The following is a 49,625-nucleotide window of genomic DNA, read 5'->3' on the forward strand; positions in this document are numbered from 1 at the left end:
GGAAGGGCAGGATTTCAGCTATTGAGGAAAATGATACTTGCAAAATCAGCATGATTCACCAAAATTGACGAAGAACCACTTTGCTGTGGAATGGTGGTGTAGTATGGTCCGGAATATTCAATTACTACTGAAACTTTGACTGATCTTCAAATTTCATTGAAATCTAATCCCTTTGAAGATGAACAAACTGAAATGTATTTCTTTAAATATATCAAGCCTAAATTTCATAGCTGGCATATTTATATTATTGAACTTCATTATGTCATAAGTATGATACCAATAAGTACAGATGATATAATAAAAAAGTATTATCAGCATGAGTTGAAAGTTATAAACAGATTTTTTAAACGGTATGCACTTTACTACCAATATTATTTGGCTGACGACAACAGTAGAGATAGGGAATTTTTCTTAAGTAGGAATTTGAAATTCTTACCAGCAGAACTAAAACTCACTGTTATCCCAAATAGTTTTTCAAGTAGTTTAGACTACCTATTTGCCAAATTTAAAGCCTACGAAATGTTACGTGATTGTCTTGTACGAAAAGTAAAACATTTAGACAAAAGGAACGATATAGATAGAATGGAAAAAGAGTTATTATTACAAAGACGCTGGTGGTCTGGAAATAAAATTGAACTTGTAGAATTAGCATATGGATTATATCACTCTAAGAGAATAAATGGGGGAAATGCAGAACTTGGAGAAATTATATCCTGGTTAGAAAGTAGCTTAAATACGGATTTAGGTCAAGCATACCGTATGTTTATTGATATTATTAGACGAAAATTAGTTAGTCACACAAAGTTTTTAGATGAAATGAAGGTGACTTTAATATCTCATATCCATAAAAGCTTTGGTGAAAAAGTAGGGTAAAATACTTTTAAAATTTTGAGATTAAAAAAATGGTTAAATATATCCCCATCCCCAAATTAGAAATTAAAGTTATCTAATATAACATTTAGATATTGTTTTTAGTACATATTAGACAATTACCACCAGGGTTATATTGGGGAATTATAAGTCATTAAATATGAAAATATATGACTTGTTGTTATAATATTTAAAAATATTTATTATTTTCGTGTACGTACACGAAATTATAAACTTAAAGTCTTGACAAAATTACTGCTATATAATGGTCGGTTAATTACCGAAAAGGGAATATTGGAATCTGCTTATTGCTTCATTGAAGGTGGTATAATCAAGGATTATGGCGTTGGAATCATTGAGGTTTGTGAAGGTACAACTAGGATAAATGTAGAAAACAAATATATATCTGCAGGTTTTATAGATATTCATATTCACGGTGGTGGTGGGTATGATTTTATGGATGCAGATATTGAATCTTTTTTGGGAGTGGCAAATACACATATTAAATATGGCACCACAAGTATGTGTCCCACAACATTAACTGCGGATTCAGAACATTTAGAAAAAGTCTTGGCTGTTTATGAACAGGCAAATCTACAGAATGCTAACGGTTCTAAATTTTTAGGTCTTCACCTAGAAGGTCCTTATTTTGCTATCAACCAGCGCGGGGCTCAGGATCCCAAATATATTCGCAATCCGGATTACAAAGAATATTCTCGTATAGTGGAAATGAGTCCTCATATTATAAGATGGAGTGCGGCCCCTGAATTACTAGGCGCATTAGAATTCGGAGATTTTCTTACTGAAAGAGGAATCATCGCAGCCTTTGCCCATACTGAGGCATTGTATGATGATATAAAACTCGCTTTTGACCACGGATATCGTTTAGCAACTCATTTTTATTCAGCGATGCTAGGCGTGACAAGAAAGAATGCTCACCGATATGCTGGTGCTGTGGAAGCCTGTTATCTAATAGAAGAAATGGATGTAGAGGTTATTGCCGATGGAGTACATTTACCTAGACCTTTACTGGAATTGATTTACAAAATAAAAGGTGCAGATAGAATAGTTTTAATTACTGATGCTATGCGCGCTGCTGGAACCCAAGTTAACAAAAGTATTTTGGGAAGTTTGCAGGATGGCATTGATGTAATTGTAGAGGATGGCGTTGCTAAGCTGGTCGATCGCTCTGCATTTGCTGGAAGCATTGCAACAGCAAATTTGCTGGTTCGGACTTTCCTACAAAATACTAAAGCATCTTTGCCTGAGGTAATAAAAATGATAACCGTAAATCCCGCTCGTATTATGAAGCTAGCGCATCGTAAAGGTTTGATAGAAAGTGGATATGATGCGGATGTGGTGGTTTTTGATGAGAATATAGATGTCTATTTGTCAATCGTGGAAGGATATGTTAAGTACAACAAATTAAGTTTTAGTTCGAATGAATCTTAAAAGTTTAGGTGTAAAGGATATAGCTAAATTGGCAAATGTTTCTATCGGTACGGTGGACAGAGTGTTGCATAATAGGGAAGGTGTGTCATTAAAGACAAAGGAAAAGATATTAGCGATAATCAAGCAATATAATTATGAACCTAATATTATTGCGCAATCTCTAACCAAAAAGAACATAAAATATTTCAAAGCTATCATCCCAAGATCATCGAAGGAATCTACCTATTGGCAAGCTCCATTGCAAGGTATACGCAATGCAATTGAAGAAGTTAAAAATTATGGAATAGAAGTTGAAATCCTATTATTTGACCAAAATGATATTACCTCATTTAATGTATTGCAGGAAACTTTAAATTTTAAAGAATTGCACGGATTGCTTATAGCGCCCATGTTTAAAGAACAAACTCTGGCATTGATCTCTAAATGTGAGGAAAATTCAATTCCTTATGTGTTCATAAATTCTGACCTTAATCAAGCTCATGCTATAGGGTATTTTGGTCCAGACCTCCATCAAAGTGGTCTAGTTGCAGCAAATTTGATACAATATTCATCTGCGCCTCAAGATTCTATTTTGATTGTGAATATCTCCAAGGAATTATATCCTGAACATCATCTTTATATCAAACAGGAAGCGTTAAAATCTTATTTTAGAAAGCCTAAAGAACGAGAGATCCATACGCTAGATATCCGATCGACAGAAAGTGAGATTATAAATCGTGAACTGCATTATTTTTTTGAACATCATAAAGTTAAAGTAATATTTGTGACCAATTCGAGGGTGTCAAGTGTTGCATCTTATTTGAGATCTAGAGGACTTTATGAAGGTATTCTCTTAATTGGGTTTGACTATTTAGAGGATAACCTGCAGTATTTAGAGGAAAATGTCATTGATTTTTTGATTTGTCATAAACCCATACAACAGGGGTATCAAGCACTACTCTCACTTTTTAATTACGTAAAGTTTGGAAAGAAAGGGGTACAGAAAACGTTCATGCCAATCGATATTATAAGCCAGTACAATTATAAATACTACGATAATTAATTTGAAAATACTATAAACTTCCTTATTATGAAAAAGCTATTACTTTATTTAATTCTTCTTTTTTATGTGCTCTCTTATAAGGCTTCGGTCGGTCAAGAGAAAAAATTTCCCATTCAAGGCTTTCATTTGGATCTGAGAGTGCAAGTCATGAAGATCGATGCTTTGAAAAAGTTGGCCACACAACTACATCAAGGAGGAATTAATACCCTGGTAATGGAATGGGAAGCAACATATCCTTTTGAAAAACATCCATTGATTCCAAATCAATATGCTTATACACGAGATCAAATTGTAGATTTTATTGCCTATTGTGAGAATTTGGGTATTGACGTAATACCGCTGCAGCAAAGTTTTGGTCACGTAGAGTATATTCTAAGACATTATAAATATAAAGAGCTGAGAGAAGATCAAAAAGATTTTTCTCAGATAAATCCTTTAAAGGAAGAGTTGGCAAAAGAACTTTTTAGAGATTTATATTCCGATTTATTATCGACCCACAAATCAGAATACATACATATTGGAGGTGATGAGACCTACCTATTGGGTCACTCAAAAGAGTCTCAAAAAAAAGTAGCTGAGGTGGGGAAAGGGCGTTTATATGGTGATTATATAAAATTATTGTGTGAATTAGTAGTTTCTCTGGGTAAACGTCCTGTGATTTGGGCTGATATCGCGATGAAATATCCAGATGCTTTGAAAGGCTTGCCAAAGCAAACCATATTCATTGATTGGAATTATGGTTGGGACATTAATATGTTTGGTAAGCATAGTAATTTATTGAATTCTGGATTTGAAATTTGGGGTGCACCATCAATTCGCAGTCATCCAGATAATTATTTTGTCACGCAATGGGAAAAACACTTTAAAAATATTAGAGATTTCATACCTCTAGCCAAGGAGTTTAATTATAAAGGAATCATTATGACTTCATGGTCTACATCTGGTCTTTATTCAAGTGTGTGGGAAAGCCCAAAAGATTTAGTAGAGTTATATCCAATACGTCGAGTATATCCTTTGAATGGTTTTAATATGCTTATGGAAGCCTATTTTGAATCACTTAAGATTCCAGGCGCATTAGATGTAGAAAAGTTTGTACTGCAATATGCTAATCACCGGTATGGATTTAAAGATTCTGAATCTCAACTATTCTGGAAAGCACTTAAAGCCAATCCTTACGAAATAAATCAAGGGGTGGTTAGTGTTGGTGGACCAGCAATTAAAACAATGGCAGATAGTGCATTGTGGGTGGTAAATAATTTGAAAAGTTTGAAGCCTAAGAGCAATAAGGATGAGTATGCACATTATGTTTTAATGTCCGAGATTCGATCTGATTATCTAAAATATATGGTAATTGAAGAAAAGCTTAATTCAAAAGACTTTAATTCAGATGAAATTCCACAGATACTTACACAGTTAAAACACTTAGCCAATTCAAATAAAAATAAAGAGTTTAACAGATTGCATAAAAACTATCTTTTTCCTGCTGAAATCAGACAGGAAAACGAATTGCGCAACAGTAAAATTAAATTGCTGTATGATCGGTTAAGTAAGAATTCAAAGTAAATTATTTATGAAGATATTAGCATATATTGTTGTTTTCTTGTCAGTAATGACCTCTGTAGGATTTTCACAAAGTGGTTCAGATGTTAGCATTAAAGTTTCTTGGCAACCTTTGGAAAATAATTACAATGGAAAAGAAGAGGCGTTATCCCGAATTGTGTTTAAGAATGAAGGCAAAACCGTTCTTGCCAAGAGCGGATGGAAGCTATATTTCAATTTTATTCGAATTTTTGAACCCAACACCCCTAATCCTGTTTTGGATATACAACACATCAACGGAGACTTGTTTGTATTGACGCCCAATGATTCTTTTAAGCCATTAGCTCCTGGCGAAGAATTAGAACTGCAAATAGTATCTAAATCATGGATCGTAAATTTTAATGATTCTCCGCAGGGATTTTATATTGCCTGGGATAATGGAAAAATTACGCAATTAGGCGAGGTGGAAAGGCTAGAGCCAGTAGATAAGAAGAAATTTTATAGGGTTGCGAACGATGTGGAAATGACCCCTGATTTGATTTTTGAGAAGAATAAAAGATATGCGGCTTCTCATAGTGTGCAGCCTGGAAAAATATTTCCTACACCATCCAAGTTCATGTTAGGTGTAGATCATTTTGCCTTAACAGGTTCTACCACTATACTAGGAGGAGGGTTATTCACTAATGAAATAGATTACTTCATGTCTGAATTGGGAGAATTGTTTAGTATTAATTTTTCTATTCACAAAAAATTGAGATCCAAAGATGTAATCAAGTTTAAACTAGATGAAACCCTTCAAGAAGAAGCTTATAAACTTTTGGTCACTAAAGATTCCATTGTAGTGACTTCAAGTTGCGGAAAAGGAGCTTTTTATGCTATACAGTCCATAAAATCCTTAATAAAACCTGAAGATTACAAGTCAGGGAAAAAAGATGTAATACATATTCCTTGCGTTGAAGTGTACGATGAACCAAGATTTGCGAGTAGAGGTTTTATGATTGATGTCGCTAGAAATTTTCAGTCAAAGAAGCAGATTCTTAAACTCATTGACATTCTTTCCTTTTATAAAATAAATACCCTGCATTTTCACCTTAATGATGATGAAGGTTGGAGGTTAGAATTGCCATCTTTTCCAGAACTTACTTCCGTTTCTTCTGTGCGTTCGCATGCATATATTTCTTCTTCGTCACTTCCTCCCTCTTATGGATCAGGACCTACGAATAAAAATAGTGGTACTGGATATTATTCTATACAAGATTTTAAAGAAATCTTATTGTATGCAAATACAAGACATGTTCAGGTCATACCGGAAATAGAAACTCCGGGACATGCAAGAGCTGCAGTGAAGGCTATGCAATATAGATTTGAGAGATTGAAAGATAAAGACCGTAATGAAGCTGAAAAATACTTGCTTTATTCCGCAGGAGATACCTCTAAATATTCAAGCGTACAGAAATGGAATGATAATGTCATGGATGTCTCTTTAAGTTCAGTATATAATTTTTTGGAACAGGTTACCGATGATATCATCGGAATTTATAAATCTATAAATGTGCCGCTGAATACTATTCATTTTGGGGGAGATGAAGTTCCAAATGGTGTTTGGGAAGGTTCTCCTGCCTTCGAAAAATTAAAAAATGAAGACTCGAATATTAAAACTGTCGAAGATTTATGGGTTCGTCATTTTAATAAATTATATGATATATTAAATGCTAGAGGTTTGTATTTGTCGGGCTGGGAGGAAGTGGGTATGAAAAGAGGCGTGACGGAAACAGGAAGAAAAAAGTGGTTTGCTGATAAAGGATTAGCGAATAAGAATATCCATTTAAATGTTTGGAATAATCTAACTGGTAATGAAGATTTAGCTTACAAGCTTGCAAATTTAGGGTATAAAGTTAAATTGTCTTTTGTAAGCAATTTCTATATGGATATGTCCTATCATAAAAGTTTTAATGAGCAAGGCTTTTATTGGGGTGGATTTATTGATTTGGAAAGACCTTTTAGTTTTATCCCCTTTAATTACTTGAAAAATCAGCAAATGGACTGGTTAGGTCGAAAATTACCCATAAATACATTAGAAAATCATGAAAAATTAACTGAACAAGGTAAAAGCAACATTGTGGGGATACAGGCATTATTATGGTCTGAAACAATAAAAAGTGAAGAACAGATGGAAAAAATGATCTTTCCACGCCTTCTGTCCTTTGCGGAAAGAGCTTGGGGACCTGCTCCAGAATGGGAAAATTTGGATGAGGATTCTATTAATAGTTCTTACAATAGAAGTTTAAACGAGTTTTTTGGCATCGTAGGTAATCAGGAGCTTAAAAGACTTCAATATTATAAGCAGGGGTATAAATATCGAGTTCCAACCCCAGGTGTGGCATTAATAGGAGATAGGTTGTATGCCAATGTTGATTTGCCAGGTTTCAGCATATATTTTACTGAAGATGGCAGTATCCCTACTTTAAAAAGTAAAAAATACACTGGACCAATCAAGCCAACTAAAAATATGGTTTTTAAAGTATTTAACGATATTGGCGATGGTAGTTTACCCGCTTATTTCATGTATCCTAATTAAAAGTTATGAAGAAAAACATCCATAATCCAATACGTGTCGATCAATTAACCGCTCAGCAAAAAGTAATCTCAGTGATAATTATTGCTGTGCTATTCTTTGTTTTCGGTTTTGTGACTTGGGTAAATGCCATTTTAATTCCCTATTTCAAAATAGCATTTGACTTGAGTAATTTTGATTCCTATTTAGTAGCTTTTGCCTTTTACATTGCCTATTTGGTCATGGCGATACCTTCGGGATATATTTTGAAATATTTTGGATTTAAGGCTGGAATGATGCTGGGCTTTTTTATGATGGCTATTGGCGCGTTTCTATTTATTCCTGCTGGAGCTTACCGTATATATGGGGTGTTTCTAACAGGTTTATTTACATTGGGAGTGGGCTTGTCTATTTTGCAAACAGCCGCCAATCCCTATGTTACTATTCTTGGAGACAAGGAACGTGCAGCTCAGCGTTTTAGTATAATGGGTATAAGTAATAAAGTTGCTGGAATTATAGCGCCATTATTATTTGCAGCAATCATTCTAAAACCTGAGGACAAAAGCTTTTTTGAAAATCTATCCGTGCTGCCATTGGTGCAAAAAGAGGCTGCTTTGGATGAACTAGTAGGTAGAGTAGTGGTTCCTTATATGGTTATAGGCTTTATACTTATTGCACTAGGACTGCTTGTGAAATATTCTCCTTTACCAGAAATTGATAGTGATAAAGAAATAGATGAACAAAGAGATAATAGCTCAAAAAAGTCAGTATTATCATTTCCTTACCTTGTATTAGGAAGTATAGCTATTTTTTTTCATGTGGGATCACAGGTTATTGCTGTGGACAGTGTAATTACTTATGCTCAACATTATGGCTTAAACTTTATAGAAGCAAAATCGTTTCCTTCCTATACGTTAACAACAACAATACTGGGGTATTTGCTGGGAATAACTTTTATCCCCAAGGTCATAACCCAGTTATTCGCTTTACGACTTTGTACTTGTTTAGGACTGATTTTTTCGTTAGCTGTAATATATGCTTCAGGTAATGTTAGTTTTCTAAGTCATACAACGGATGTGTCTGTATGGTTTTTAGTAGCACTCGGGTTTGCGAATTCTATGATTTGGGCGGGCGTATGGCCATTAGCATTAAATAATTTAGGAAAATTTCTTAAGATAGGCGCATCTTTATTGGTTATGGCTTTGTGTGGCAATGCTATAATGCCTATGATATATGGTTATTTTGCAGATACATATGGATTACAGTTGGCTTACTGGGTACTTATTCCTTGTTATGTATATCTTGTGTTTTATGCATTTTACGGGTATAATATAAAGAGCTGGAAAATATAAGCTATTATAAATGCTCCATTTTGGAGCATTTATTTTTTTAAATTTTTTGTACTATCTCTAATAATAAGATCTGTTTTGACAAGTATCTCTTGGTAGTCAATTTTTTTCTGATATTTATCTTCGATTTGTTGTATTAAAATTTTTGCTGAAATATTTCCCATATCGTATGCATTGTCATCGATAGTTGAAATATTAGGTTCTATAATGGTTGAAATAGGATAATTACTAAATCCTATAATAGAAACTTGTTCTGGTATAGCAATATTTAATTTTTTAAATAACTGCACAGCAGCAGATGCAGTATAATCATTGGCACATACTATTCCGTCAATAGGAATAATCAATTTGGAAAGCTTCTCGGCAGCAACTAACCCTTCATGGTAAGACAAATTATGTGTTTGGTATAATAAATCATCTTCAAATTGCAAGTCGTTATCAAACAAGGCTGATCTATACCCCTCAAATCTTTTTTTGAAGATATTTACATTCAGATTTCCAGATATATGAGCGATTCTTTTACATCCTGTATTTATAAGATGTTTAGTTGCATTGTATGATGCTTGATAATCATTTATACATACAATGTTTGTATCTAGATTGTCGATAGGCCTATCGTATAATACTAGAGGAATGTTTGATTTGATTACTTTTTTTAAATGATCAACTTTTTGTGTCTCTAGGGATGGGCATATAATAATACCTGCAGCCATAGAAGTTTCTAAGAGCTTTAAAATCTCTTTTTCTTTTAAATACGAATCTTTCGATTGAAATATAGTGATTTGATAACCTAATTCGGAAGCATAATCTTCTATTCCGCTAATTACTTTGGAGTGAAAATCTACATCAATTCTTGGAGCTACAACACCGATGGATTTAGTCTTCTTACTTCTAAAACTGGAAGCAATGGGATCTAATGAAAAACCTAACTCTTTGACTTTGTCATTGACTAATTTCTTGGTTGCCTCACTAATACGAGGGTTGTTAGAGAGAACTCTCGAAATAGTCGAAGAAGAAAGGTTTAACTCTTTGGCTAAATCTTTAATTGTTAAACGTCTTGAGTCTGATTTTTTCATTTTAAAGTTTGTCTAAGCTAAGATAAATTAAATATATAGGGAATCAAAAATATTGCATGATTAATAATTGTGCAAACAATTGCATTGTTATATATACTAGATTGTTATTTATAGTTCAATATATAATTTTTATTGTGCAAATGTTTGCACAATAAAAATTTATTTCTATCTTAGAGTTGTAAACTAATTTATTATAAACTTAAAATCAGAATTATGGTTTTAACTACTAACTATCTACCTAGGATATTTAATTCTTGTTTGACAAAAATTATATCGTTAATTATTTTTTCCTTGGTTCTTCTCAATTCTGTAGTTTTTGCGCAGCAAAAAAGTATTCGCGGAAAAATATTAGATGCTTCCAATTCTCAGCCAATAGCCGGGGTGAGCGTCAAAGTGGTTGAATCTGGAAGAACCAGTTCAACAGATCAAAATGGTCAATTCACTTTCAGTGATGTTACTGTGGGTAACACTGTTGTGGTTACTTCGGTAGGATATTTGGAATATTCCTTTAGAATTGGAAACCAAGTTGAATACACAATTAATCTCACCTCTACTATCAATACAATCGAAGAAACAGTGGTAGTAGGTTATGGTACACAAAAAAGAAGAAATGTGACAGGTTCTATTGTATCTGTAGGTTCTGAGGAGATTCAAAAAACTACACTGCAGGATCCTATTTCTATATTGCAAGGTAGAGCAGCAGGTGTGCAAGTAACCTCAAACTCTGGTGCACCTGGAGGTGAGATGACTATACGTGTAAGAGGTAATTCTTCCTTGAATTCAGGTAACAATCCTTTGTTTGTGGTGGATGGTATTCCAATTGAATCAGGTTCTGTTAGTTCTTTAAATGGAACGCAGAATTTCGGGCTTAATCCACTTGCTGATATCAATCCAAACGATATCGCCTCTATTGAGATATTAAAAGATGCAGCTTCGACAGCCATTTATGGTTCAAGAGCGGCTAATGGTGTTGTTTTGATAACGACAAAAAGAGGTGCTGAAGGGAAACCAGAAATTCAGGTTAATGCCACAACTGGAGTTAGCTCAATTACACGTTTCTTAAGTGTCTTAAATGCTCGTCAGTATAGAGATGCAGTTTTAGAATCGTATGCCGCTTTGGCAATTCCAGAAGAACCCTATTACACGCTTATAGATTCATTGAGTCCTATGAATAATGGGGATGTGAATTGGCAAGACGAACTCATGCGTACCGCGAGAGAGAATAAGGTTGATTTTTCTGTACGAGGCGGAAATGAATCAAATAGATTCGCTTGGAGTTCTTCGTACCTTGATCAAGATGGGATAGTTATAAACTCTAATTTTAAAAGATTTACGTCAAGAATCAATACGGATTTCAAACTCTCAGATAGAATTCGTGTGGGGCAAAGTGCTTCCTATACCAATGGGGTGAATAATAGAATCAATGCGGCGGGTACAGGAAACTTAAGTATCATTAGAAGTATGCTGGTTAGACCGCCTAATATGTCCATGTATTTGCCTGATGGTTCTATTAATGGTTATATGATTGGTCAAAGAAATCCTGTAGGGATGGCTTTGTATGCTACAAATCTAGGGAAAAGTAACAGGCTGATAGGAAGTCAGTATGCTGAAATAGATATACTAAAGGATTTAAAGTTCCGTACGAACTTTAACATAGACTACATTGCGATGAAAGAAGATGAGTTTATGCCATCAATTTTAGATTATAGAGAAGGGTATAATACGGGTGCTACTCGTAGCACAACAAACCTAACTTGGGGTAATGAGAGTTATTTCACTTACAATAAATCAGTGAACGATGTGCACAATTTTGGAGCTGTATTGGGGATGAGTTTTCAAAATTGGAGATATGACCGTACTGGCTTAGATGGTATGTATTTTCCAAGTGATGATATCAGAACACTAAATGCTGCATCCGTCATTTCCAATCAAGGCGTGAATGTGGGCTCAGAACACGCGATGTTGTCCTATTTTGGACGTATGACGTATAATTACATGAGCAAGTACATGCTGGAGTTAAACATGCGTTCTGATGGTTCTTCTCGTTTTGGTAGACAAAAACGTTTTGGATACTTCCCTTCAGCTTCAGTGGGATGGAGATTTGTCGATGAGGAGCCTATTCAGTCATTGGGCTGGTTAAGTGATGGTAAGTTGAGATTTAGTGTGGGTAGCACAGGTAATGAGGCTATCGGAGATTATACTTCTCAAGGTGAATTTACTTTAGGTACAAACTACTTGGATTTTTCAGGTGCTGCACCTACTGTAATGCCTAATGCAAGTTTAACTTGGGAGACAACTACCCAATATAACTTAGGATTGGAGTTAGGATTTGTGAATAACAGAATTCTCCTGACTACAGACTATTACCTAAAGAAAACAAGAGACCTTCTGTATAACGTTCCAATACCTAATACAACAGGTTTCGAGTTTATAACACAAAATATTGGTAACATAGAAAATAGAGGTCTAGAGATTGGTCTTCAGACTCGAAACTTAGTGAATGCCTTTAAATGGAATTCTAATTTTAATATCAGTTTTAATCGTAATAAAGTTACTTCTCTTCCAAATGAACTATTAACCAATGGATTTATTCAAAATGGAACTTATCACATTTTGCAGGAAGGCTTACCTATTGGCGTATTCTATGGATGGAGATTTCAAGGGGTGTATGCTCGTGACGAGGACAATGTAAATAACGTTATAAATGGAGCGAACGGGCCTAAATATGTTGGTGGAGATCCTATTTGGAAAGATGTCAATGGTGATAATATCATTAATCAGGATGACCGTGAAATTATTGGTTATGCAGAACCTAAATTTTTCGGAGGTTTTTCGAATGACTTCTCTTACAAAAATTTCTCGTTAAATGTTTTCTTACAGTATTCATATGGAAATGAAATTTATAGTGAATTAAATCATCAACGTAATTCCATTGTAAGTTATAACAATCTTTCGACAGATGCCCTAAACAGATGGCGTGAGCAGGGTGATGTCACGAATTTCCCAAGATTAATACGTAACGATCCTAAGCAGTCTGACAGTAGAGTGCAAAGTAGATGGGTTGAAGATGGCTCATACCTGAAACTCAAAAATGTGAATCTTCGCTATGCGTTTAATTCTCAATGGATAAATAAAATAGGATTGAGAAAGCTGGATATGTTCGTAACGGCAACTAACCTTATTACCTGGACAAAGTATACAGGGTATGATCCAGATGTGAATTCTTATTCAGGACTTCGCGTAGGGGTTGATGAAGGTTCTTATCCACAGAATCGTTCATTCATGTTTGGTTTATCCTTAGGACTTTAAAATTGAGAATTATGAAAATTACTATAAAATCTATATTAGGTGCAGCAATAATTAGTGTTCTTAGCTATGGATGTTCTGACTCTCTGTTGGATAAAGACCCCATTAGTAGCTTCTCGGGACAAGGTTTCTATAAGAAAGCAAGTGATGCACAAGCTGGTGTAAACGGAATATATAACAGTTTACAATCTACCATGCGTTTGAATTTTGCGTATTGGGGAGAGGGTAGGGCAGACAATGTGACCACACGACATTCTGGGGATCCTTTTGCTTTGCAGCAAAATGCGCTAACACCAATCATTAATTCGGCCAAATGGGACAACTTCTATACGTTGATTTCCAGAGCTAATTATGCTATAAAATATACACCTACTGTTTTTCAAACAGAAGATAGTCCCTTGCGAAACCAGCTTTTGGGACAGGCGAGAGGTTTGCGAGGTTTAGCCTACTTTTATTTGACTCGTATTTGGGGCGATGTGCCACTAATTACTGAGCCTTATGAAAGTGTTGAACAGGATATCTTTGTTGCCCGTACACCATCAGCCGATGTATTAAAACAAGTAGAAGAAGACTTACTATTCGCAGCAGAAAATTGCGCTGATAACTATACAGGCGACAGGGATAAAGTCCTTTTTACCAAATCTGCGGCACAGGCATTTCTAACACATTTATATATGTGGCAAAAAAGATATGACAAAGCTATAGAAGTAGCAGATCGAATTATCACAGGCAACAGACATTCATTGGTGTCAATCAGCGATTGGAATAATATTTTTACCATGGGTCGTTCCGCAGAAAGTATTTTTGAGGTGGGGTATAATGAAACACAGACCAATGCGCTGCGCGTACTTTATGCTTTAGGTTCAGATAGTGATTATGTGCCAAGCGCGAAGTTTATTGCTTCCATAGAAGAGGGGGATCTGCGCAAAGAAAAAATTTATGATGTTACTCAGGCTCAGCCCCGTAAGATTTGGAAATTTTTTGGCGAAGGTTTTAATGACGAAAGTGCGGACCCTTCTTCCAATAATATCGTATTAACAAGACTGTCGGATATTATTTTGTTAAAAGCAGAAGCTCATGCCAATTTAAATCAGAATGACGAAGCACTTGCTTTACTGAATCAAATTCGCCGTCGTGCAGGTTTGGAAGTAATGGATGCATCTTCTGCAAATAATCTATATGGATCTTTGGTAGGTGCAATTTTGCATGAACGTTCTATAGAATTAAGCTTCGAAGGACACCGTTGGTTTGATCTTGTTCGAACAGGGCTTGCTATTCCTACAATGAGACCTATTAATGGATTATCGGATGAAAGAAATATAGTGTGGCCAATTTTTGAAACCACTATTCTTAGAAATCCGAATCTAGAGCAAAATGAGTTTTACAAATAATATTTATCAACCCTAATAAAACGAACTATTATGATACAAATCATAAAAACATATCGATTTCTAATGTTATTATCGATAGCAAGTTTAGGATTTTTGGTAAGCTGTGAAATACAAGACAACTTTGAATATACGCCATCGCCAGATAATTCAAAATTAAATCAAACTACATTAGAGTTTATTTCAACGACAGATTCTCTTTCGTTAATGAAAGAAGCTATCGAAATTGCAGGTTTAAGTTCAATATACGACAATGAAGATGGCTTAACGTTTATCGTTCCTAATAATGCAGCTTTCAGAGTTTACCTCAAAGAAAATAATTACGCAAGCCTACGAGATATTCCGCTTCCAATTTTAAGGAATGTCCTGAAATACCATATTGTAGAGGATGTAGTGAATTTTAATAATCCTGATTTATTTGCCAGTAACCGCCCTATAGCGTATCCTACTAAAAATGGTCAACAAATGTTTCTTTCACATACGAGTACATTCGTGGGATTAATAAACGAAAAAACAAAAATTCAGTGGCAGATTCGAACATCAAATTTAGTAGCAAATAATGGCGTAATTCATGTAGTCAATAATATTGTCTACTATTCAGCTCCTACAGGAGACGCCAATGCACCAAATCCAGATCTGGTTCAAGATACGATCTTTGCAAAACACGATACATACGTAAACGGAGGAGCCGAAGCTGGAGTGAACTTTGGAACAAATACATTGATTAAAATTAAGAATGTTACTAATGACGGGGATTATGATAGAAAAGGTTTCTTAATGTTTGATTTCAGTGATTTCAAAAAAGAAGGTGTTGTAACAGATATGCAAATGCAACTTTCTGTATCCTTTTCACATGGTAAAGGGGTGGACTTTGATCTTTACGTAACGCCAAGTACGGATTGGACGGAATCGTCTTTAAAATTTAATAATGCTGTATTTCCTAATACGCCAAGAATAGCAACTTTGAAAAGTAGTAAAGCTACTAAGTTTAATTTCGATATAACGGATTATTACAAATCAGCAAATCCATCTTCTTTAGTTTCTTTTATGTTGGATGGACAGTATATGTCGGATGAAACGGATGAAATTGCGTCCAAAGAACACCCAACTTTAGCTCCTCCAATGATTATAGCAACGCTTGCCTCTGGTAACTCTAAACTAGAATTAGAGCATGTGAAGGACATCAGCATGGCAAAGGGAGACGTCGTAGTATTGGATCAAGCGAATTTACTCGTTTCTGGAGCAACAGCTGCAGATATAATTTATACGATTGAAGAATTACCAAGTTTTGGATGGTTGGTCAAAGGAGCGGAAGTTCTAAAACAAGGAAGTAGATTCTCGCAGCTGGATATTGATTTGAATAATATCGTGTTCATTCATGATGGCAATGCTACAGGAACAAATAATGTTGTACTTACGGCAAGAGATAGAGCGGGAGCTATTCTAGAGAATATAATCTTAAAAACTGTTGCTAACTAAGGGGGGGGCATGAGTTTATTAAACACAACACTTTCTGTATTGGTACTCCTTTTATTCACTAATTGTGATAAGAGGAGTACCCCAGAAGAAAATCAAATTATTACTCCCTCGGAGAGAATAATTAAATTTTCTGGCTACGATTGGATTGTACGGAAAACTAAATCGGCTAAAGAAGGACCAGGACCCAATTTATTTTCAGATTCTGAGGATAATGTTTGGGTGGATAATCAGGGTAAGTTACACCTGAAAATTACACAGAAGGGAGGTCAATGGTATTGTTCTGGAATAACATTGAGAAATTCCCTGAGTTATGGAAAGTATACTTTTTTCATTAACTCAGATGTTTCCAAATTAGATGATAATGTCGTTGCTGGGTTATTTACTTATCTGACCGATACAGAAGAAATAGATATTGAATTTTCTAAATGGTCCGTAAGTGATAATATGAATACGCAGTTTGCTGTGCAGCCTTCGGGTAAAAATGGAAACAAAGTAAGGTTTGATATACCAAGTGATTTAGGACCTACCACGCATAGTTTCAATTGGCAAAAGAACAAAATTTCTTTCGAGAGTTTGTCACAAAATAGCGCAGTGTCAAATGTATTACACAAATGGGACTATATGGGTGGAGATATTCCATCGGATAAGGAAGAGCGATTGAAAATCAACCTGTGGTTATTTAGAGGACAGATGCCTAAAACGTTGCAAGAACAAGAGATCGTAATTGACAGTGTAAAGTTCGAAGGTTAAAATTTATCAATTTATTATTTAGAAAATAGCAAAGCTAAAAAGCTTTGTATAGATGTTTATTATGTTTATTGTAGAAGATAATATTAAGGTATTTCAAACGAGTAAACTTGCTGGGTATGAGGCAGGGAAAGATATAGAAAACAAAATTGTGGAATTGCAAAAAGAAAAGGAATATATCCGGATCATTTTTGCTGCGGCTCCATCTCAGGATTATATGCTGAAGTATTTAAGGAACTCACAAAAAATAGATTGGTCAAGGGTGGTTGCATTTAATATGGATGAATATATTGGGCTCGATTCTCAATCTCCTGCATTATTTTCCTCTTTCTTGAATGAAAGATTATTTACAAAGGTTCCTTTCAAAGAGGTAAATCTCATTGATCCCTCTCGAGGTGTAGAGGAGGAGATAGAAAGGATTTCTTCTTTAATTGATGTTGAACCTATTGATATAGTTTGCTTGGGTATTGGCCAAAATGGTCATTTAGCTTTTAATGATCCTCCTGTTGCTGATTTTAATGATCCTGCTGTTGTAAAAGAAGTAGAGTTAGATTATTCTTGTAAGGAACAGCAAGTCATAGATGGTTGTTTTAGTAGAATTGAAGATGTCCCAAAAACGGCTATTACACTTACCATCCCGACATTACTTTCAGCTAAATATTTGTTTTGTGTTGTATTAGGGACGCATAAGTCTCGAGCGGTAGAACAGACATTAAAAGGTAAATTGTCTACAGAATGGCCTTCAACAATCTTACGAAATCATCATGGTTGTATATTTTATTTTGATCAGGATGCATATTCAAGAGTTAATTAATGTTATATAGCTTTAATTAACATATAGAATATCAATTGATTATATTTATTTTATGACTTCGTTATTTGAAATTTTATATTAATATTATTATGTTAAATAATTAGTTCAAAGAGGTTGCATATGAGCAACCTCTTTATGTAAATTAATGTAATTATACCAACCCTAATAGAATAGCCTTTTCAAGAGGAGAATGTTCTCTATTAGACTCATAAATTGACAATTCTTCCTTTAAGAGCAATGGTGGCTGGGCCATAAATCTAGGACTAGTTCCTATGTGAGGCTGAGCTGAATGCACCAAAAAAGGGTGACAAAGATAAACAGTACCTGCTTTACCAGTTGCAAATACTTCTTTTCTTTTTGGAAGCTCCTCCAACTTAGTGGCTAATTCCATAAAGGAAAGACCTAAATTACCTTCATTAGATAATAATTTTGCAACATCTATATGTGAACGCTCAAATATAATTGTTGGTGCACCATACACACTAACATCGGAATATAAAACCAACATAAGCAATGCTCTTCCTTTAGATTTAATGTTAACGCGCCATTCAAAATAATTGTTAGGGTCATTTCCTGGAAATGCAGCATCAACGTGTTTGCCTGTATCAATAGGATGGGTGCAAGCAGGAAATCTTATAGGAAAAGTTCCTACATTTCGACAAGCAATCCATTTGTCTTTTCCGACAAGCTGATTAAATGCGTGATGTAACTTGGGGGTGTTTACTGATGCAACAAAGGGTTCATTAGTATACATGCCTAAACGAATTACAGGTTCATTCCATGTAAAGGTATTTGAACGATCATATAGAAGGTCATTCCAAAGAATGTTTAATGCTGCATCTGCTATATCTCGTCCAAATACATTATCTATACGTACAAAACCATTATGTATAAAATGATCAATATCTTTAGATTTTAGTAAATCTGACATAATTATATTATATGATAATCAACTCATAAGAAAAGGTATATTCTTTTCAAATTGATTTGTTATTATTAAAGAATAAATAAAATACACGCTTTAGATAAAAAAGCGCATTGCTTAGAAATTAAGCTAGAAAAGAAAACTTATAACATTACTGTCATTCTCATTTGGTAAAATTAAAAATATATTCATAATATGTACAAAATAATAATAGAAAATATATTAGTCTAAAGGGAAAAATACTCTAAACGTCTAAAATATTTATTATACTATATAATTCTAATGATAGATATAGGGAATTAAATTGTTTAGTTGAACTAAAAAGTAGGTGACTTTACTATTATTTAAACCAAAGTTACTTCGCCAGATTTACGCGCCCCTGCGATTCTGGCTTCCACACCCAATAAATCTTTAATAAAAATGGGTATCCGTTCTTATAGAACGGAGCCTCCTCACTGCATTTATTTTTTTTAAAGATTTCTTTTGCTTGGTCAATCTATTTTCTCGTGGAAAATCGGTGTTAATTAATTTTTTCACCTTAAAGCGTTAGACCATGCAAACTTTTTTAGACTTTAAAGAACTCCTAAAAACAAACGAAAACATTATTGTAAATGAATTAAGCCTTTCATATAAAAGATCAATTCAATCTAGTTAATACTCATCCTCATTATTTTGGGAATTTTTTAAAAAGAATGTGATAGAGATGTTTGTGTTCATCATATCATAATTTATTAAGTGAATAAATATCGATCAAATCAGTGTCTCAGTCAAGATGTTTATAAGGTGAATATGTTGTAAATCAAATATTTATTGTGGTATTCGTGGCAATTTTAGGGAGGTAGATTATTGCCATACATCTGCCATAGCTTTTAGGAGTATTTCTGAAAATTATGGGAGAGGTTTAAAATAAAAAAAACCTGCAAATCATTGTTTTGCAGGTTTTTAGGAGTTTTTTGAGCTTTTTTAAAAGCTTTAAAACTTGTCTTGGCGGAGAGAGAGGGATTCGAACCCTCGGTACCGTTTCCAGTACGACAGTTTAGCAAACTGTTCCTTTCGGCCACTCAGGCATCTCTCCGTGTTTCGACACTGCAAACATAAATCAAAAAATCGATTCTACAAACTTTAAAGCGACTTTTTTAAATATTTTTTTGTTGTTTATTATTAACAATCTGAAAGTCAATAATAATAGTTTTTAGCTAGATTGCTCTTTTCGTTTTGTGATATCGTAGTCAATGCGCACATGATAAATACTCATGAGCATATTTTTGAAAATAGTGCTGACATCAGAGATATCCTTTAGTGTAATATCTGCATTGCTGAATTGCTTTTGGGACAATTTATGGTCAACAATTTTGTCTACCAGATTGCTAATTGATTCTTTAGTTGGCTCTTTTAGTGATCGCGCTGCAGCTTCAACAGAATCGGCCAACATCAACACGGCTGTTTCTTTTGATGAAGGAATAGGTCCAGGATAATGAAATAATGTTTCGTCGACTAATTTATCAGGATTGTTTTGAATAAATTCATTGTAAAAATAATCCACGCGAGTGGTACCGTGATGCGTTTTGATAAAATCAATGATCACATCAGGCAATTGGTGACGTTTCGCTATCTCAATGCCTTTGAGTACATGCGAAATAATAATTTGGGCACTTTGCTCGGAGGTCAATTCCGTATGTGGATTCGTACCCGTTTTTTGGTTTTCAATAAAGTAAAGCGGATTTACAATTTTACCGATATCGTGGTATAGTGCGCCTGCACGAACCAGTAATGAATTACCTCCGATTTTATAAATTGCAGCTTCCGCAAGATTAGCAACCTGTAACGAGTGTTGAAAAGTTCCAGGAGCTTTTAATGAAAGTTCGCGTAATAACTTGGAATTGGAGTTAGTTAATTCCATTAAGGTCAAATCTGAGACAATACCAAAAAGCTTTTCAAATGCATAAATCAACGGATAAGCGAGTAATGTCAAGCCGACACTGACAAAGAAGGGAAGGATATCTCCCCAATAAATACTGCCCAAGGAACCATTACGTGTCAAAACTAAGCCGATGTGCCCAATAATATAGGTCGCTAGAATCAGTAAGCTGGAAATCAAAAACTGCTCGCGCTTCACCATAGTTTTGATACTATAAATCGCCACTAACCCCGACATAAATTGCAAAAACACAAAGTCGTAACTATTTGGTACAAACAATGCGGTAATCAATACCATTAAGAGGTGAATGTTCAGTGCGACACGCGTGTCAAAAAGTATTCGAAATATGATAGGTACGCCACAATAGGGGATAAAATACAAACTAGAAACGCGCAAATGCAACGCCCAAGAAAACACGCCCAACATTCCGATTATGACAATGTAAATAATCGCCAACAAACGGTTATTGTTGTATATGTTTTTTCTGAAAAAGTATAAAAACACCATCAACAAGCTCATTGCCAGTCCGACTACTAAAAAATGTCCAAAAGCTACATAAGTTTTGTCACCCGAAATACGTGCTTCGTCTTCAAATATTTTACGTAGTGATTCGAGTTTCTGGTAAGTGTCATTATTGACGATTTTATCCTTTTCGGCTATTAATTCACCTTTCTGCACCATTCCACGCGTGGTAGAAATATTGCTCAGCGCAGTTTGTTCTATTTTATTGGTTAATGACTCATTGAAAATATAGTTTACCGTAATGTAATTTTTCAAAACCTCTTCGAGCCAACGCTTTTTGACGATAGTAGCGTCTTTTGAAAGTGCATTGTGTGTATAATCTATAGCTGATTCAATGGTGAAACAATCTGCTGTATTTTTTTGCGTAGCAAGATTATTATCTATCAGTGTGAAATTATAGTTTGCTTCGGTATCGCTAACTTTCTCGGCATCTTCACCTTTATTTTGATACCTGTTATTTAGCGATAGCACACCACGATTGTATATATACGTTAAGAGCTCAACACCTTTTGCTTTATATTTTTGGATATCCAATGTTGGGACAGTATCCATTTGGCTGCTTTGCCATTTTTCGGCGATGTCAGTTGTGAAAAGATCGATTTGTTCTTTGCTTGCAGTTTGATGTAGATTGTAGACAGGCTGAACTGTTTTCAGGATGTGTTGTCTATCGCGATCTAATTCTTCCTTGGTCTTGTTAATCGCAAAATTATAAGGAGACACAAGATTGTCATGATTCCAAGCTTTTCCTTTTTGAAATTCGTATTCGAATCGAGGTTGTTTTGGTAAAAACAAACAAATTAGAAAAACAGTCAAAACGAGCATTCCATATTTTAGTATGGTGGAGTCGCTTTGTAATTTATTATCAATGTAGTTGATTTTGAGCTTTGCCACGTAGTATAAAATTTGATTATTATACGATTATATAAACAAAAGTAACTATTTCTGTCCTTAGTTTACGTAATCCAAATGGATTATTAATCCAATGTCAATAAGTAGATTTTGTTTGAAATAGGGAAATTTTAGGGCTATCTTTGTGCAAAATTTTAATACAGATATTCATGTCAAATACTAAACATTTAATTGCTCCTTCAGTTTTAGCGGCAGACTTTGGGAATCTAGCGAGAGATGTTCAAATGGTCAATGCGAGTGAGGCAGATTGGTTTCACATCGATATTATGGATGGCGTTTTCGTGCCAAACATTTCTTTTGGTTTTCCGGTGATGAGTGCTATTGCGAAGCATGCGCAAAAACCTTTGGATGTACACCTGATGATTGTAGATCCAGATCGTTATTTAAAAACGTGTAAGGATAATGGTGCTAAGGTGATTACCGTACATTATGAGGCGTGTACACACTTGCACCGTACATTAGCAGCAATTAAAGAGTTAGGCTGTAAAGCAGGGGTGGCATTGAATCCACACACATCAGTTCAGTTGTTGAAAGATGTAATTCAAGATATTGATTTAGTGTGTTTGATGTCTGTGAATCCGGGATTTGGTGGGCAGAAATTTATTCCACATACATACACCAAAATAAAAGAATTGAGAGCGTTAGCTTCAGGTGTAAACGATAATTTATTGATAGAAATTGATGGCGGGGTAACTACCGCAAATGCGACACAGCTTTTGGAGGCTGGTGCAGATGTGTTAGTAGCAGGTTCTTTTGTATTTACTGCCGTAGATCCTATTGAAACCATAGCTTCGCTGAAAGCTATTGATATTGCATTAAAACAAGCATAAACAAAAAATAAAGGCGACTATTTACTAATATGTCGCCTTTATTTTTAAAAGTAAAAAGTTGATTTAAATCATATTGTTTAGAATTATTCCAAATTGTATTTGTGCGTTTGTGTGGTTATTATTAGCAGTTGATTTTTAGTACTTTTGCTCCCGAATTTATTTGCTGTTTAAGGATAAATTATTCAGTATTAGTGGGTAGTAGGAGCTATAAGTTGAAACGTAATGTTCAATATAGTTATAGCTTATTTTATTAAACTTACGGTAGTGACGGATAATCGAACCTACCTTTAATTAAGAAAATTATATATGAGTATTTACAACGAATACGTACTAGAGGTTGTAGAACGCGAAGGACAAGGATTAAATCCAAAGCCGATTGATGGAGCTGAGCTTTTGAGCGAAGTAATTGCGCAAATTAAAGATGTTAATAATGAGCACAGAGTTGAATCTTTGCGTTTATTTATTTACAACACATTGCCAGGTACTACACCGGCGGCAACTGTCAAAGCTCAATTTTTAAAAGAAATTATTTTAGGCCAAGAAGTAGTTGCGGAGATTACTCCAACTTTCGCATTTGAGTTATTGTCTCATATGAAAGGTGGTCCTTCAATTAAAGTTTTGTTGGATATCGCATTGGGTACGGATGAAACTATTGCAAAGCAGGCTGCTGAAGTTTTGAAAACACAAGTTTTCTTGTATGATGCAGATACTGCACGTTTGAAAGAAGCTTATGACTCGGGTAATGCAATTGCAAAAGATATTTTAGAAAGTTATGCAAAAGCGGAATTCTTCACAAAATTACCTGAAGTTCCAGAAGAAATTAAAGTTGTAACATATATAGCTGCAGAAGGTGATATTTCTACGGATTTATTGTCTCCAGGAAATCAAGCGCACTCGCGTTCGGATCGTGAATTGCACGGTAAATGTATGATTACGCCAGAAGCTCAAGAGGAAATTAAAGCTTTACAAGCGCAATACCCTGATGCTAGTGTGATGTTGATCGCAGAAAAAGGTACAATGGGTGTAGGTTCTTCACGTATGTCAGGTGTGAATAACGTTGCTCTTTGGACTGGTAAACAAGCATCTCCATACATTCCATTCGTGAATATGGCTCCTATTGTAGCAGGTACAAATGGTATTTCACCTATTTTCTTGACGACTGTTGACGTTACTGGTGGTATCGGTATCGATTTGCAAAACTGGGTTAAGAAAACGGATGAGAATGGTAACGTAGTTCGTGATGAGAACGGTGATGTAGTTTTAGAACAAGCTTATTCGGTTGAGACAGGTACTGTATTAACTATTAATACTAAAACTAAAAAATTATACAACGGTGGAGTTGAACTGAAGGATATTTCTAAATCTTTCACACCACAAAAATTAGAATTTATCAAAGCTGGTGGTTCTTACGCTATCGTATTTGGTAAAAAGATACAAACTTTCGCTGCTCAAACATTAGGTATCGAAGCACCTCAGGTGTTTGCGCCAGCAAAAGAGGTTTCAGTAGAAGGTCAAGGCTTAACTGCTGTTGAGAAAATCTTCAACAAAAATGCAGTAGGTGTTGCTCCAGGTAAAACATTACACGCTGGTTCTGATGTTCGTGTGAAAGTAAACATTGTCGGTTCTCAAGACACTACAGGTTTGATGACAGCACAAGAGTTGGAATCTATGGCAGCGACTGTTATTTCACCTAGTGTAGATGGTGCTTACCAATCTGGTTGTCATACTGCATCAGTATGGGATAAAAAAGCGCAAGCGAATATTCCTAAATTGATGAAATTCATGAATGAATTTGGAGTAATCACAGCTCGTGATCCTAAAGGTGACTACCATGCGATGACGGACGTTATTCACAAGGTGTTGAATGACATCACTATCGACGAATGGGCTATCATTATCGGTGGTGACTCGCACACTCGTATGTCTAAAGGTGTTGCTTTTGGTGCTGACTCTGGTACTGTAGCCTTAGCTTTAGCGACAGGTGAAGCGTCTATGCCAATTCCTGAGTCTGTGAAAGTTACTTTCAAAGGTCAAATGAAAGAGCACATGGATTTCCGTGATGTGGTACATGCTACTCAATTACAAATGTTGCAACAATTCGATGGCGAAAACGTATTCCAAGGTCGTATCATCGAGGTGCACATCGGTACATTGTTAGCGGATCAAGCCTTTACATTCACTGACTGGACTGCAGAGATGAAAGCAAAAGCTTCAATCTGTATTTCTCAAGATGAGACTTTAATTGAGTCATTAGAAATCGCTAAATCACGTATCCAAATCATGATTGATAAGGGTATGGATAATCATAACCAAGTATTACAAGGTTTAATTGATAAAGCAAACAAACGTATAGCTGAAATTCGTTCAGGTGAAAAACCAGCATTACAACCAGATGCTAATGCAAAGTATTATGCAGAAGTTGTAATTGATTTGGATATCATCGACGAGCCAATGATTGCTGACCCAGACGTAAACAACGCTGATGTTTCTAAACGTTATACACACGATACTATCCGTGATTTATCGTTCTACGGTGGTGACAAAAAAGTTGATTTAGGTTTCGTTGGTTCTTGTATGGTGCACAAAGACGATTTAAAAATCGTTTCGCAAATGTTGAAAAATGTGGAGGCACAAAAAGGTTACGTTTCTTTCAATGCGCCATTGGTAGTTGCAGCACCAACTTACAACATCATTGATGAGTTGAAAGCTGAAGGTGATTGGGAATTTTTACAAAAATACTCAGGATTCGAATTCAACGATGCAATGCCAAAATCAGCAGCGCGTACGGAATACGAAAATATTCTTTACTTAGAGCGTCCTGGATGTAACTTGTGTATGGGTAACCAAGAAAAAGCAGCAAAAGGGGATACGGTAATGGCTACTTCAACACGTCTTTTCCAAGGTCGTGTAGTAGAAGATAGAGATGGTAAAAAAGGTGAATCTTTATTAGCATCTACGCCAGTAGTAGTATTGTCAGCAATCTTAGGTCGTATTCCAAGTATTGAAGAATACAAGTCGGCTGTAGAAGGTATCAACTTGACTAAATTCCAACCAATATCTACAAAGTAGATTTAGGCGTTGACTACAATAAATTAAGGCTATTCTAATTTTAGAATAGCCTTAATTTTTATAACTAAAGTTCAATTTAATTGTTGTTTATCATTAGAGGATTAGTATTAATTAGGTAAATATTTATTAATCTTAATGCTTAGAATTATTTTAAATTAGGTATATGACATTTACACAACCTATTTTTTAGAAATAAATAGTAAATTGTAATGTCAATTTTAGAATTAAATTATAATAATACAGATATGGCTTTTGATATAGACATGATTAAGAAAGTTTATTCGCAATACGATGAGCGCATCAATGCTGCGCGTCAAGTTGTGAATAAACCGTTGACACTTTCAGAGAAAATTTTGTACGCACACCTTTGGGACGGAAATGCGACGGAAACTTATGAGCGTGGAAAATCTTACGTGGATTTTGCACCAGACCGTGTTGCTATGCAAGATGCTACAGCACAGATGGCATTATTGCAATTCATGCAGGCTGGTCGCGCTAAGGTAGCAGTACCTTCTACAGTGCATTGTGATCACTTGATACAAGCAAAAGAAGGTGCGGAGAAAGATTTGTCACGAGCAAAGAACGAGAGTTCGGAAGTTTTCAACTTCTTAAGTTCTGTTTCAAACAAGTACGGTATCGGTTTTTGGAAACCTGGTGCGGGTATTATTCACCAAGTCGTATTAGAAAATTATGCTTTTCCGGGTGGTTTAATGATCGGTACGGATTCTCATACCGTAAATGCTGGTGGTCTTGGAATGGTTGCTATCGGTGTTGGTGGTGCGGATGCTTGTGATGTGATGGCTGGATTACCTTGGGAACTTAAATTTCCGAAGCTTATCGGTGTAAAGTTGACGGGTAGATTATCAGGTTGGGCTGCACCCAAAGATGTTATCTTAAAAGTTGCAGGTATATTGACTGTTAAAGGTGGTACTGGCGCTATTGTAGAATATTTTGGTGATGGTGCAGAGTCGTTATCGTGTACTGGTAAAGGTACAATTTGTAATATGGGTGCTGAGATTGGCGCAACAACTTCAACTTTCGGTTACGATGAATCTATGGAACGTTATTTACGTGCTACAGGGCGTGCTGAAGTTGCTGACGCGGCAAATTCAATCAAACATCACCTAACAGCTGACGCTGAAGTTTATGCAAATCCAGAGCAATATTTTGATCAAATAATAGAAATCAATCTTTCGGAGTTAGAACCATCATTGAATGGGCCTTTTACACCAGATTTATACACCCCAGTTTCGCGTATGCGTGAAGAGGCATCTAGAAATGGGTGGCCTACGAGAGTAGAATGGGGTTTAATAGGTTCGTGTACTAACTCTTCTTACGAGGATTTGGCACGTGCTGCTTCCATCGCTAAACAAGCTATAGATAAAGGCTTGGTGACAAAGGCTGAATTTGGTATCAACCCCGGTTCCGAGCAGGTGCGTTATACAGCAGATCGTGATGGTTTGTTGAAGACTTTCGAAGATTTGAATGCAACTATCTTTACGAATGCTTGTGGTCCATGTATTGGTATGTGGGATCGTGCAGGAGCAGAGAAGCAAGAGAAAAACACAATTGTACACTCTTTCAACCGTAACTTTGCGAAGCGTGCCGATGGTAACCCAAACACGTATGCATTTGTTACTTCTCCAGAAATGGTTGCTGCTATTGCTATATCAGGGGATTTAGGTTTCAATCCTGTTACAGATACATTGACAAACTTAAATGGTGAACAAGTGAAATTGGATCCACCTACAGGCGATGAATTGCCTGCAAAAGGATTTGATGTAGAGGACGCAGGCTATCAAGCTCCAGCGGAAGATGGTTCTTCGATTTCGGTAGATGTATCACCAACTTCTGATCGCTTGCAATTGCTAGAGCCATTCGCAGCTTGGGAAGGTACAGACTTGACTAGTCTGAAATTATTAATCAAGACCAAAGGTAAAACTACCACTGATCATATTTCAATGGCAGGTCCGTGGTTAAAGTATCGCGGTCATTTGGATAATATTTCCAATAACTTATTAATCGGTGCTGTTAACTTTTTCAATGATAAAACAGATAATGTTAAAAATCAATTAACAGGTGAATACGGTGCAGTGCCTGCTACGCAACGTGCGTACAAAGCTGCTGGCATAGGTTCAATCATTGTTGGTGACGAAAACTATGGTGAAGGTTCTTCACGTGAGCATGCTGCAATGGAACCACGTCACCTAGGTGTTCGTGCTGTTTTAGTGAAATCATTTGCACGTATCCACGAGACAAACTTGAAGAAACAAGGCATGTTGGCGCTTACGTTTGTAAACAAAGATGATTACGACAAAATCTTAGAAAATGATTCCATCGATATTGTAGGTTTAACAACTTTTACTCCGAATACACCATTGACGCTTGTGCTTAATCATGAGGATGGTACGAAGGATGAAATCTTAGCTAACCATACGTACAATGCACAACAAATCGAGTGGTTTAAAGCTGGTGGTGCATTAAATATTATCCGTAGAAATCAAGGTTAATAAAACTGTTTTATATACAAAAAAGGCCCGATGGAAATTTTTCATCGGGCTTTTTTATTAATCTTGAATTTTTTAAGCTTCTTGGAGAATTTTGGAAGTTTTCAATTCGGGAGTTGAGCTTTTCAACTCTACTTTCACTAAGAATACATACGTTAGAATTGCGCCGATACTAGCCATGACAACACCAACCAACGATGGATAATTGTATGTAAAACCGTAAATAATTGGGATTGCACCTAAATAAGCACCAATAGAATTTCCAATATTAAATGCTGCTTGTCCTGCCGATGCAGCAAAAGTTTCAGCGCCTTTTGCATTATTAATAAGCATCATTTGTAAGGATGGCGCAATACTAAACGCAATCATACCTGTAATAAATGCCATTGGATAAGCAAGAATCGTGATATGTGCAATGAAGAATAGAACAAGTAAGCATGTAGCCATTGCTAAGAAACATGCAATAGCTGCTTTACTAGGTGAAAGTGTGTCAGCTACCTTACCACCCAATAGATTTCCGACGCACATCCCAGCGCCTATTAATATCATAATAATAGAAACATTACCTTCGGCAAGTCCAGAAACAGTCGTCACTAATTTTGCAATATAGCTTATCCAAGCAAATAAACCACCCGTTCCAATTGAAATAATGGCAATAATAAGCCAAGCATCCCAACGTTTGAAGTAGTTGATTTGTTTCTTTATATTACTGGTTTTATCTGCTGGGAAATTTGGCATCCATAAATAAATGGTCAAGAAAGTAAGAAGACCAAGTAAACTAATCACCCCATAGGTGATGCGCCAGTCGTAATAATGACCAATATAAGTACCTAATGGTACGCCCGCGAGATTAGCTAAGGTCATTCCTGTGAACATTATAGATATGGCTTGTGCTTCTTTTCCTGGTTTTGCTAATTTAGCAGCTACAACTGAACCAATTCCAAAAAAAGCTCCATGAGGTAATCCAGAAACAAATCGTGATACAAACAAACTCCACTGATTAGGCGCAAAAGTGAATATTGCATTGAAAACGAAGAACAAAAGCATTAAAAAAAGCAAAACATTTTTAGCAGGATATTTTGAGGTAGCTGCGACAAGTGTAGGGGCGCCTACAACTACACCCAATGCATATAAACCTATTAAATTACTTGCTGTGGGAATATCGATATTGACATCTTTTGCAATATCCGGTAGAATACCCATCATGGTAAACTCTGTCATTCCGATGGCCAAGCCACCAAATGCTAGAGCTATTAACCCTTTGTTAATTGACATATAAACTATTTTTGACGCTACAAAGGTAGGGAATTAATCTGAAATAATTGTGTCACAAAGGTTTACTTATTGTAAAAAGTACACTTAGTAATTCTTGAATTAGATACCATGAAAAAGTCAATTCTATATTAAGAATTGACTTTCAATTAATATTTAATATTTACTTTCCAAACATTCTGGCTAAGGAATCCAATATAGAACCTTTTTTACTGTTATCATTTCCTTGGTTGAAAAATTCTCCCGCCAAATCCGCTAAACCTTCTAGATCTCCCGAAGAGGTTGATTGAGCTTTATTGCTGCCGCCTCCCAAAACACTTCCAATAATGGATCCTAAAATTCCACCACCACCAGAAGGATTGGATTGGCCTCCACCTAATACATTGCCTAACAAATCACCAATTCCGCCACCCGAAGATTCTTGTTGTTTCTGTTTGCCCAAATAGCCCATTACGATTGGAGCGAGAATTGCTAAGGCTCCACCTATTTTATCTGCAGAAAGCCCTGTTTTTGTAGCTAAATTGTCTTTAACTACTTCTGTGTTTTTTCCAAACATGTGGTTCACAATTTTATTGTCATCCTCAGAAGGACCATTTCCAAATAAATTCCCAATCTGATCGAAAATGCCGCCGTTGTGTTTTTCAAGAGCTTGATTTATGCCTTCCTCTTTTTCTTTGCTTTTTTTAGAATTGTAATTCAATGCTGCAATCATTAATGGCACTGCTGCTGCTACAACCCATTTTGCCTTACTTTCATCAATGTTTAGCGTTTTAGCAACAAGGTTAATAGCTTTTGATCCTATTCCTCCAGTAATCAAATCCGTAATATTCATGTTTTTAGTTTATAAAATTGTTTATACTTTTATTATTGTCATTAACACATAAATCTAACAAATGAAAATTCAAGTTGTTTCCGCTTTTGCCATTACCGTCTCATTATCTTTTTTCAGTTGTAGTCAAAATCCTGCAACATCAACACATACGTCAGATTCGACGAGTGTTTTAACGCTGACACAAGAGCAGGCAAAAGGAATTTTTGAATTGCCTATACACTGTCTCGAGGTAGAATATCCCAATAAATTAGGACAAGTATTAGGTTCTGATTCTGATTTACAATCACCGAAGAATTTGCGCCCAATATTTTACGGTTGTTTTGATTGGCACTCCTCTGTACATGGTTTTTGGTCGATTGTTGAATTGATGCAAAAATATCCTGCGTTAGATGCTGATGGTAAAGTTAGAAAAGTGCTTAATGCGCATATTACGCCTGAAAATGTTGCGGTTGAATTAGCATTCTTTAACGATTCAAATAATAAAAACTTCGAACGTACTTACGGATGGGCTTGGCTTTTCAAATTGCAAGAGAGTCTGTCGAAATGGAATGATGCTGATGCACAACGTTGGAAGTCTAACTTACAGCCACTTGTAGATTTATTAGTCCAACGTTATAAAGAATATTTACCAAAACTAGTTTATCCGATTCGCGCAGGACAACATGACAATTCAGCTTTTGGATTGTCTTTATCTTTGGATTATGCGCGTTCGGTAGGAGATCGTGAATTTGAAAATGTAATCCTAGAACATGGAAAACGTTTATTCAAAAAAGATGTGAGTTGTGATTTAGCTTACGAACCAAGTGGGTATGATTTTCTTTCGCCATGTCTTGAAGAAGCCTATTTTATGTCAAAAGTGTTGGAAGGGGATATTTACAGAAATTGGTTGAAAAAATTTATGCCATCATTGTTTGCTAAAGATTTTGAGCTCAAGCCCGCAATCGTAAAAGATCGTTCGGATGGAAAATTGGTTCATTTGGATGGATTAAATTATAGTAGGGCAGCATGTCTATTTGGTATTAGTCAAAAAGTCGGGGAACTTGCTCATTTAAGAAAAATAGCAAATGAGCATATTAATTTTTCATTGCCGAATCTTTCTGCACAAGATGATTATATGGGTTCGCATTGGTTAGGAACTTTTGCGTTGTACGCTTTATCGCATGCGAATTAAAAATTAAAATGGGGAAAAGTAAAAATTAAAAAAAGTATTGAGCAATGAGTGTTGCGTATTGAGGAATTGGAAATAGTTTTTCAGAAGTAATGTCGTAATTTTTATTTCTCAATTAACAATTTTCAATTCTCTATTATCAACAAAAAAGAGACGAATTGCGTCTCTTTTTGCATAATCTTCTGGCAAAAGATTTTAAAATTATTGTTGTAGAAAAATTTAATACGCTAATGGAACAAGTGTATTATCTTCCAAGCGTACAGGAACAGATTTTACGGTTGTAAAACCATCATCTTTGGATATAATTTGCGATAAATCAATTCCTTTGCGCGAAAAGGCGGTGATAATAGCTGTTCTAAATGTTGCTTTTGCTGAACCCCAACCTTGACCTTTTACGGTTTCATTATTAAGCTGAATAAGCTCTTCAATCGAATAATTACTGAATTTTTCGATTAAGTGTTGATACAAGTGGACTGTTGTGTTTGACATACAATTTAAAATTTAAAGGGTTAAACCATAAATTGTATCCAGAAACTCTAAGGGTAAATAAGCGTTGTAAAAAACGTTTATTTTGGCACGAAAACCCGTATTATCTTACCACCGCGGTGACTGCACTCGGTTGGTATTGCATGCTACAATTCTGAATACTCTACAAATATAGTAGACTTTATTTTAAATTTCATAATAAAATTAAAATATTTTCATTTTGACACTTTTTCTGTCAAAATGTCTTAAAGAATTCTTTTGGAACGTACCTTGATAAATCTTATGCGTAAAATTTAAACTGAAAAAATTAAAAATATATGAGCACAGAAAAAGGCACTATTTCGATTCACACCGAGAATATTTTTCCGGTTATCAAAAAATTCCTTTACTCAGACAATGAGATATTCCTACGTGAGTTAGTTTCCAACGCGGTTGATGCTTCTCAAAAAATTAAACGTCTTTCATCATTAGGTCAGTTTAATGGCGAAGTGGGTGAGTTGGTTGTTGATGTAAAATTTGATGAAGAAGCAAAAACGATTACCATTTCGGATAATGGTATTGGTATGACGGCTGATGAGATCAAAAAATACATCAATCAAATTGCATTCTCTGGCGCTACAGAATTTATGGAGAAATTCAAAGAGGCTAATGATGCAAATGAAATCATCGGTAGCTTTGGTTTAGGTTTCTACTCGGCATTTATGGTGGCGGACAAAGTAGAGATTGACTCTTTATCTTATCAAGATGGGGCTGAGGCTGCACACTGGGTATGTGATGGTAGTACATCCTATGAAATATCAGCGGGTAGACGTACGACACGTGGTACAGATGTTATCCTACACATCAACGAAGATTCAAAAGAGTTCTTAAGCAAATTCAGATTACAAGAAATTTTAGATAAATACGCTAAATTCTTACCTGTACAAGTTCGTTTCGGAACAAAAACATCTTCTGAGCCAGATGGTGAAGATGAAGAAGGTAAACCAAAATACAAATCGGTAGAAGTTGATAATATTATCAACAATACCAATCCAGCGTGGACAAAAGCGCCTTCGGAATTAAAAGACGAAGATTATTTGGCTTTCTACCGTGAACTGTATCCAAATACATTTGACGAGCCTTTATTCTGGATTCACTTGAATGTAGATTATCCTTTTAACTTAACTGGTATTCTATACTTCCCTAAGATCAAGAATGAATTAGAAATCCAACGCAATAAAATCAAATTGTACTCACGTCAGGTATTTATCACGGATGAGGTGAAGGATATCGTTCCTGAATATTTGATGTTGTTGCACGGTGTGATTGATTCGCCTGATATTCCGTTGAACGTATCGCGTTCATTCTTGCAAGCGGATGGCAATGTAAAGAAAATCAGCAATTATATTACGAAGAAAGTAGCTGACAAATTGCAAGAAATCTTTAAAACAGATCGTAAAGGTTTTGAAGAAAAATGGAACGACATCGGTTTATTCATCAAATACGGTATGTTAAGCGAAGAGAAATTTGCGGAGAAAGCGAATGAATTCTGCTTGGTAAAAAATACCGAAGGTGAAAACTATACGATCAAAGAATACTACGAAAAAGTAAAAGATATCAATGCGGACAAAGACGGGAATATTGTTTACCTATACACCTCGGATGCCGCGCAACAAGATGGTTTTATCGCCAATGCGAAAGCAAAAGGTTATGATGTATTAGTATTAGACGGGCCGCTTGATACGCACTTTGCAGCATACTTAGAGCAAAAAGGTGGCGAGAAAGTGCAATTGAAACGTGTCGATTCTGATGTTGTTGACAAGTTAATCCAAAAAGATGAAAAAATTGAATTAATACTATCTGAAGAAGAAAGCAAAAAAGCCTCTGAACTATTTACAAAAGCAATCAGCCGTGCGGATATGAATGTACAGGTAGAAGCTTTAGCAGCGGATGAATTGCCTGTGTCAGTGACTTTGGATGAGTTTATGCGTCGTATGAAAGATATGGCTAAAACTGGTGGTGGTATGGGCTTTTATGGCAATTTACCAGACAACTATAAAGTAACAGTGAATGGCAACCATCCATTAGTAAAACGCATCGTTGAAAGCTCAGAAGAAGAAGCTGAAAAATTAGCAAAACAAGCTTTTGATTTGGCTTTATTGTCCCGTGGATTGCTTACTGGAGCGGATTTAACTTCGTTTGTTAAGCGTAGCGTAGATATGATTTAATCAGCTCGTAAAAATAATGGCTTAATCCTCATTATGTTATTGCATAATGAGGATTTTTTGTATAGAATTATTTGCATAGAATAGGGTTTTATACTACTTTTGTAGCACAAACACGGTAGGTATAGCTCAGTTGGTTAGAGCACTAGATTGTGGTTCTAGGGGTCGTGGGTTCGAGCCCCATTACTTACCCGCTTCTAAAGGCTTCTCAGTAATGAGAGGCTTTTTTCATTAGTATTAGCATAGATATTATCTTAAGCGAGATTTAACTATATAATTTTATACTATCTTATTAATCTCATTGAAAATTGAGTCATTCATTTTATTTGTGTTTACTAAAAAAGATGATTTTTTTGTAATAAATATTTGAATCCATATTTGCAATAAAACCATTTTTTACTATCTTTGCGACATCAAAATTTGGTAGGTATAGCTCAGTTGGTTAGAGCACTAGATTGTGGTTCTAGGGGTCGTGGGTTCGAGCCCCATTACTTACCCATAAAGCTTCAAGTTTTCTTGAAGCTTTTTTTGTATATAATAATCTTAATTCATAACTTAAGTGTGTAAAATTAAATTATGAAGAAATTATTTTTTGTTTTATTATTCTTTTTACCATTCCTAGGTCTAGCTCAAGAAAAAGAATCCTTACAAGATATTCTCGAAACACTTAAAAAGCAGGTCGTTATCGATAGTGCTGATAAATCCATAATTGTTATTTTAGATATGTTATTCGAGGAGGGTTTACAAGCTGATATACCTAATTATTCGGCAGTGACTTTAAAAGAATTTCAGGATATTTATAATGATCCTCATTTGAAAAATATGCACGTAATGGCGTTATTCATGATGTACCAAAATCATATTACGCAATATGCCCAATCGGGTAATTCAGATCAAAATATCAAGTTGAAATTATGGAATTACTGACACATGAATCAAAAGAAATTTTTGGGAAGATTCCTGTTATATTTTATATCTATCAAGTGGAAGCCTATAATTCTGCTAAAAATTTTGGTGAAGCAGGGCGGATATTAAAAGAAGCAAGGACAATTTATCCCAATGCAATTCCTCTAAAAGTGTACGATTATTTGAATACTAAGGATGATAACTTAAAAAATGAAATAATTCAAAATCATGCGAACCACTGGCTGGTCAAGCAAACAAAAATTCAAGATTAGGCAGCATAATCGTATTGATAACATTAATTTAAATTTGGGCTCTTGGGGAAATTTGCAACATGCGCATATTTAGGACCTAAACTTATCAAAGCTTGTTTCCAAAGATCTTCACCGTCAGTTATGAAGGTAAGTTCGGTACTGAATTTGTTGTGCACTGCCCAAGAATTTTGGTTGATTTCATCGTTTAATTGTCCTTCTGCCCAGCCTGAATAACCTAGAAAAAACTTGATTTCATCAGTAGATAGTAGACCTTCATTGATGAGTGTAATAGCCAAATCAAAATCGCCACCCCAATAAGCATCTTGAAAGATATGCGTCCCATCTGTAATCTTATCAAAAGCGCGATGTAAAAAGAATATAGCATTATTTTGAACTGGACCGCCAATATAAAGTGGGAAATCGACTACCTCAACATCCATGACATCTGATAATAAAAGTTGTGACCGGTGATTAAGAACCATTCCAACAGTGCCATCTTCATTGTGTTCACATAGTAATACTACTGAACGTTCAAAGTTCGGATCCAACATAAATGGTTCGGATAACAATAAACTGCCTTGTTCTGGGGTGTGCTCATTAAACATAGTGGCTTCCTGTCTTTTGTTTTATTAAAACTACAAAAAAAATGATAAGCCAAAGATAAAAAACAGATATTTAATCGACTTTGTAGGTAGATATTTATAACGCTTTTAGTAAGTTTGTGCTAAAGTTAACGAAGGATTCATGGCGATAGAACATAAAGATATAGCAGCAATTCGGGAAGATTATTCTAAAGGTGTATTGACAGAAAAGGATACGTTAGAAAATCCATTTGGCCAGTTTCAACTGTGGTTTGATCAAGCTTTGGCTTCTGCTGTTTTAGAACCGAATGCCATGGTATTGGGTACCATCAACAAGTTGGGCTATCCATCTACGCGTGTTGTTTTGCTTAAAGATCTTAAAGCTGATGGCCTAAGTTTTTTTACGAATTATCGTAGTCAAAAAGGTCAAGATATTGAGCAAAATGCGAAAGTAAGCCTGTTGTTTTTTTGGGGAGAATTGCAGCGTCAGGTGCGGATTGAGGGAGAGGTTAGTTTTTTAACAGATGAAGATTCTGACGAATACTTTGCTTCACGACCAAAAGGTAGTCAAATTGGCGCTTGGTCTTCACCGCAATCACAAATTATTGCTGATCGATCAATACTTGAAAATCGTGTTGAAGAAGTAGAACAGCAGTTTAAGGAGTTGTACGATATTCCAAGACCTGAATTTTGGGGTGGTTATCTGGTTAAGCCTGTACGTTTTGAATTTTGGCAAGGTAGAAGCTCGCGTTTGCATGACCGAATCGTATATAGTAAAGAAGGGGATTCTTGGGTAAAAAATAGATTAGCACCATGATAGAAAATTTAGTTAAAGATTTACAACAAAGATTTGATGCAACTAAAATCCAAATCGTAGAAGGTACGAAGCAGCATACTATTGTGGTGGATGCGTCGGTATTGGTGAAAGTTTGTCTTTATTTACGCGACTCATCAGCTTACTACTTTGATTTCTTGGCTAATATTACAGCTGTGGACTATTTTCCCGAAAATCGTTTCGCAGTGGTGTATCATTTGGCTTCATTACCGTACCAAACCCAGTTGACCCTGCGTGTAGAATTACCTGTAGCTAACCGTGACGCAGATAATTTGCCTGAGGTTCCTTCCGTTAGTGCTGTATGGCGTACAGCTGATTGGCATGAACGCGAAGCATTTGATTTAATGGGGATTTATTTTATGGATCACCCTGATTTACGACGCATTTTATTACCCGATGATTGGGAAGGTTTTCCATTGCGTAAAGATTATCAAGATGCTGAATATTATCACGGAATTCCAATAAAAGGACAATAATATGCTGGAAAAATATAACCAAGCCTATCAAAGATACATTGATAAAATTGCTAGTGTCGGTTCGACCGAAATGGTGATAAATATGGGACCTCAGCATCCCTCCACTCACGGTGTTCTACGGCTGGAACTGATCACAGATGGTGAAATAGTCAAAGATATTGTGCCACATTTGGGATATCTGCATCGTTGTTTTGACAAGCATGCGGAGTCTATGAATTATGTTAAATCTATTCCTTTCACTGATCGTTTGGATTATTTGGCATCGATGAATAACAGCCACAGTTTTGTGATGGGTGTAGAGCGAATGCTTGGGATCGAAGATAAATTGCCTAAGCGAGTAGAATACATTCGTGTCTTAGTGTGTGAATTGAATCGTATAGCCTCGCATTTAATTGCAATTGGAACTTACGGTATTGATATTGGTGCTTTTACTCCTTTCTTATGGTGTTTTCGCGATCGCGAACACATAATGAACATGTTGGAATGGGCTTCAGGATCTCGTATGCTATACAACTATATTTGGGTTGGTGGTTTGTTTTATGATTTACCTGTTGGTTTTGAAGAGCGTTGCAAGGATTTTGTGAAATATTTCAAACCGAAGTTGGATGAATTGGACGAGTTGCTTACAAACAATGAAATTTTTATTCAACGTACGGCAAATATTGGCGTTTTGCCTGCTGATGTTGCGATCAATTACGGATGTTCGGGGCCAATGTTGCGTGCAAGTGGTATCAAATGGGACTTGAGGAGGGTAGAAGGCTATTCTGTATATCCCGAATTGGAATTTGAGATTCCGGTAGGAAAAGGAAGCATGGGAACGCTCGGCGACTGTTGGGATCGCTATAAGGTACGTGTTGACGAAGTGCGTGAATCGCTTAAAATAATCGAACAATGTATTGATCGACTAATGTCGGACTTTGCGCGTTTGCCGGATTTCGATCCGCGTGCGTTGGTTCCTAAAAAAGTCAATTTGAAATCCCAATCGTATTATGTACGTGCAGAAAATCCGAAAGGAGAGTTGGGTTTCTATTTTGAGACATTAGACAAAACAGACATTCCAAGGCGTGTGAAGGCGCGTGGACCAAGTTTTAATAATTTATCTGTTCTACCCGAATTGGGTAAAGGTGTTTTAATAGCTGATTTAATAGCCATATTAGGATCCATTGATATTGTTTTGGGTGAAGTGGATAGATAATGAATAAAAACGCAAAAAAACGCATAATAAATTTGCATAGTAAACTAAATTATGTATTTTTGTAGTCTCATAATTTAAGTTTATAATTGGTTAATAGGAGAGTTTATCGCAGCCCTGCGGTAGGCTCTTTCTTTTTTGCTAGATACTGTAGTCAATTTTTTTTATATTCAATTGTTTAAATGAGTGTAAATTTATGAGACCGCTGCTTATATTTCTTTTCTATATAGTGTATATGCAGTCGAATTATGCCCAACTCTGGCATTTGCCCGATGAGAAGAAAAAGGAAACAATTCCATTTGAATTAATTAATAATATGATCATTGTTTCTGTCAAACTGAATACTGAAACATTGTCATTTATTTTGGATAATGGGGTCAAGGAAACTCTTTTATTTGGAGAGGTTGACTCTTTGCGACTCAAAAATACTTCAGCTTTTTATTTTCAAGGATTTGGAGTAGGTCAACCCATAAAAGGATTGATGTCTCGACACAATGTATTAGAGGTAGGAAATATTGTAGACACAAGTCATCATCTGTATGTCATTACGGACACCGCTTTTAATCTTTCTAAAAATATCGGTGTTCATATTCACGGTATATTGGGAAGCTCATTTTTTAGAAATAACGTATTAGCGTTAGATTTCATCAAAAAGAAAATTAGTTTTTCTAGGGATGTGAATGATTTGGATGTAAAACTTTCAAAATATAAATCTTATCCGATTTCTATTGAAAACGACCGTGCATACACATTTGTCGCACTTAAAGCAGGCAATCAATCCTATGAACAACAAAAGCTATTGCTAGATCTAGGGAATTCGGATCCCATGATGCTTTTTGAGCGTGAAATGCATGATTACACTATTCATAAACCCTTTATACGCGATTACCTAGGCTTTGGATTTAATGGCGCTGTCTTTGGTTTGAAGAATAGGATTGATGCAATGACGCTAGGCGATTATACGGTGAGTCTTCCAATTGTTTCTTACCCAGATAGCTTAAGTTATGATTCCAATAAATTAGCTAAGAGTAGAGTTGGTTCTGTGGGGAATCAGATTTTGAGTAGATTCTACGTCATATTTGATTATCCCAATAGCACAATTTACCTATGTACAAATAGAAATTTTCGAAAGCCCTATACAATTGATATGAGTGGATTAGAAATTGTACATGAAGGTTTTGAGTTTGTAAAACATCGAATAACAAATTTTTCGAGAGGCACAGAGCAAGGCGGTACAACCATTAATTTCAGTACTGAAGTTAATTATTTGATTGAATTGCATGCGAATTATGTGATTGATCAGGTTCGTCCTAATTCTCCTGCCGAAAGAGCAGGCGTAAGAGTTGGAGACAAGTTACTTCGCATAAACGGTCGTAAGGTCGGTAAAATGAAATTGCAGGATATTAAACAAAAATTGCAAGCTGGACAGGACAAGTCAGTACGAATTGAAATTGAACGAGCCGACCATAAAAAAATATTAGAATTTAGATTGGAAGATCCGTTGGCGATTATAAACAACTAATTAGGAAATCAGTTCTCCTAATTAGTTGCAAAATATAAAGGTTAATTGAGTGGTTTCATAAACTGCATTAATGCTTTATCGTGATTGTTTACTATTCTAGATTCGGTATCAAAATACATAGTAACGCCATTTTCTGCTGTATATGCATCCCATTTAGGCAATACACCATCTACATTTGGATTCCCATGTTTTGCGAAATTGATCCAAGCTGAACTCATTTTATCCGAGAGTTTCCAAGCTTCATCCGTATTCCCTGTCCAGTCTGGTCTTAAATCTACATTATAAAATGCTAATGGAATATCAAGACCGTGGAAAGAACCTTTAGTAGAATCTTCAACGCCACTTTTCCATGCTAAGAAGTATGCGTATACAGGGGCAGTAGTTTCTTTGGATCTTGCATCTGCTGTACGAATGGTGTAAGGTCTAAATACTACATCAACAGATAATAAATCTTGTGGAGTGAAGTCCGGATAAGCAGCTTTATAAAGTTCGACAAATTCATCTGTTTTTTCACCGTATGTTTTTTCAAGACGTTTTTTCGCTTCCTCTAATGTTAAATTCTTTTCAGCATATGCTACAGGCATCATTTCATTTAAAGTAGAACCAATCAATACAGGTATATCTTTTGAAATATCTGTAAATCCAGGACTAAACGGTTGTTGTAATAACACATCACCATCAGCTGAAGGAGCAAAGCCAAACATCATGGATGACCCAGGTATGCGCGGTCCACCATTTAGTTGTTGTATGGCTTCATTGCCTGCTTTAACAAGTCTAAAATAGTCGACAGTATCCAGTTTGTTAAGCTCATTGTTTCCTATTCCTAGTTTTTCTAAGACAGCTTTGCCAAGTGCTTGTGATTTTTCTTTATTCATCGTATTCACGATAGTACCACTTTGGATAATTGCTTTGTGAAATAAGCCTTTTGCTGAAGGCATACACATTAATGTGCCCACTTTACCGCCACCACCTGATTCACCTACAATAGTGACATCATCTGGATTTCCACCGAATTCAGCAATATTATTTTTTACCCATTCCAATGCTTTTACAATATCTAACATTCCCGCATTTGCAGAATGTGCGTATTTGTTGTCAGCAGCAGATAAGTCCAAAAATCCTAAAATATTAAGACGGTGGTTTACTGATACAAATACGATATCACCTTTTTTTGCCATTGCCTCACCATAGGTCATTGGGTCATTACTACTTCCGACGAAAAATCCGCCACCGTGCAACCATACCATTACCGGTCTTTTTTTCTTGTCTTTAAGACCTTGCGTCCACACATTTACACTGAATAAATTCTTTTCATCCATTGTAGAATCTGGAATCCAAGCAACAATTTGTTTAGCCACAGGTCCAAAATTTTCACATGCTAATGTGTCATTCCATTTCTCTGGATCTTGGGGTGTTTGAAAACGTTCTGCTTTGGCATAAGGAATTCCCTTAAATGCAAAGACTGTGTCTTGATAAGTTCCTTTTACGATACCATGTGTCGTTTTGACTACGGGCTCAGTTGTACTCGTATTAGAACCACATGCTGACAACAAACAAGCGGTAAAAAGTACAAGCAAACCAAATAAATAATTTGATTTTTTCATAGAAATAAGTTTATGTTTTTCAATTGGTTATTGAACGGCAAGAAATGAAAAAGTAAGGAATAAGAGTAGCCTTTTTTAATAAAATATGGGTAAGAATGTAAAATTTGGAATGAGAGGGAGTATTGCAGAAAATACCCCAAAATTATTTTGAGGTATTTGTAATTTTTGTTTCTGTTCATCTAACCTTTTGATGGTTTAATGCTAGTGAGGTCACCAATTTTAATTGGTTTATTTTGTTCAATACTTTTACGTGCGGCGATTCCTACTAATATGGACATTACACCGTCTTTTAATCCTGCGGTATGACGATAAGGGTCTGCAGCATTAGGTGTTTTGAATAAGTAGTCATGCATGCGTTTGTCTCCACCTCCGTGTCCTCCTCGTTCTGCAATAACATTTATGACACTATAATCTTCCCGATTTTTATACAATATAACAGGATCAGACGTTTGATCATCGGCTAAATTTTGGTTCATTTCTTTTGCGTGCAAATCTTGCTGATTGAATTGCTCATTTTTTAAGAAGGGAATATCCAACCATGCTTCAATACGCCCTTTATGACCATTAAATGCAATTTTCCATCCTTCATAAGGAGAATATGTAGTCAATGAATAATTCACTACAGCATTGTTCGCGTATTTTATCTGCGCAGACATTTTATCGTATATGTCAATCTCATTTCTGTAGACACATCCGTCTCTGAAATAACCGTCATGATTTTCATTATCTACGTACAATCTCATATCTTGATTGGACTTCGTAATATCCCAATAATATTTACATGAAGTTTTGTGTGCACATGATCGACAATTTGTACCTCTAAAAGGTCCGTTTTTTCCATAATGTTCTAATGAACCATATGCAAAAACTTCTTCAGGATCAGAATCCAGCCACCAGTTCAATAAGTCGAAGTGATGTGTTGCTTTGTGCACCCACAATGAGCCTCCTTCATTCATCAATCCATGCCATCTTCGGAAATAGGATGCCCCATGATGTACATTGAGATACCAATTAAAATCAACGGATGTGACATCACCAATAGCGCCATTTTGAATGAGTTCCTTTATTTTTGTCATATACGGTCCCCATCTGTAATTGAAGCCTACGATCAATTTTTTATTGGATCTCTTTTCTGCATCTATAATTCTTTGGCATTTTTTTTCATCAGTAGTCAATGGTTTTTCGGTAAGTACATCACATCCAAAATCTAAACCTTTCACAATGAATTCATCGTGATTGGAATCTTTTGTACACACAATTACTAAGTCTGGTTTCTGATCAAGTAACATTTTGTCAAAATCTATATACGTATTGCAACTTACACCCATATACGATTTAGCATACTTTAATCGGCCAGGATTCGAATCGGACAAACCAACAAATTCTAATTTATCCTTGTATTGCTCAATTAGTCTTTTACCCCAAAAAGTTATTCCTCGGATTCCAGTTCCGACCAATACAACTTTAAGTTTTTTAGATTGTGAAAATCCAATTAAAGGGCTTGTCATCGCTGCACCAGCTGCTAACATACTCAAAGAGTACAGAAAATCTTTACGTGAATGTCTCATAAGATAGGTTTTTATAAAAATATAATATTAACATCTATTAAGTCAATGCTTTAATGTAAAATTAATGTCTCATTTGCATGTAGGGAAATAACACTATTTGATTTAAGAATGAATTATCTGAAGATTTTTTGAGCTTTTTTAAAATAAAAATCCCTCAAAAGCATCAAGCTTATGAGGGATTTTTGATTGAATCATGTATATAATTCTTACTCGAAGTATTCTTTTATTCTTTCGAAGAATGATTTTTCACTCTTACCTGGCTGTGGCTTGAAATTAGAAGAACCTTTAAGTTTTTCTAAGATCTCACGTTCTTCTGAAGATACCGCTTTTGGTGTCCAGATATTTACATAAATCAATTGATCACCTTTGTGGTAAGAATTGACTTCTGGAATACCTTTTCCTTTTAGACGTAATATTTTACCGCCCTGTGTTCCTGGATCGATTTTAATTTTAGCTTTACCATCTATAGTCGGTACTTCAACACTTGTACCTAATGCTGCGTCAGCGAAATTGATGTATAGATCATAAATCACGTTGACACCATCACGTTTCAGTGATTCGTGAGGCACTTCTTCAACTAATATAATCAAGTCACCCGCAATACCACCACGAGGAGCTGCATTACCTTTGCCACTCATCGACAATTGCATACCTTCGCTCACACCAGCAGGGATGTTGATAGAAATTGTTTCTTCGCCTCTTTCTAAACCATCACCACGACAAGTTGTACATTTTGCTGTGATTTCAACACCTTCACCGTTACAAGTAGGACAAGTGCTTGTTGTTTGCATTTGACCTAAGATTGTATTGGTTACGCGTCTTACAGATCCTGCACCGCTACATGTTTTACACGTGTAGAATGAAGATTTGTCTTTCGCACCAGAGCCATCACAAGTTTTACAAACGATTTGCTTATTTACTTTAACTTTTTTCTCGACACCTTTGGCAATTTCTTCTAAAGTCAATTTGACTTTAATACGAAGATTCGTGCCTTTTTGCACACGACGACCACCACGTGATCCGCCACCACCTCCGCCAAAGAAACTTTCGAATGGATTACCACCACCAAAAATATCACCAAATTGGCTGAATATGTCATCCATATTCATGCCACCACCAGCACCGCCAAATCCAGCAGAATTGCCCGCATGACCGAATTGATCATAACGCGCTTTTTTATCCGCATTACTTAATACTTCGTAAGCTTCAGCCGCCTCTTTAAATTTTTCCTCTGCTTCCGCATTATCCGGGTTTTTGTCCGGGTGATACTTAATGGCTAACTTACGGTATGCCGATTTTATTTCTGCAGCGTCAGCTTGGCGTGAGACACCAAGTACGTCATAATAATCTCTCTTTGACATCGAATTTTATATTATTGTCCGATTACCACTTTCGCGAAACGGATTACTTTATCATTTAACGTATAACCTTTTTCCACCACATCAATAACTTTATTTTTCATGTCTTCCGATGGGGAAGGAATAGCCGTTATTGCTTCTTGAAAATCAGCATCGAACGTTTCACCAACTACATTCATTTCTTTCAAACCTTCGTTTTCCAAGATTTTTCTGAACTTACTGTTAACTAATTCAACACCTTGTTTTACAGATTCCACATCTTGCGCTGTAGACATCGCATTCAGTGCTCTATCAAAATCATCCAAAACAGTTAATAATTTTGAAATCACTTTTTCACCTGCTGTTGAAATCAATTCTACGCGCTCTTTAGAAGTACGCTTTTTATAATTATCAAATTCAGCAAACAAACGCGCAAATCTGTCATTTGTCTCAGCTAATTGATTCGTTAGAATCTCTTCTTGTGATAATTCAGCAACTTCTTCCTGCGTCTCTTGCTCTTGATTGTTTTCGTTTTGTTCTAAATTCTCGTCTTGAATGTTCTCTTTTTCGTTCATCATCACACTATTTTTTAGATATTTGAATAGCTCAAATACTTTTACCAATAATTTTGCCATTATAAAAATATCCGACACCTTGTCAGTGTTTGCTGTGTCAACACTTCCAAAATGTCGGATTACATTAGTTTTGTCAGTTTATTTATATACTTACGTTGTCGTGCAGGGCGCCATCTGCCGTTTTTATTATACGGGATGGCATGTTGCGAATGATTTGGTAATCGTGTGTCGCCATCAATACAGCAGTGCCCGATGCAGCAATGTCACGTAATAATAATACAATTTCTTCGGAAGTAGAAGGGTCTAAGTTTCCTGTAGGCTCATCCGCAAGAATAATCTCAGGGTCATTCAACAAGGCTCTGGCGATTACGATACGCTGCTGTTCACCACCCGAAAGTTCGTGTGGCATCTTATGCAATTTAGAACGTAAACCTACTTTTTCCAAAACATCAATCATCTTGTTTTGGATCAATTTTTTGTCTGTCCAGCCCGTTGCTTTCAAAGCAAATTCTAAATTCTTCTCGATGCTACGGTCATTCAATAAGTGAAAATCTTGGAATACGATTCCTAACTTACGACGTAAGAAAGGAACGTCATTTTCTTTTAATTTTTTCAAATCAAAACCTGCCACCAATCCTTCGCCATCGGCGATATGAAGTTCGCCATAAATTATTTTCAATAATGAACTTTTACCCGATCCCGATTGACCGATTAAGTAAAGGAATTCACCATTTCCAATTTCTAATTTGACATTCGAAAGGACTAAATGTTTTTGTTGGTATATATCTACGTTTTTAAGACGTATAACTGTATTGCTTGCCATTTATATTAAAGTTCAATTTTTTTAATTTGACCAAAAGGTAACTCTTGAACAATTTTCATGATTTCTTCAGCTTTGTCTTCCAGACCAATTTTAACTAAAGATTTGTCAGGTCTATCAACTCTGAAATATGCCAATAAAGTAAATGCATCATCACGCAATTGCACATAATCAGGGATTTTAGCTACACCTTTTACTTTTATCACATACATAGATAACAAAGTTAGAATTTTTTACCAATTGCGTATCACTCAAACGCTAATATTTAACTTTTATTGATTATCTGCCAAAAATTGTAATGTATTGACACCGTCCGCATAATCATCTAGCGCTGGACACTGGCTGCCACCTAATGAAAATAGGGGAGTTTCAATATTTAATGAAGCGATGGAAGTCACGCATTGAATATTTTCTTGACGTGAATTGATGTAATCCTCTACCTCAGAGAGGCTTTCATATTCTTGATAAAAAATTACCGCCAAAGGTGAAGCTATGTTTTCATCTTTCTTCAATAACAAAAATCCATTATCGTAATGCTTGTCTCCATTAACTAAATAGATTGATTTATTATAGTCGTAATTGTTGTTGTATTTGTAATGATCTCGTATGGGGCTATATTGTTCGATTGCTTCGAAGAATGTAGCTATAGGGTATTCGTTCGGGATGAATATTTTGGAAACCGAACGACAACCTAATCCGAAATAATCAAATATATCATCGCCTAACTTGGACAATTGTTCACTATTTTCTTCGCCAGTCAATACCGCAATAGAATTTCTGTTTTTGCGAATGATATGAGGTTTTTTACCAAAATAATATTCAAAATAACGCGCGGTATTATTAGAGCCAGTCGCAATAACCAAATCAAAATTCGCCAAACGTTCAACGATCTGAATTTGATTTTGGAAGCGAGGTTCGATTTCCATAAGCTTATTCAAAACTAGGGTACTTAAGCCTGCATCATCCGAGGAAAGTTTAATTTGTGCTGTAAAACCTAGAATTAATGTAGAAAGTACATCGTGAAAACCAACCAACGGAATATTCCCTGCTAATACTAATCCTACAACATTTGAAGTATTTGTTACGTTATAAGGAGCAGTCCAAGCCTCTAGTTTATCCGTATTAAGATTTTGTCCCAATGCTTGAAACTGTTTTAATACGTTTTCTTTTGTATACCAAGGGTTACGATTCTGAATGCTTTCGATGCGCCAAATAGTGTCTTGATCTAATTGGAGCATCCATTCTCCCAACTTTTCAAATGCCTTAATTCTATCGTTCTTTGTCAAAATATGTTATTTAGAATAATTCTGATAATTTTTTGCTTTATCTTTGTTTTGTCAAATAAGTAGAAAGCCTACTAGATTTGTATACTTTTATTATGAAAGTTCAAATTCGATTTTTACTTTTGACGTTACAAAATTAGTTTATTTATTATAATTGTGAGGTTATAAATGGCGATAAAAATTACTGACGAATGCATTAATTGTGGGGCTTGTGAGCCTGAATGTCCAAATAATGCGATATATGATGCTGGTGTTCCTTGGAAATTTTCAGATGGAACGTCTTTGGATGGTGTGATTGACTTCGGAGACGGTGTTACTATTGATGCTTCTGCATCTCAAGATGCTGTATCTGACGAGGTTTACTATATTGTTTCTGACAAATGTACGGAGTGTGTTGGTTTCCATGATGAGCCACAATGTGCAGCTGTATGTCCTGTAGATTGTTGTGTAGAGGATGAGGATGTGGTAGAATCAGAAGAAGAATTATTAGCTAAGAAAGCTTGGTTACACGCTGAGTAGCATGTATATAAAGATTTTATTTAAAGGCACGATTAACTAATCGTGCCTTTTTTGTTTGTGTTACTTAGGTATTTTTATATTTTTGTTGAACATTAAAATTCTACTAAATGTCAAAAAAGAACGTAGGTTATGTAATGCTGATTACAATAACCATTGCCATTATTATCACCTTATTGTACGAATTTAATCTAGTTGCGTTTTCTCCAGATGTTATGGTAGCGGTTCGATGGATTTCAGCTGCTGTGTTGACATTGAATGCTTTGGTAAGGAGAAATCTGACAACTTGGATATTGACCTGTCTAGTTCTCGGCGTATTTGTGGGCTTGGATTTTCCCAATTTGGCAATCTCTATGCAGCCCCTTAGTCAGGGATTCATTAAGTTGGTAAAAACCATTGTTGGACCAATCTTATTTGCAACATTAGTTTTTGGTATTGCGGGGCATTCTGACTTAAAGTCAGTTGGACGTATGGCTTGGAAATCAATGTTGTATTTTTTCTGCGCTACGACCTGTGCGATTTTCATTGGGCTTGCGGTTATTAATATCACAGAAGCAGGTGTCGGCATAGATGTAGCAAATATGCCGCATGAAGAACTGCCAACTACATCCGCGGTATCAGCTGCTGACGAAAAAGCATTGACACATATCAGTGAAAATGTGCATTGGGTGTATAAATTTAATGCATTTGTGCGCGATACATTTCCAGAGAACATCGTTAAATCTGTGTATGAAAACAAGGTTTTGCAGATTGTAATTTTCGGGGTGTTATTTGGTATTGGATTGGCTATGGTGGAGGAAAAAAAGCGTAAACCTTTAGTCGATTTTACCGAAAGTCTTTCTGAAGCCATGTTTAAGTTTACGAATTTAGTCATGCTTTTTGCGCCAATCGGCGTTGGAGCAGCGATGGCTTATACCGTAGGTCATCTCGGGGTAGACATACTCAAGAACTTATTTATGCTGTTAATGAGTTTGTATATCGCGCTGTTAGCTTTCTTGTTTTTAATTTTATTGCCAATTGCTTTATACTTGAAGGTTCCTCTAAAGAAGTTTATTGAAGCTATAAAAGAACCAGTGTCAATTGCATTTGCAACGACAAGTTCGGATGCTGCATTACCAAAGGCAATGGAAAATATGGAACGTTTTGGTGTGCCGCGGAAAGTTGTGTCTTTTGTAATTCCGACAGGATATAGTTTCAATTTGGATGGAACATCGTTGTATCTTTCATTGGCATCAATATTCGTTGCACAAGCGGCAGGAATTGATCTTAGCATTGGTCAGCAATTAATGATTGCATTTACCTTAATGATTACATCCAAAGGTGTAGCTGCTGTACCTCGTGCATCATTGATCGTATTGATTGCTACTGCAGATCAGTTTGGTTTGCCGACATTCGTTATTGCTGCGATATTGGGTATTGATGAATTAATGGATATGGCACGAACTTCAGTAAATGTGATTGGTAACTGTTTGGCTACTGTTGTAGTGTCCAAATGGGAAGGCGAATTTGACGAGACGGCTTCGCAAGATCCTGAGTTTTTGACTAAACCTATGGACTAAAACTATTTAATCTTCCTGAAACGTGTTTAATTCGTAGATATATAGTATAAAAATACCAGCTAAGCACTTAGCTGGTATTTTAGTTGTGCGCCCGGCATGGGCGATAACTCTAGGGTGCAAGTCCCGAACACGCCATTACAGTTGGAAGTGGAATTGCAACTAAAAAGTGGAGACAATTTTAAGCTACCATTCTTCGATTTTGATTTAAGTATTTTTCCATTAGATTAGGGGTTAAATCACCTATAGCGGAATGTATTCTTTTATCATTATAAAAGCCCTCTATGTACTCAAATATTTTCAATTTTGCGATTTCTCTATTTTCAAATTTGTAATGATATACAA

At 35.7% G+C, this 49,625-nt stretch carries 39 protein-coding genes, 3 tRNA genes and 1 riboswitch; of the genes, 26 read left to right on the plus strand and 16 right to left on the minus strand.

Annotated features, from left to right (window positions below; all coding sequences use genetic code 11):
- Window positions 1-135: 135 nt before the first annotated feature.
- From GOQ16_RS13390 to GOQ16_RS13415, 6 genes are all read left to right on the plus strand, one after another.
- The gene (locus GOQ16_RS13390; RefSeq protein WP_160069746.1) at window positions 136-873 is read left to right on the plus strand and encodes an RteC domain-containing protein; all 738 of its coding nucleotides are present in this window, start codon (window positions 136-138) and stop codon (window positions 871-873) included.
- A gap of 240 nt (window positions 874-1,113) precedes the next feature.
- Window positions 1,114-2,322, plus strand: a complete 1,209-nt coding sequence (gene nagA, locus GOQ16_RS13395; RefSeq protein ID WP_160069747.1) for an N-acetylglucosamine-6-phosphate deacetylase — start codon at window positions 1,114-1,116, stop codon at window positions 2,320-2,322.
- Window positions 2,312-3,364, plus strand: a complete 1,053-nt coding sequence (locus GOQ16_RS13400; protein WP_160069748.1) for a LacI family DNA-binding transcriptional regulator — start codon at window positions 2,312-2,314, stop codon at window positions 3,362-3,364. Before nagA ends, GOQ16_RS13400 begins: the two co-directional genes overlap by 11 nt.
- Window positions 3,365-3,391: 27 nt before the next feature.
- Entirely contained in the window at window positions 3,392-4,927 is a 1,536-nt protein-coding gene (locus GOQ16_RS13405; protein ID WP_160069749.1) for a beta-N-acetylhexosaminidase, read from the plus strand.
- A gap of 7 nt (window positions 4,928-4,934) precedes the next feature.
- Window positions 4,935-7,481, plus strand: coding sequence for a family 20 glycosylhydrolase (locus GOQ16_RS13410; protein ID WP_160069750.1), 2,547 nt, complete (start codon window positions 4,935-4,937; stop codon window positions 7,479-7,481).
- A gap of 5 nt (window positions 7,482-7,486) precedes the next feature.
- Window positions 7,487-8,809, plus strand: coding sequence for a sugar MFS transporter (locus GOQ16_RS13415; protein ID WP_160069751.1), 1,323 nt, complete (start codon window positions 7,487-7,489; stop codon window positions 8,807-8,809).
- 29 nt (window positions 8,810-8,838) lie between these two features.
- Here the strand turns inward: GOQ16_RS13415 and GOQ16_RS13420 are convergent, their stop codons facing one another.
- The gene (locus GOQ16_RS13420) at window positions 8,839-9,882 is read right to left on the minus strand and encodes a LacI family DNA-binding transcriptional regulator (protein WP_160069752.1); all 1,044 of its coding nucleotides are present in this window, start codon (window positions 9,880-9,882) and stop codon (window positions 8,839-8,841) included.
- 291 nt (window positions 9,883-10,173) lie between these two features.
- Here GOQ16_RS13420 and GOQ16_RS13425 point away from each other — a divergent pair, with 291 nt between their 5' ends.
- The 5 genes from GOQ16_RS13425 (at window position 10,174) to GOQ16_RS13445 (ending at window position 17,616) form a co-directional block, all read left to right on the plus strand.
- A complete protein-coding gene (locus tag GOQ16_RS13425; RefSeq protein ID WP_240141046.1) occupies window positions 10,174-13,191 on the plus strand; it encodes a SusC/RagA family TonB-linked outer membrane protein in 3,018 nt (1,005 codons plus the stop codon).
- Window positions 13,192-13,202: 11 nt separating this feature from the next.
- Window positions 13,203-14,579 (plus strand): RagB/SusD family nutrient uptake outer membrane protein, encoded by a 1,377-nt coding sequence (locus tag GOQ16_RS13430; protein ID WP_160069754.1) that lies wholly within the window; start codon window positions 13,203-13,205, stop codon window positions 14,577-14,579.
- A 63-nt stretch (window positions 14,580-14,642) separates the two neighbouring features.
- On the plus strand, window positions 14,643-16,055 hold the full coding sequence (locus GOQ16_RS13435) for a CBM96 family carbohydrate-binding protein (protein ID WP_240141047.1): 1,413 nt from the start codon (window positions 14,643-14,645) through the stop codon (window positions 16,053-16,055).
- A 9-nt stretch (window positions 16,056-16,064) separates the two neighbouring features.
- The gene (locus GOQ16_RS13440) at window positions 16,065-16,805 is read left to right on the plus strand and encodes a glycoside hydrolase family 16 protein (protein ID WP_160069756.1); all 741 of its coding nucleotides are present in this window, start codon (window positions 16,065-16,067) and stop codon (window positions 16,803-16,805) included.
- A 61-nt stretch (window positions 16,806-16,866) separates the two neighbouring features.
- On the plus strand, window positions 16,867-17,616 hold the full coding sequence (locus tag GOQ16_RS13445) for a 6-phosphogluconolactonase (protein WP_160069757.1): 750 nt from the start codon (window positions 16,867-16,869) through the stop codon (window positions 17,614-17,616).
- Between the two features lie 151 nt (window positions 17,617-17,767).
- Here the strand turns inward: GOQ16_RS13445 and GOQ16_RS13450 are convergent, their stop codons facing one another.
- The 3 genes from GOQ16_RS13450 to GOQ16_RS13460 all read right to left on the minus strand — a co-directional run bounded on the left by GOQ16_RS13450 (window position 17,768) and on the right by GOQ16_RS13460 (window position 21,872).
- Window positions 17,768-18,547, minus strand: a complete 780-nt coding sequence (locus GOQ16_RS13450) for a phytanoyl-CoA dioxygenase (RefSeq protein WP_160069758.1) — start codon at window positions 18,545-18,547, stop codon at window positions 17,768-17,770.
- A 979-nt stretch (window positions 18,548-19,526) separates the two neighbouring features.
- Window positions 19,527-19,616 (minus strand) — tRNA-Ser (locus GOQ16_RS13455).
- Between the two features lie 117 nt (window positions 19,617-19,733).
- The gene (locus tag GOQ16_RS13460) at window positions 19,734-21,872 is read right to left on the minus strand and encodes an HD family phosphohydrolase (protein WP_160069759.1); all 2,139 of its coding nucleotides are present in this window, start codon (window positions 21,870-21,872) and stop codon (window positions 19,734-19,736) included.
- A 167-nt stretch (window positions 21,873-22,039) separates the two neighbouring features.
- Here GOQ16_RS13460 and rpe point away from each other — a divergent pair, with 167 nt between their 5' ends.
- The 3 genes from rpe (at window position 22,040) to GOQ16_RS13475 (ending at window position 28,299) form a co-directional block, all read left to right on the plus strand.
- A complete protein-coding gene (gene rpe / locus GOQ16_RS13465; protein WP_160069760.1) occupies window positions 22,040-22,720 on the plus strand; it encodes a ribulose-phosphate 3-epimerase in 681 nt (226 codons plus the stop codon).
- Between the two features lie 306 nt (window positions 22,721-23,026).
- Entirely contained in the window at window positions 23,027-25,789 is a 2,763-nt protein-coding gene (locus GOQ16_RS13470; protein WP_160069761.1) for a bifunctional aconitate hydratase 2/2-methylisocitrate dehydratase, read from the plus strand.
- A 245-nt stretch (window positions 25,790-26,034) separates the two neighbouring features.
- Window positions 26,035-28,299 carry an aconitate hydratase gene (locus GOQ16_RS13475; RefSeq protein WP_160069780.1) on the plus strand — a complete coding sequence of 755 codons (2,265 nt, stop codon included), beginning with the start codon at window positions 26,035-26,037 and terminating at the stop codon, window positions 28,297-28,299.
- Between the two features lie 72 nt (window positions 28,300-28,371).
- On the opposite strand, the gene GOQ16_RS13480 is transcribed toward GOQ16_RS13475, so the two are convergent.
- Window positions 28,372-29,571, minus strand: a complete 1,200-nt coding sequence (locus tag GOQ16_RS13480; protein ID WP_317163818.1) for an MFS transporter — start codon at window positions 29,569-29,571, stop codon at window positions 28,372-28,374.
- Between the two features lie 160 nt (window positions 29,572-29,731).
- The gene (locus GOQ16_RS13485; RefSeq protein WP_160069762.1) at window positions 29,732-30,400 is read right to left on the minus strand and encodes a DUF937 domain-containing protein; all 669 of its coding nucleotides are present in this window, start codon (window positions 30,398-30,400) and stop codon (window positions 29,732-29,734) included.
- A 61-nt stretch (window positions 30,401-30,461) separates the two neighbouring features.
- Here GOQ16_RS13485 and GOQ16_RS13490 point away from each other — a divergent pair, with 61 nt between their 5' ends.
- Window positions 30,462-31,571: a DUF2891 domain-containing protein gene (locus GOQ16_RS13490; RefSeq protein ID WP_160069763.1), complete on the plus strand. Its 1,110-nt coding sequence runs from the start codon at window positions 30,462-30,464 to the stop codon at window positions 31,569-31,571.
- A gap of 216 nt (window positions 31,572-31,787) precedes the next feature.
- On the opposite strand, the gene GOQ16_RS13495 is transcribed toward GOQ16_RS13490, so the two are convergent.
- Entirely contained in the window at window positions 31,788-32,057 is a 270-nt protein-coding gene (locus tag GOQ16_RS13495) for a 5-oxoprolinase (RefSeq protein WP_149913295.1), read from the minus strand.
- Window positions 32,058-32,125: 68 nt separating this feature from the next.
- A riboswitch (SAM-I-IV-variant riboswitch) is annotated at window positions 32,126-32,221 on the minus strand.
- Between the two features lie 150 nt (window positions 32,222-32,371).
- Here GOQ16_RS13495 and htpG point away from each other — a divergent pair.
- The 5 genes from htpG (at window position 32,372) to GOQ16_RS13520 (ending at window position 35,436) form a co-directional block, all read left to right on the plus strand.
- Window positions 32,372-34,261, plus strand: coding sequence for a molecular chaperone HtpG (gene htpG, locus GOQ16_RS13500; RefSeq protein ID WP_160069764.1), 1,890 nt, complete (start codon window positions 32,372-32,374; stop codon window positions 34,259-34,261).
- A 115-nt stretch (window positions 34,262-34,376) separates the two neighbouring features.
- A tRNA-His gene (locus tag GOQ16_RS13505) sits at window positions 34,377-34,450 on the plus strand.
- A gap of 231 nt (window positions 34,451-34,681) precedes the next feature.
- A tRNA-His gene (locus GOQ16_RS13510) sits at window positions 34,682-34,755 on the plus strand.
- Window positions 34,756-34,834: 79 nt separating this feature from the next.
- Complete coding sequence (locus tag GOQ16_RS13515; RefSeq protein WP_160069765.1) at window positions 34,835-35,185, plus strand: hypothetical protein; 351 nt, start codon at window positions 34,835-34,837, stop codon at window positions 35,183-35,185.
- On the plus strand, window positions 35,173-35,436 hold the full coding sequence (locus GOQ16_RS13520; RefSeq protein WP_160069766.1) for a hypothetical protein: 264 nt from the start codon (window positions 35,173-35,175) through the stop codon (window positions 35,434-35,436). Before GOQ16_RS13515 ends, GOQ16_RS13520 begins: the two co-directional genes overlap by 13 nt.
- Before the next feature lie 23 nt (window positions 35,437-35,459).
- Here the strand turns inward: GOQ16_RS13520 and GOQ16_RS13525 are convergent, their stop codons facing one another.
- The gene (locus tag GOQ16_RS13525; protein WP_160069767.1) at window positions 35,460-36,020 is read right to left on the minus strand and encodes a YqgE/AlgH family protein; all 561 of its coding nucleotides are present in this window, start codon (window positions 36,018-36,020) and stop codon (window positions 35,460-35,462) included.
- Between the two features lie 139 nt (window positions 36,021-36,159).
- Between GOQ16_RS13525 and pdxH the strand changes: the two genes are divergently transcribed.
- The 4 genes from pdxH (at window position 36,160) to GOQ16_RS13545 (ending at window position 40,021) form a co-directional block, all read left to right on the plus strand.
- Window positions 36,160-36,813, plus strand: a complete 654-nt coding sequence (gene pdxH, locus GOQ16_RS13530) for a pyridoxamine 5'-phosphate oxidase (RefSeq protein WP_160069768.1) — start codon at window positions 36,160-36,162, stop codon at window positions 36,811-36,813.
- Complete coding sequence (locus GOQ16_RS13535) at window positions 36,810-37,307, plus strand: NADH-quinone oxidoreductase subunit C (protein ID WP_160069769.1); 498 nt, start codon at window positions 36,810-36,812, stop codon at window positions 37,305-37,307. Before pdxH ends, GOQ16_RS13535 begins: the two co-directional genes overlap by 4 nt.
- A gap of 1 nt (window position 37,308) precedes the next feature.
- Complete coding sequence (locus tag GOQ16_RS13540) at window positions 37,309-38,502, plus strand: NADH-quinone oxidoreductase subunit D (protein ID WP_160069770.1); 1,194 nt, start codon at window positions 37,309-37,311, stop codon at window positions 38,500-38,502.
- A gap of 232 nt (window positions 38,503-38,734) precedes the next feature.
- A complete protein-coding gene (locus tag GOQ16_RS13545) occupies window positions 38,735-40,021 on the plus strand; it encodes a PDZ domain-containing protein (protein WP_160069771.1) in 1,287 nt (428 codons plus the stop codon).
- Window positions 40,022-40,062: 41 nt separating this feature from the next.
- Here the strand turns inward: GOQ16_RS13545 and GOQ16_RS13550 are convergent, their stop codons facing one another.
- The 7 genes from GOQ16_RS13550 to GOQ16_RS13580 all read right to left on the minus strand — a co-directional run bounded on the left by GOQ16_RS13550 (window position 40,063) and on the right by GOQ16_RS13580 (window position 47,211).
- Window positions 40,063-41,625, minus strand: a complete 1,563-nt coding sequence (locus GOQ16_RS13550; RefSeq protein ID WP_160069772.1) for a carboxylesterase/lipase family protein — start codon at window positions 41,623-41,625, stop codon at window positions 40,063-40,065.
- Window positions 41,626-41,804: 179 nt separating this feature from the next.
- A complete protein-coding gene (locus GOQ16_RS13555; RefSeq protein WP_160069773.1) occupies window positions 41,805-43,193 on the minus strand; it encodes a Gfo/Idh/MocA family protein in 1,389 nt (462 codons plus the stop codon).
- Between the two features lie 206 nt (window positions 43,194-43,399).
- Window positions 43,400-44,554, minus strand: a complete 1,155-nt coding sequence (dnaJ, locus tag GOQ16_RS13560; protein ID WP_160069774.1) for a molecular chaperone DnaJ — start codon at window positions 44,552-44,554, stop codon at window positions 43,400-43,402.
- 11 nt (window positions 44,555-44,565) lie between these two features.
- Window positions 44,566-45,165, minus strand: a complete 600-nt coding sequence (locus tag GOQ16_RS13565; RefSeq protein ID WP_223225132.1) for a nucleotide exchange factor GrpE — start codon at window positions 45,163-45,165, stop codon at window positions 44,566-44,568.
- Between the two features lie 82 nt (window positions 45,166-45,247).
- A complete protein-coding gene (locus GOQ16_RS13570) occupies window positions 45,248-45,928 on the minus strand; it encodes a cell division ATP-binding protein FtsE (RefSeq protein ID WP_160069775.1) in 681 nt (226 codons plus the stop codon).
- 5 nt (window positions 45,929-45,933) lie between these two features.
- Window positions 45,934-46,137: a fructose-6-phosphate aldolase gene (locus GOQ16_RS13575; protein ID WP_149913281.1), complete on the minus strand. Its 204-nt coding sequence runs from the start codon at window positions 46,135-46,137 to the stop codon at window positions 45,934-45,936.
- Between the two features lie 60 nt (window positions 46,138-46,197).
- Window positions 46,198-47,211: an acyl-CoA reductase gene (locus GOQ16_RS13580; protein ID WP_160069776.1), complete on the minus strand. Its 1,014-nt coding sequence runs from the start codon at window positions 47,209-47,211 to the stop codon at window positions 46,198-46,200.
- A gap of 165 nt (window positions 47,212-47,376) precedes the next feature.
- Between GOQ16_RS13580 and GOQ16_RS13585 the strand changes: the two genes are divergently transcribed.
- Both GOQ16_RS13585 and GOQ16_RS13590 read left to right on the plus strand, forming a co-directional pair.
- Entirely contained in the window at window positions 47,377-47,727 is a 351-nt protein-coding gene (locus GOQ16_RS13585; protein WP_160069777.1) for a 4Fe-4S binding protein, read from the plus strand.
- Window positions 47,728-47,834: 107 nt separating this feature from the next.
- Complete coding sequence (locus GOQ16_RS13590; protein ID WP_160069778.1) at window positions 47,835-49,283, plus strand: dicarboxylate/amino acid:cation symporter; 1,449 nt, start codon at window positions 47,835-47,837, stop codon at window positions 49,281-49,283.
- A gap of 178 nt (window positions 49,284-49,461) precedes the next feature.
- Here GOQ16_RS13590 and GOQ16_RS18155 read toward each other — a convergent pair.
- Window positions 49,462-49,625, minus strand: a 164-nt coding sequence (locus tag GOQ16_RS18155; protein WP_160069779.1) for an IS3 family transposase, incomplete at its 5' end; no start/stop codon positions are given.

The organism is Sphingobacterium bovisgrunnientis (assembly GCF_009829085.1).
In the GTDB taxonomy this organism is placed as follows: domain Bacteria; phylum Bacteroidota; class Bacteroidia; order Sphingobacteriales; family Sphingobacteriaceae; genus Sphingobacterium; species Sphingobacterium bovisgrunnientis.

Bases quoted from the DNA above. Each gene is read 5' to 3' on its own strand.
- GOQ16_RS13400 (WP_160069748.1), top strand. From the start codon at position 2,312: ATGAATCTTAAAAGTTTAGGTGTAAAGGATATAGCTAAATTGGCAAAT.
- GOQ16_RS13405 (WP_160069749.1), top strand. From the start codon at position 3,392: ATGAAAAAGCTATTACTTTATTTAATTCTTCTTTTTTATGTGCTCTCT.
- GOQ16_RS13410 (WP_160069750.1), top strand. From the start codon at position 4,935: ATGAAGATATTAGCATATATTGTTGTTTTCTTGTCAGTAATGACCTCT.
- GOQ16_RS13415 (WP_160069751.1), top strand. From the start codon at position 7,487: ATGAAGAAAAACATCCATAATCCAATACGTGTCGATCAATTAACCGCT.
- GOQ16_RS13420 (WP_160069752.1), bottom strand. From the start codon at position 9,882: ATGAAAAAATCAGACTCAAGACGTTTAACAATTAAAGATTTAGCCAAA.
- GOQ16_RS13430 (WP_160069754.1), top strand. From the start codon at position 13,203: ATGAAAATTACTATAAAATCTATATTAGGTGCAGCAATAATTAGTGTT.
- GOQ16_RS13435 (WP_240141047.1), top strand. From the start codon at position 14,643: ATGTTATTATCGATAGCAAGTTTAGGATTTTTGGTAAGCTGTGAAATA.
- GOQ16_RS13440 (WP_160069756.1), top strand. From the start codon at position 16,065: ATGAGTTTATTAAACACAACACTTTCTGTATTGGTACTCCTTTTATTC.
- GOQ16_RS13445 (WP_160069757.1), top strand. From the start codon at position 16,867: ATGTTTATTGTAGAAGATAATATTAAGGTATTTCAAACGAGTAAACTT.
- GOQ16_RS13450 (WP_160069758.1), bottom strand. From the start codon at position 18,547: ATGTCAGATTTACTAAAATCTAAAGATATTGATCATTTTATACATAAT.
- rpe (WP_160069760.1), top strand. From the start codon at position 22,040: ATGTCAAATACTAAACATTTAATTGCTCCTTCAGTTTTAGCGGCAGAC.
- GOQ16_RS13470 (WP_160069761.1), top strand. From the start codon at position 23,027: ATGAGTATTTACAACGAATACGTACTAGAGGTTGTAGAACGCGAAGGA.
- GOQ16_RS13475 (WP_160069780.1), top strand. From the start codon at position 26,035: ATGGCTTTTGATATAGACATGATTAAGAAAGTTTATTCGCAATACGAT.
- GOQ16_RS13480 (WP_317163818.1), bottom strand. From the start codon at position 29,571: ATGTCAATTAACAAAGGGTTAATAGCTCTAGCATTTGGTGGCTTGGCC.
- GOQ16_RS13485 (WP_160069762.1), bottom strand. From the start codon at position 30,400: ATGAATATTACGGATTTGATTACTGGAGGAATAGGATCAAAAGCTATT.
- GOQ16_RS13490 (WP_160069763.1), top strand. From the start codon at position 30,462: ATGAAAATTCAAGTTGTTTCCGCTTTTGCCATTACCGTCTCATTATCT.
- GOQ16_RS13495 (WP_149913295.1), bottom strand. From the start codon at position 32,057: ATGTCAAACACAACAGTCCACTTGTATCAACACTTAATCGAAAAATTC.
- htpG (WP_160069764.1), top strand. From the start codon at position 32,372: ATGAGCACAGAAAAAGGCACTATTTCGATTCACACCGAGAATATTTTT.
- GOQ16_RS13515 (WP_160069765.1), top strand. From the start codon at position 34,835: ATGAAGAAATTATTTTTTGTTTTATTATTCTTTTTACCATTCCTAGGT.
- GOQ16_RS13520 (WP_160069766.1), top strand. From the start codon at position 35,173: ATGGAATTACTGACACATGAATCAAAAGAAATTTTTGGGAAGATTCCT.
- GOQ16_RS13525 (WP_160069767.1), bottom strand. From the start codon at position 36,020: ATGTTTAATGAGCACACCCCAGAACAAGGCAGTTTATTGTTATCCGAA.
- pdxH (WP_160069768.1), top strand. From the start codon at position 36,160: ATGGCGATAGAACATAAAGATATAGCAGCAATTCGGGAAGATTATTCT.
- GOQ16_RS13535 (WP_160069769.1), top strand. From the start codon at position 36,810: ATGATAGAAAATTTAGTTAAAGATTTACAACAAAGATTTGATGCAACT.
- GOQ16_RS13540 (WP_160069770.1), top strand. From the start codon at position 37,309: ATGCTGGAAAAATATAACCAAGCCTATCAAAGATACATTGATAAAATT.
- GOQ16_RS13545 (WP_160069771.1), top strand. From the start codon at position 38,735: ATGCAGTCGAATTATGCCCAACTCTGGCATTTGCCCGATGAGAAGAAA.
- GOQ16_RS13550 (WP_160069772.1), bottom strand. From the start codon at position 41,625: ATGAAAAAATCAAATTATTTATTTGGTTTGCTTGTACTTTTTACCGCT.
- GOQ16_RS13555 (WP_160069773.1), bottom strand. From the start codon at position 43,193: ATGAGACATTCACGTAAAGATTTTCTGTACTCTTTGAGTATGTTAGCA.
- dnaJ (WP_160069774.1), bottom strand. From the start codon at position 44,554: ATGTCAAAGAGAGATTATTATGACGTACTTGGTGTCTCACGCCAAGCT.
- GOQ16_RS13565 (WP_223225132.1), bottom strand. From the start codon at position 45,165: ATGGCAAAATTATTGGTAAAAGTATTTGAGCTATTCAAATATCTAAAA.
- GOQ16_RS13570 (WP_160069775.1), bottom strand. From the start codon at position 45,928: ATGGCAAGCAATACAGTTATACGTCTTAAAAACGTAGATATATACCAA.
- GOQ16_RS13575 (WP_149913281.1), bottom strand. From the start codon at position 46,137: ATGTATGTGATAAAAGTAAAAGGTGTAGCTAAAATCCCTGATTATGTG.
- GOQ16_RS13585 (WP_160069777.1), top strand. From the start codon at position 47,377: ATGGCGATAAAAATTACTGACGAATGCATTAATTGTGGGGCTTGTGAG.
- GOQ16_RS13590 (WP_160069778.1), top strand. From the start codon at position 47,835: ATGTCAAAAAAGAACGTAGGTTATGTAATGCTGATTACAATAACCATT.